At 66.9% G+C, this 56,513-nt stretch carries 52 protein-coding genes, 1 tRNA gene and 1 riboswitch (2 of these 54 cut by a window edge); of the genes, 28 read left to right on the top strand and 25 right to left on the bottom strand.

The genetic code is table 11. The features are described from left to right. The 8 genes from prmC to argS all read right to left on the bottom strand — a co-directional run. Window positions 1-191 carry the 5' end (the start) of a peptide chain release factor N(5)-glutamine methyltransferase gene (prmC, locus tag ACTJK0_RS02245; RefSeq protein WP_440744087.1) on the bottom strand. It extends 709 nt beyond the left edge of the window, so the window shows 191 of its 900 coding nt (coding positions 1-191); its start codon is at window positions 189-191; its stop codon lies off the left edge, out of view. 13 nt (window positions 192-204) lie between these two features. After that, window positions 205-1,278 carry a peptide chain release factor 1 gene (prfA, locus tag ACTJK0_RS02250; RefSeq protein WP_110541044.1) on the bottom strand — a complete coding sequence of 358 codons (1,074 nt, stop codon included), beginning with the start codon at window positions 1,276-1,278 and terminating at the stop codon, window positions 205-207. Between the two features lie 230 nt (window positions 1,279-1,508). After that, window positions 1,509-3,647 (bottom strand): transcription termination factor Rho, encoded by a 2,139-nt coding sequence (gene rho / locus ACTJK0_RS02255; RefSeq protein ID WP_110541045.1) that lies wholly within the window; start codon window positions 3,645-3,647, stop codon window positions 1,509-1,511. Window positions 3,648-3,940: 293 nt separating this feature from the next. Beyond that, the gene (gene thrB, locus ACTJK0_RS02260; RefSeq protein ID WP_440744088.1) at window positions 3,941-4,915 is read right to left on the bottom strand and encodes a homoserine kinase; all 975 of its coding nucleotides are present in this window, start codon (window positions 4,913-4,915) and stop codon (window positions 3,941-3,943) included. 2 nt (window positions 4,916-4,917) lie between these two features. Beyond that, window positions 4,918-6,024: a threonine synthase gene (gene thrC, locus ACTJK0_RS02265; RefSeq protein WP_440744089.1), complete on the bottom strand. Its 1,107-nt coding sequence runs from the start codon at window positions 6,022-6,024 to the stop codon at window positions 4,918-4,920. Continuing rightward, window positions 6,025-7,341, bottom strand: coding sequence for a homoserine dehydrogenase (locus ACTJK0_RS02270; protein ID WP_440744090.1), 1,317 nt, complete (start codon window positions 7,339-7,341; stop codon window positions 6,025-6,027). It lies immediately after the preceding gene. Beyond that, a complete protein-coding gene (gene lysA / locus ACTJK0_RS02275; RefSeq protein WP_440744091.1) occupies window positions 7,342-8,814 on the bottom strand; it encodes a diaminopimelate decarboxylase in 1,473 nt (490 codons plus the stop codon). 5 nt (window positions 8,815-8,819) lie between these two features. Beyond that, window positions 8,820-10,484, bottom strand: coding sequence for an arginine--tRNA ligase (gene argS, locus ACTJK0_RS02280; RefSeq protein WP_440744092.1), 1,665 nt, complete (start codon window positions 10,482-10,484; stop codon window positions 8,820-8,822). Window positions 10,485-10,657: 173 nt separating this feature from the next. Between argS and ACTJK0_RS02285 the strand changes: the two genes are divergently transcribed. The 4 genes from ACTJK0_RS02285 (at window position 10,658) to ACTJK0_RS02300 (ending at window position 13,780) form a co-directional block, all read left to right on the top strand. Further along, window positions 10,658-11,149 (top strand): FMN-binding protein, encoded by a 492-nt coding sequence (locus tag ACTJK0_RS02285; RefSeq protein ID WP_440744093.1) that lies wholly within the window; start codon window positions 10,658-10,660, stop codon window positions 11,147-11,149. Between the two features lie 3 nt (window positions 11,150-11,152). Continuing rightward, window positions 11,153-12,025 (top strand): FAD:protein FMN transferase, encoded by an 873-nt coding sequence (locus ACTJK0_RS02290; RefSeq protein ID WP_440744094.1) that lies wholly within the window; start codon window positions 11,153-11,155, stop codon window positions 12,023-12,025. Between the two features lie 16 nt (window positions 12,026-12,041). Further along, entirely contained in the window at window positions 12,042-13,598 is a 1,557-nt protein-coding gene (locus ACTJK0_RS02295; RefSeq protein WP_440744095.1) for an FAD-dependent oxidoreductase, read from the top strand. Window positions 13,599-13,707: 109 nt separating this feature from the next. Continuing rightward, window positions 13,708-13,780 (top strand) — tRNA-Arg (locus ACTJK0_RS02300). Between the two features lie 54 nt (window positions 13,781-13,834). Here the strand turns inward: ACTJK0_RS02300 and ACTJK0_RS02305 are convergent. Then, window positions 13,835-14,791 carry a cation transporter gene (locus ACTJK0_RS02305; RefSeq protein WP_110541054.1) on the bottom strand — a complete coding sequence of 319 codons (957 nt, stop codon included), beginning with the start codon at window positions 14,789-14,791 and terminating at the stop codon, window positions 13,835-13,837. A 124-nt stretch (window positions 14,792-14,915) separates the two neighbouring features. Between ACTJK0_RS02305 and ACTJK0_RS02310 the strand changes: the two genes are divergently transcribed. From ACTJK0_RS02310 to ACTJK0_RS02325, 4 genes are all read left to right on the top strand, one after another. After that, entirely contained in the window at window positions 14,916-15,968 is a 1,053-nt protein-coding gene (locus ACTJK0_RS02310; protein WP_440744096.1) for a M4 family metallopeptidase, read from the top strand. A 60-nt stretch (window positions 15,969-16,028) separates the two neighbouring features. After that, window positions 16,029-16,364, top strand: coding sequence for a protealysin inhibitor emfourin (locus ACTJK0_RS02315; RefSeq protein ID WP_440744097.1), 336 nt, complete (start codon window positions 16,029-16,031; stop codon window positions 16,362-16,364). Between the two features lie 64 nt (window positions 16,365-16,428). Then, window positions 16,429-20,436, top strand: a complete 4,008-nt coding sequence (gene hrpA, locus ACTJK0_RS02320) for an ATP-dependent RNA helicase HrpA (RefSeq protein WP_440744098.1) — start codon at window positions 16,429-16,431, stop codon at window positions 20,434-20,436. A gap of 26 nt (window positions 20,437-20,462) precedes the next feature. Beyond that, window positions 20,463-21,446, top strand: coding sequence for a beta-ketoacyl-ACP synthase 3 (locus tag ACTJK0_RS02325; protein ID WP_440744099.1), 984 nt, complete (start codon window positions 20,463-20,465; stop codon window positions 21,444-21,446). A 46-nt stretch (window positions 21,447-21,492) separates the two neighbouring features. Here the strand turns inward: ACTJK0_RS02325 and ACTJK0_RS02330 are convergent, their stop codons facing one another. From ACTJK0_RS02330 to ACTJK0_RS02340, 3 genes are read right to left on the bottom strand one after another with little or no spacing between them, the layout of a single operon-like run. Beyond that, on the bottom strand, window positions 21,493-21,921 hold the full coding sequence (locus tag ACTJK0_RS02330) for an HIT family protein (RefSeq protein WP_110541059.1): 429 nt from the start codon (window positions 21,919-21,921) through the stop codon (window positions 21,493-21,495). Beyond that, window positions 21,918-23,084 (bottom strand): NAD(P)-dependent alcohol dehydrogenase, encoded by a 1,167-nt coding sequence (locus ACTJK0_RS02335; protein WP_110541060.1) that lies wholly within the window; start codon window positions 23,082-23,084, stop codon window positions 21,918-21,920. The genes ACTJK0_RS02330 and ACTJK0_RS02335 overlap by 4 nt, the downstream gene beginning before the upstream one ends. Beyond that, window positions 23,081-23,974, bottom strand: a complete 894-nt coding sequence (locus ACTJK0_RS02340; RefSeq protein ID WP_440744100.1) for a sulfurtransferase — start codon at window positions 23,972-23,974, stop codon at window positions 23,081-23,083. The genes ACTJK0_RS02335 and ACTJK0_RS02340 overlap by 4 nt, the downstream gene beginning before the upstream one ends. 75 nt (window positions 23,975-24,049) lie before the next feature. Between ACTJK0_RS02340 and ACTJK0_RS02345 the strand changes: the two genes are divergently transcribed. Beyond that, a complete protein-coding gene (locus ACTJK0_RS02345; RefSeq protein ID WP_440744101.1) occupies window positions 24,050-25,153 on the top strand; it encodes a PLP-dependent cysteine synthase family protein in 1,104 nt (367 codons plus the stop codon). A gap of 15 nt (window positions 25,154-25,168) precedes the next feature. Here ACTJK0_RS02345 and ACTJK0_RS02350 read toward each other — a convergent pair whose 3' ends face one another. Beyond that, window positions 25,169-25,825, bottom strand: coding sequence for an MBL fold metallo-hydrolase (locus ACTJK0_RS02350; RefSeq protein ID WP_440744102.1), 657 nt, complete (start codon window positions 25,823-25,825; stop codon window positions 25,169-25,171). Between the two features lie 90 nt (window positions 25,826-25,915). On the opposite strand from ACTJK0_RS02350, the gene ACTJK0_RS02355 reads away from it, so the two are divergent. After that, window positions 25,916-26,377, top strand: coding sequence for a Fur family transcriptional regulator (locus ACTJK0_RS02355; protein ID WP_110541064.1), 462 nt, complete (start codon window positions 25,916-25,918; stop codon window positions 26,375-26,377). Here ACTJK0_RS02355 and ACTJK0_RS02360 read toward each other — a convergent pair. From ACTJK0_RS02360 to ACTJK0_RS02380, 5 genes are all read right to left on the bottom strand, one after another. Continuing rightward, window positions 26,355-27,239: a metal ABC transporter permease gene (locus ACTJK0_RS02360; protein WP_440744103.1), complete on the bottom strand. Its 885-nt coding sequence runs from the start codon at window positions 27,237-27,239 to the stop codon at window positions 26,355-26,357. The genes ACTJK0_RS02355 and ACTJK0_RS02360 overlap by 23 nt on opposite strands. Further along, window positions 27,239-28,054 (bottom strand): metal ABC transporter ATP-binding protein, encoded by an 816-nt coding sequence (locus ACTJK0_RS02365; RefSeq protein WP_110541066.1) that lies wholly within the window; start codon window positions 28,052-28,054, stop codon window positions 27,239-27,241. Before ACTJK0_RS02365 ends, ACTJK0_RS02360 begins: the two co-directional genes overlap by 1 nt. Further along, entirely contained in the window at window positions 28,051-29,052 is a 1,002-nt protein-coding gene (locus ACTJK0_RS02370) for a metal ABC transporter solute-binding protein, Zn/Mn family (protein WP_440744104.1), read from the bottom strand. The genes ACTJK0_RS02365 and ACTJK0_RS02370 overlap by 4 nt, the downstream gene beginning before the upstream one ends. Window positions 29,053-29,195: 143 nt before the next feature. Next, complete coding sequence (locus ACTJK0_RS02375; protein ID WP_110541068.1) at window positions 29,196-30,266, bottom strand: hemolysin family protein; 1,071 nt, start codon at window positions 30,264-30,266, stop codon at window positions 29,196-29,198. Next, the gene (locus tag ACTJK0_RS02380; RefSeq protein WP_110541069.1) at window positions 30,263-31,597 is read right to left on the bottom strand and encodes a hemolysin family protein; all 1,335 of its coding nucleotides are present in this window, start codon (window positions 31,595-31,597) and stop codon (window positions 30,263-30,265) included. Before ACTJK0_RS02380 ends, ACTJK0_RS02375 begins: the two co-directional genes overlap by 4 nt. Window positions 31,598-32,155: 558 nt before the next feature. On the opposite strand from ACTJK0_RS02380, the gene ACTJK0_RS02385 reads away from it, so the two are divergent. From ACTJK0_RS02385 to ACTJK0_RS02405, 5 genes are all read left to right on the top strand, one after another. Beyond that, complete coding sequence (locus tag ACTJK0_RS02385; RefSeq protein ID WP_440744105.1) at window positions 32,156-35,983, top strand: multifunctional oxoglutarate decarboxylase/oxoglutarate dehydrogenase thiamine pyrophosphate-binding subunit/dihydrolipoyllysine-residue succinyltransferase subunit; 3,828 nt, start codon at window positions 32,156-32,158, stop codon at window positions 35,981-35,983. Window positions 35,984-36,135: 152 nt separating this feature from the next. Further along, the gene (locus tag ACTJK0_RS02390; protein ID WP_110541071.1) at window positions 36,136-36,735 is read left to right on the top strand and encodes a GDSL-type esterase/lipase family protein; all 600 of its coding nucleotides are present in this window, start codon (window positions 36,136-36,138) and stop codon (window positions 36,733-36,735) included. Window positions 36,736-36,815: 80 nt separating this feature from the next. Beyond that, entirely contained in the window at window positions 36,816-37,643 is an 828-nt protein-coding gene (locus ACTJK0_RS02395) for a DUF4097 family beta strand repeat-containing protein (RefSeq protein WP_440744106.1), read from the top strand. After that, a complete protein-coding gene (locus ACTJK0_RS02400) occupies window positions 37,643-38,104 on the top strand; it encodes a PadR family transcriptional regulator (RefSeq protein WP_440744107.1) in 462 nt (153 codons plus the stop codon). Before ACTJK0_RS02395 ends, ACTJK0_RS02400 begins: the two co-directional genes overlap by 1 nt. A 118-nt stretch (window positions 38,105-38,222) precedes the next feature. Then, window positions 38,223-38,297 (top strand): 50S ribosomal protein bL37, encoded by a 75-nt coding sequence (locus tag ACTJK0_RS02405; RefSeq protein ID WP_369299106.1) that lies wholly within the window; start codon window positions 38,223-38,225, stop codon window positions 38,295-38,297. 99 nt (window positions 38,298-38,396) lie between these two features. Here ACTJK0_RS02405 and rsrA read toward each other — a convergent pair whose 3' ends face one another. After that, window positions 38,397-38,657: a mycothiol system anti-sigma-R factor gene (rsrA, locus tag ACTJK0_RS02410; RefSeq protein WP_110541074.1), complete on the bottom strand. Its 261-nt coding sequence runs from the start codon at window positions 38,655-38,657 to the stop codon at window positions 38,397-38,399. Next, window positions 38,654-39,463, bottom strand: coding sequence for a sigma-70 family RNA polymerase sigma factor (locus ACTJK0_RS02415; protein ID WP_440744146.1), 810 nt, complete (start codon window positions 39,461-39,463; stop codon window positions 38,654-38,656). The genes rsrA and ACTJK0_RS02415 overlap by 4 nt, the downstream gene beginning before the upstream one ends. A gap of 237 nt (window positions 39,464-39,700) precedes the next feature. Here ACTJK0_RS02415 and ACTJK0_RS02420 point away from each other — a divergent pair, with 237 nt between their 5' ends. From ACTJK0_RS02420 to ACTJK0_RS02465, 10 genes are all read left to right on the top strand, one after another. Next, complete coding sequence (locus ACTJK0_RS02420; RefSeq protein WP_440744108.1) at window positions 39,701-40,249, top strand: DoxX family protein; 549 nt, start codon at window positions 39,701-39,703, stop codon at window positions 40,247-40,249. Between the two features lie 6 nt (window positions 40,250-40,255). Continuing rightward, window positions 40,256-41,635, top strand: coding sequence for a 3-phosphoshikimate 1-carboxyvinyltransferase (gene aroA, locus ACTJK0_RS02425; RefSeq protein WP_440744109.1), 1,380 nt, complete (start codon window positions 40,256-40,258; stop codon window positions 41,633-41,635). Further along, window positions 41,619-42,734 carry a ribosome small subunit-dependent GTPase A gene (rsgA, locus tag ACTJK0_RS02430; RefSeq protein WP_440744110.1) on the top strand — a complete coding sequence of 372 codons (1,116 nt, stop codon included), beginning with the start codon at window positions 41,619-41,621 and terminating at the stop codon, window positions 42,732-42,734. The genes aroA and rsgA overlap by 17 nt, the downstream gene beginning before the upstream one ends. 44 nt (window positions 42,735-42,778) lie before the next feature. Then, window positions 42,779-43,591 carry a histidinol-phosphatase gene (gene hisN, locus ACTJK0_RS02435; RefSeq protein ID WP_043453490.1) on the top strand — a complete coding sequence of 271 codons (813 nt, stop codon included), beginning with the start codon at window positions 42,779-42,781 and terminating at the stop codon, window positions 43,589-43,591. A 152-nt stretch (window positions 43,592-43,743) separates the two neighbouring features. Beyond that, window positions 43,744-43,857: riboswitch (SAM riboswitch) on the top strand. Between the two features lie 36 nt (window positions 43,858-43,893). After that, complete coding sequence (locus tag ACTJK0_RS02440) at window positions 43,894-45,312, top strand: aminotransferase class V-fold PLP-dependent enzyme (protein ID WP_110541079.1); 1,419 nt, start codon at window positions 43,894-43,896, stop codon at window positions 45,310-45,312. A gap of 108 nt (window positions 45,313-45,420) precedes the next feature. Next, window positions 45,421-46,179, top strand: a complete 759-nt coding sequence (locus tag ACTJK0_RS02445) for a class I SAM-dependent methyltransferase (RefSeq protein ID WP_110541080.1) — start codon at window positions 45,421-45,423, stop codon at window positions 46,177-46,179. Window positions 46,180-46,225: 46 nt separating this feature from the next. Continuing rightward, entirely contained in the window at window positions 46,226-46,939 is a 714-nt protein-coding gene (locus ACTJK0_RS02450; protein ID WP_110541081.1) for a metal-dependent transcriptional regulator, read from the top strand. A gap of 7 nt (window positions 46,940-46,946) precedes the next feature. Then, the gene (locus ACTJK0_RS02455; protein WP_110542060.1) at window positions 46,947-47,351 is read left to right on the top strand and encodes a FluC/FEX family fluoride channel; all 405 of its coding nucleotides are present in this window, start codon (window positions 46,947-46,949) and stop codon (window positions 47,349-47,351) included. Further along, window positions 47,348-47,746, top strand: a complete 399-nt coding sequence (locus ACTJK0_RS02460) for a FluC/FEX family fluoride channel (protein WP_110541082.1) — start codon at window positions 47,348-47,350, stop codon at window positions 47,744-47,746. Before ACTJK0_RS02455 ends, ACTJK0_RS02460 begins: the two co-directional genes overlap by 4 nt. Window positions 47,747-47,824: 78 nt before the next feature. After that, entirely contained in the window at window positions 47,825-48,193 is a 369-nt protein-coding gene (locus ACTJK0_RS02465; protein ID WP_110541083.1) for a hypothetical protein, read from the top strand. 76 nt (window positions 48,194-48,269) lie between these two features. Here the strand turns inward: ACTJK0_RS02465 and ACTJK0_RS02470 are convergent, their stop codons facing one another. Beyond that, window positions 48,270-49,253: a trypsin-like peptidase domain-containing protein gene (locus tag ACTJK0_RS02470; RefSeq protein ID WP_110541084.1), complete on the bottom strand. Its 984-nt coding sequence runs from the start codon at window positions 49,251-49,253 to the stop codon at window positions 48,270-48,272. 163 nt (window positions 49,254-49,416) lie between these two features. Between ACTJK0_RS02470 and ACTJK0_RS02475 the strand changes: the two genes are divergently transcribed. Next, the gene (locus ACTJK0_RS02475; RefSeq protein ID WP_110541085.1) at window positions 49,417-49,881 is read left to right on the top strand and encodes a pyridoxamine 5'-phosphate oxidase family protein; all 465 of its coding nucleotides are present in this window, start codon (window positions 49,417-49,419) and stop codon (window positions 49,879-49,881) included. A gap of 30 nt (window positions 49,882-49,911) precedes the next feature. Here ACTJK0_RS02475 and ACTJK0_RS02480 read toward each other — a convergent pair whose 3' ends face one another. Next, a complete protein-coding gene (locus tag ACTJK0_RS02480; RefSeq protein ID WP_440744111.1) occupies window positions 49,912-50,967 on the bottom strand; it encodes a zinc-dependent alcohol dehydrogenase family protein in 1,056 nt (351 codons plus the stop codon). Between the two features lie 9 nt (window positions 50,968-50,976). Then, entirely contained in the window at window positions 50,977-51,840 is an 864-nt protein-coding gene (locus ACTJK0_RS02485; protein ID WP_110541087.1) for a hypothetical protein, read from the bottom strand. 149 nt (window positions 51,841-51,989) lie between these two features. On the opposite strand from ACTJK0_RS02485, the gene ACTJK0_RS02490 reads away from it, so the two are divergent. Together ACTJK0_RS02490 and ACTJK0_RS02495 are read left to right on the top strand one after the other, a co-directional pair. Continuing rightward, complete coding sequence (locus ACTJK0_RS02490) at window positions 51,990-52,460, top strand: pyridoxamine 5'-phosphate oxidase family protein (protein ID WP_440744112.1); 471 nt, start codon at window positions 51,990-51,992, stop codon at window positions 52,458-52,460. 38 nt (window positions 52,461-52,498) lie between these two features. Beyond that, a complete protein-coding gene (locus tag ACTJK0_RS02495) occupies window positions 52,499-53,494 on the top strand; it encodes a zinc-dependent alcohol dehydrogenase family protein (protein WP_440744113.1) in 996 nt (331 codons plus the stop codon). 29 nt (window positions 53,495-53,523) lie between these two features. On the opposite strand, the gene ACTJK0_RS02500 is transcribed toward ACTJK0_RS02495, so the two are convergent. Continuing rightward, window positions 53,524-54,549: an ATP-dependent 6-phosphofructokinase gene (locus tag ACTJK0_RS02500; protein ID WP_110541090.1), complete on the bottom strand. Its 1,026-nt coding sequence runs from the start codon at window positions 54,547-54,549 to the stop codon at window positions 53,524-53,526. Continuing rightward, window positions 54,546-56,513: the 3' portion of an HAD-IA family hydrolase gene (locus tag ACTJK0_RS02505; RefSeq protein WP_440744114.1), read on the bottom strand. 1,218 nt of this gene lie beyond the right edge of the window; the window shows 1,968 of its 3,186 coding nt (coding positions 1,219-3,186); its start codon lies beyond the right edge, outside the window — the gene reads right to left on this strand; the stop codon is at window positions 54,546-54,548. The genes ACTJK0_RS02500 and ACTJK0_RS02505 overlap by 4 nt, the downstream gene beginning before the upstream one ends.

Genomic DNA, 56,513 nt, shown 5'->3' on the forward strand with positions numbered 1-56,513 from the left:
CCCTCAGGCGCCGGTGTGTCGCCCAGCATCAGCGAACGGAGCCGCCCCAGGCCGACGTTCATCAGATGGTCGGCGAGGAGTTCGGCGTCGGCCCGGGGGCTGGGGACGCCCGCCTCGGCCAGGAGCGCCGCGGCCTCCCGGACCGCTGCGGCCAGGGACTGGGCAGGCGCCTCGGGGGTGCGCTCGGTCATGGTACGCGTCCGGTCAGTCGCCGATGGCGTCCAGCCGCGCCTGTTCGTCCATTTCGATGGCGGACTGGATCACGGGTTCCAGGTCGCCGTTCATGACCTGGTCAAGGTTGTAGGCCTTGTATCCGGTGCGGTGGTCGGCGATGCGGTTTTCCGGGTAGTTGTAGGTGCGGATGCGCTCCGAGCGGTCCATGGTGCGGATCTGCGACTTGCGCTGGGCCGAGTTCTCGGCGTCGATCTGCTCCTGCTGGTGCGCCAGGATGCGGGCCCGCAGGACGCGCATGCCGGCCTCGCGGTTCTGCAGCTGCGACTTCTCGTTCTGCATGGCCACCACGATGCCCGTGGGAAGGTGTGTAATACGCACCGCGGAGTCGGTGGTGTTCACCGACTGGCCGCCCGGCCCCGAGGACCGGTAGACGTCGATCTTGAGATCGTTCTGGTTGATTTCGAGCTCTTCGGGCTCGTCCACTTCGGGCAGGACCAGCACACCGGCAGCAGAGGTGTGGATGCGCCCCTGGGATTCGGTCACGGGCACCCGCTGGACACGGTGCACGCCGCCCTCGAACTTGAGACGGGCGTAAACGCCCTCGGCGGGGTCATTGGAGTTGCCCTTGACGGCCACCTGGACGTCCTTGTAGCCGCCGAGGTCGGACTCGGTGGCGGAAATGATTTCAGTCTTCCAGCCGCGTGACTCCGCGTACCGGGTGTACATGCGCAGCAAGTCGCCGGCGAACAGGGCAGCCTCATCGCCGCCTTCACCGCCCTTGACTTCGAGGATCACGTTGCGGGCGTCGTCGGGATCGCGGGGAATCAGCAGGCGCCGCAGCTTGGCGGCAGCAACCTCCAGCGAAGCCTCCAGTTCCGGCACCTCGGCCGCGAACTCGGGATCCTCGGCAGCCATCTCCCTGGCAGCGGCAAGGTCGTCCCGGAGGCCTTCCCACTTGTGATAGGCCTCCACAATGCCATTAAGCTGAGCCGACCGCCGCCCCAGCTTCCGGGCAAGCCGCTGGTCAGCATAAACAGCAGGATCCCCCAGCTGCGCCTGGATAGCGTCATGCTCATCAAGCAGGCCCTGTACGGACTCAAACATCTATAAACCTCTTTCGACTTGTACAAGTCTAGTAACAAACAAAACCGGGACAGCGGCTGGTGACTTAACGACGAAGCCGCACGGATTTTTCCGCCCCGGGAGTGGCATCGGGCCTGCCGGAGCTGGGAGGCTGACGATCGAAGATCGAAAGCCTCCCAGCGTAGGGGCGGGGGCGGAAAAATCCGTGCGACTTCAGCATCGGGGCAGCAGATCAGCCGCGCCCCTGAGCCTTATTTGTCGTTATCCGACTTCGCACCAAGCGTCGTCTTCTGGACCTGCATGAGGAACTCGACGTTGCTCTGGGTTTCCCGGATCTTGTTGGTGAGCAGTTCAAGGCTCTGCTGGGTTTCGAGTCCGGAGAGGACGCGGCGCAGCTTCCACATGATCTTGACTTCCTCGGGTGAGAGCAGATTCTCCTCGCGGCGGGTGCCGGACGCGTTGACGTCCACGGCGGGGAAGATGCGCTTGTCTGCCAGCTGGCGGGACAGGCGCAGTTCCATGTTGCCGGTGCCCTTGAACTCTTCGAAGATCACCTCGTCCATCTTGGAGCCGGTCTCGACGAGCGCGGTGGCCAGGATAGTGAGGGAGCCGCCGTTTTCGATGTTGCGGGCGGCACCGAAGAAGCGCTTGGGCGGGTAGAGGGCTGCGGAGTCCACACCACCGGACAGGATGCGGCCGGAGGCCGGTGCTGCCAGGTTGTAGGCGCGGCCCAGGCGGGTCATGGAGTCCAGGAGGACCACCACGTCCATGCCCATTTCCACGAGGCGCTTCGCGCGTTCGATGGAGAGCTCGGCCACGGTGGTGTGGTCATCGGCGGGCCGGTCGAAGGTGGAGGCAATGACCTCACCCTTGACGGTACGCTGCATGTCCGTGACTTCTTCGGGGCGTTCGTCAACCAGCACCATCATGAGGTGGACCTCAGGGTTGTTGGTGGTGATCGCGTTGGCGATGGACTGCAGGATGAGCGTCTTGCCTGCCTTGGGCGGGGAGACGATCAGGCCACGCTGGCCCTTGCCGATCGGGGCCACGAGGTCGATGACGCGGGGACCGATCTTCTTGGGGTCGGTCTCCAGGCGCAGGCGCTCGGACGGGTACAGCGGAACCAGCTTGGCGAACTCGACGCGGTCCTTGAGCTCTTCCGGGGTCTTGCCGTTGACCGAGGTCACGCGGACCAGGGCGTTGAACTTCTGGCGGTTGGACTGCTGGTTGCGGTCCTCGCCCTCGCGGGGTGCACGGATCGCACCAACGACGGCGTCACCCTTGCGCAGGTTGTATTTCTTGACCTGTGCCAGCGAAACGTAGACGTCGTTGGGGCCGGGCAGGTAGCCGGAGGTGCGGATGAACGCGTAGTTCTCCAGGACGTCCAGGATGCCGGCGACCGGCAGCAGGACGTCATCCTCGGTGACTTCGACGTCGTCCACGTCCGGGCCCTGGCTGCGGCCGCGGCGGCGGTCGTTGCGGTCGCGGAAGCGGTCGTTGCGGGAGTTGTCCCGGTCCTGGCCGCCGGAACGGTCGTTGCGGTCGCGGCGGTTGCGGCGGTTGCGGCGGCTTCCGCCGTCGGTGTCGTCGTTCTCGCGGTTGTCCCGGCTGCCTTCGCGCTGGCCGGCCTCGCGGCTTCCGGCGTTGTCACGGCCGCCGTCGGAGTCGCGGGAACCGTTGTCGCGGCCACGGGTGCGGCCGCTTTCACGGCGTTCGGTGCGCTGGCCGGCGTCGGACGTTTCAGCCGCGGGCGCCTCGGAGCGCTGGTCACCCCCGCGCTGGTCCCCTCCACGCTGTTCCGCGGCCGGCTGCTCTGCCGGGGTTTCCACCGGGGCTTCCTGGATGGAAGCGGCAGCGGCTTCGCTGCGGCGGCGGTTGCGGGTGCGGGGCTGGCGGCGCTCGGCGGCGCCTTCCGTTGCTTCGGTTGCTTCCGCGGGGGCGGCCGACGGCGCCTCAGCGGCTGCGGCGGCAGGCGCGGCGGCGGTTTCTGCGGCGGGAGCTTCTGCTGCGGGAGCAACCACGCCGTCACTGACGGCGCGGCGGCTGCGGCCACGGCCCCGGGCACGGGTGCCTTCGGCGGGAGCTTCAGCGGCAGGGGCCTCGGGAGCGGCAGACGGTGCGGCTGCGGCCGGGGCGCTTTCCTTGGCCTTTTCCGCAGACTTGGCGGGGGCCTTGGCAGTCAGGGTGCCTGCGCGGTGGGCGGAGATGGCCGAGACCAGGTCACCCTTGCGCATGCGGGAACCGCCGGAGATACCCAGCTGGCTGGCGAGGGCCTGCAGCTGGGCGAGCTTCAGGCCGGCGAGGCCGCTGCTCTTGGCGGGTGCGGCCGTTGATTCGGCAGCAGAAGTTGTGTGTTCCACAGCTGGCGACAGCTCAGTGGTTTCGGTCACGAAGGATCCTTCCCCCTCGACGGCGTCCAGACTGGGAGCTGGACGCGATGATTTGATCTGGGCTGCAGTTCAGATCTGCAGCCGGGATTTCGGCCTTGCCGGTTGGATTTCGGCCAGCAGGGCCGGATACTGATTCACCTTGCGCTGCGCCCGTGGCACGACGCTGGACTGACGCTTCAGGGGCAGTTGGATGCTGCAGATTCCTGCGACAGACCAAGCAGGCGGCACCGGAATACATTCACAGTGGTAGATCAAATAGCAACTGAATGCAGGAGCAGATCAGATAGGCGGAATTACCGCCGGTGCATGTCCACCTTAGCACCTTCAACGTCCACTGCGAGCTTCAGCACGCGCCAACCGATGTCCGGCGTGTTCTCCGCGGTGAACGCTTCGATGAAGGCCAGTGCATCCGCGGCCTGGGTTTCCCCGTTTGCCAGCACCAGGACGGTGGGGCCGGCCCCCGAAACGACTGCAGGGTAGCCTGCTTTGCGCAGCGCGCCGATCAGTGTGGCACTGGGGCGCATGGCCTCGGCGCGGTAGCTCTGGTGCAGGTAATCCTCGGTGCCGGGCAGCAGGAACTCCGGCTTCTGCGTCAATGCGTGGATCAGCAGGGCGGCACGGCCGGAATTCATGGCCGCGGCATGGTGCCCTACCGACGCGGGGAGCAGTGCGCGCGCGGCTTCGGTGGCGAGTTCGAAGTCGGGTACCGCCACGATGGGGATAACGGACCCGGCGACGTCGGCTCTGGTGCTGCTGTACTGCTCACTGTCCTGCCATGACAGCGCCAGTCCGCCGAAAATCGCCGGTGCCACGTTGTCCGGATGGCCTTCCAATTCACTGGTGAGCTGGAGGATCCAGTCCTTGCCGCGTTGCCTTTCCACCGGGACCATGGCGTTGGCGGCCGACACTGCGGCCACCACCGCCGACGCGGAGGAACCAAGCCCGCGGCCGTGGGGATTAATGTTCCGGGCGGTCACCTTCAGGCCGCCGTGGCGGTAGCCAAGCCGTTCGAAGGCGGCATCCATCGCGCGGACCACCAGGTGGGTGGCGTCCCGGGGAAGCGTGTCAGCCCCCTCACCACTGAGCTCGAACACGAGTTCAGCGGTGTCCAGGCTTTCCACGGTCAGCGTGTCATGCAGCGCCAGCGCCAGCCCCAGGCTGTCGTAGCCTGGGCCCAGGTTTGCGCTGGTGGCGGGAACGCGGACGGTGACCCGCTGCCCCGGTTCAATCAGGTGCAGGCCGACTGTGGCCTGCGAGGTGGTGTCCAAGGCTATTTTTCTTCCAGTCCCAGCTCAGCGGCGACAGTGACCACATCATTGGGGACCTTGACCGGCTGGACGTCACTGCCGTCCTCGGTGCGAAGCGCCCACTGGGGGTCCTTGAGTCCATGCCCGGTGACGGTGATGACGATGGTCTTCCCGCTGGGCACCTCCCCCGCGGCGTGCTTCTTGAGCAGGCCCGCCACGCCGGCTGCGGAACCGGGCTCGACGAAGACGCCTTCCCTTGCGGACAGCCACCGGTGGGCGTTCAGGATTTCCTCGTCAGTGACGGCGTCGATGAGGCCGCCGGACTCGTCACGTGCACCAACGGCACCGTCCCAGGAGGCAGGGTTGCCGATCCGGATCGCCGTTGCAATGGTGTCGGGTTCGGTGATGGGGTGCCCGGCGACGAACGGTGCGGCACCTGCAGCCTGGAAGCCCCACATCACCGGCGTCTTGGTGGACACGGCAGGCAGCGTCCCCGCAGTGTCGGACTCAAACGGAGCGGAGTACTCCTTGTAGCCCTTCCAGTAGGCGGTGATGTTGCCGGCGTTGCCCACGGGCAGGACGTGGATGTCCGGGGCGTCGCCCAGGGCGTCGACCACTTCGAACGCGCCGGTCTTCTGGCCCTGGATGCGGGCCGGGTTGACGGAGTTGACCAGGAACACCGGGTAGGACTCCCCCAGCTTGCGGGCGATGTCCAGGCAGTTGTCAAAGTTGCCGTCCACCTGCAGGAGGGTGGCGCCGTGGGCGATGGCCTGGCTGAGCTTGCCCATGGAGATCTTGCCTTCGGGCACCAGCACGGCGCACTTCAGGCCGGCGGCGGTGGCGTAGGCGGCGGCGGACGCGGAGGTGTTGCCGGTGGAGGCGCACACCACGGCCTTGGCGCCCGAAGCGACGGCTGCCGTCATGGCCATGGTCATTCCGCGGTCCTTGAAGGAACCGGTCGGGTTCATGCCCTCGACCTTCAGGTAAACCTCGGAACCGGTAAGTTCGGAGAGCTTCTGCGCGTGCACCAGCGGGGTGCCGCCCTCGCCCAGGGTGATCACCCTGGTGGACTCCGTCACGGGCAGACGGTCAGCGTATTCGCGGATGACACCGCGCCATTGGTGAGCCACTTAGACTCCTTCTACCCGCAAAACGGATGTAACTGAATTGATGACGTCCAGGCCCTTCACGGCCTCGACGGTGGCTGCAAGGGCAGCCTCTGACGCACGGTGGGTGACGATCCGCAGTTCGGCGGATTCCGCGTTGGATTCCGCGTCCCGGTGAATGGTCTGCCGCATTATTTCGATGGACACGCCATGCTCGGCGAAGAGCTGGGCAATCCTTGCCAGGACGCCCGGCTGGTCGGCGACGTCCAGGCCGATGTAGTAGCTGGTGGTGGCGGCGTCGATGGGCAGCGCGGGAACGTGGCCCGTGGTGGTCTCGGTGCGTCCGGGTCCGCCCAGGACCAGCCGGCGCGCGGCCGAGACGAGGTCGCCCAGGACTGCAGAGGCCGTGGGGGTACCTCCGGCCCCCTGGCCGTAGAACATCAGCTCGCCGGCGTTTTCGGCCTCGATGAACACGGCATTGAACGCGCCGCGGACGGCAGCCAGCGGATGTTCGCGCGGCAGGAGCGTGGGGTGGACGCGGACGGACACGCCTTCCTTGCCGTCGGCATCGGTGAGTTTCTCGGCGATGGCCAGCAGCTTGATGACAAAGCCTGCGTCCTTGGCGGCGGCAATGTCCGAAGCACTCACGGACGTGATGCCCTCGCAGTGGACGTCGTCCATGGAAAAGCGCGTGTGGAAGGACAGCGCCGCCAGGATGGCTGCCTTTGCGGCGGCGTCGTGGCCCTCGATGTCGGCAGTGGGGTCGGCTTCGGCGTAGCCAAGGCGCTGCGCTTCGGCGAGGGCATCGGCGAACTGGGCACCGGTGGTGTCCATCTGGTCAAGGATGAAGTTGGTGGTGCCGTTGACGATGCCCAGCACCCGCGTAATGCGGTCGCCGGAGAGGCTGTCCCGGATGGGGCGGAGGATGGGGATGGCTCCGGCGACGGCGGCCTCGTAGGAGAGCTGCACGCCTGCCTTGTCCGCCTCTTCGTAGAGGGTGGGGCCGTCCTGCGCCAGGAGCGCCTTGTTGCCGGTGACCACGCAGGCACCGTTGCGGAGCGCGGCGAGGATCAGCGTGCGGGCGGGTTCGATGCCGCCCATGAGCTCGATGACCAGGTCGGCGTCCTTGACCAGCGTCTCGGCGTCGGTGGTGAAGAGCTCCTGGGGCAGGTCCACGTCGCGGGGGGCGTTGACGTTGCGCACGGCAATGCCGCTGAGCTGCAGCCGGGCGCCGGTGCGGGCGGCAAGGGCGTCGGCGTCCTCGATCAGGATCCGCGCAACCTGGGCTCCAACGTTGCCACAGCCCAGCAGGGCCACTTTCAGCGTTCGCATTTCCGTCATTCAGGCTCCCATGTCGCGGTTCAGCAGGTCTTCTTCGGTTTCCCCGCGGACAATCAGCCGGGCAGATCCGTCGCGCACCGCGACAACGCCCGGCCGGGCCAGATAGTTGTAGTTGCTCGAGAGGGCCCAGCAGTAGGCGCCGGTTCCCGGTACAGCAAGCAGATCACCGGCTGCCACGTCCTCGGGCAGATATACATCTCTAACAACTATGTCGCCGCTCTCGCAATGTTTGCCCACCACGCGGGACAGCTGCGGGGCGGCATTGGACGTCCGGGAGGCGAGCACGGCCGAATAATCCGCGTCGTACAGCACCGGACGGGCGTTGTCGCTCATGCCGCCGTCGACTGAAACATACCGGCGCGGATACGTAACGTTGTTGTCCGCGTCACCGTCGCCGGAAGCCGCAGGGGCGTCCACGCGGACCGTTTTCAGCGTGCCCACCTCGTAGAGGGTGAAGGTGGTGCTGCCCACGATGGCGCGGCCGGGCTCGATGGAGATGCGCGGCGCGTCGATGCCCAGCTCGGCGCAGGTGGAGCGCACGACGGCGGCCATCGCCGTCGCGATTTCCGCTGCGGGGCGCGGGGTGTCCACCGGGGTGTAGGCAATCCCGTAGCCGCCGCCCAGGTCCAGCTCCGGCAAGGTGATGGAGTATTTTTCCTGCATGGCTGCCAGGAACCGCAGGAGCTTCTCCGCGGCGAGTGCGAAGCCGTCCGGCTCGAAGATCTGGGAGCCTATGTGGCAGTGCAGGCCCAGCAGTTCGATGCCGGGATGCGCTGAAGCAGCTGCCACCGCTTCCTCGGCAGCGGAGATGCCGGCTTCATCGGTGGTGTCGGCCGCCATGGAGAGGCCGAACTTCTGGTCCTCGTGGGCCGTGGCGATGAACTCGTGCGTGTGGGCATGCACGCCGGGGGTGAGCCGCAGCATGACCTTCGCCTGCTCCCCGCGCCCCTGCGCGATCGCGCCGACGCGCACGAGCTCATCCAGGCTGTCCACTACGATCCGGCCCAAACCCATGTCCAGCGCCCGGTGGATCTCGCCGTCGGACTTGTTGTTGCCGTGCAGCGCCACGTCCGCGCCGGGAATGCCGGCGCGGTACGCGACGGCGAGTTCTCCCCCGGAGGCCGTGTCCAGCCGAAGTCCTTCTTCCTCCACCCAGCGGACCACGGAAGTGCACAGGAATGATTTGCCGGCGTAGTAGACATCCACTCCCCCGCAGATATCGGCGAAGGCGTTGTTGAATGCGTCGCTGAAGGCCCTGGCCCGTGCGCGGAAGTCGTTCTCGCTCATCACGAAAAGCGGGGTGCCGTATTGGCGCTGCAACTCGCTGACGGGAATGCCGTCGATGCTGAGTTCGCCCGCCCCGTTGCGTGCGACGTCACGGGCCCACATCGGTTCGGGGAGCTTGTTCAGGTCCTCCGGAACGGCAAGCCACTCCGGGGCAAGCGGGGAACCTTGTGCTGCTGTGTTCGTCATCGTTCCTACATCCGTTCCGGCGCCGAAACGCCCAGCAGGTCCAGCCCGTTGGCAAGCACCTGGCTGGTGGCGTCGTTAAGCCACAGGCGGGTGCGGTTGAGGTCGGTTACCGCCTCGTCGCCCATGGGGGCGATGCGGCAGGCGTCGTACCAGCGGTGATAGGCCCCTGCGATTGCCTCCAGATGGCGAGCCACCCGGTGCGGTTCGCGCAGCTCGGCGGCCTTGGCAATGATGGACGGGTAGCTGCCCAGGTAGGACAGCAATTCGTTCTCGGTGGCATGGTCCAGCAGGGAAGCATCAAAGCTGTCCGTTCCATCCACGGTGCGTTCCACGCCGGCTGCCACAGCGTTCCGGGCCGCGCCGCGGGAGCGGGCGTGGGCGTACTGCACGTAGAACACCGGGTTCTCGTTGCTGTTCTTCTTCAACAGTTCCGGGTCCAGGGTCAGCGGCGAATCGGCGGGGAACCGGGCCAGGGAGTAGCGCACGGCGTCCTTGCCCAGCCACTCGATCAGGTCCTTGAGTTCAATGATGTTGCCGGCACGCTTGGACAGCTTGGCTCCGTTGACGGACACCAGCTGGCCGATCAGGACCTCGATGTTCACCTCGGGGTCGTCGCCGGCGGCGGCAGCGATGGCCTTCAGCCGGTTGATGTAGCCGTGGTGGTCGGCGCCCAGGAGGTAGATCTTCTCCGTGAAGCCGCGGTCCTTCTTCGACAGGTAGTAGGCGGCGTCCGCGGCGAAGTAGGTGGGCTCGCCGTTGGCGCGGATCATCACCCGGTCCTTGTCGTCGCCGAAGTCCGTGGTCCGCAGCCAGACCGCACCGCCGTCGTCGAACACGTGGCCCTGTTCGCGAAGGCGCGCAACGGCACTTTCGATGGCTCCGGCGTCGTGCAGTTCCTGCTCGGAGAAGAAGACGTCGAATGCAACGCCGAAGTCCGCCAGGGTGGCCTTGATGTCCTTCATCTGCGCTTCGTAGGCGGCGGCACGGATGACCGGCAGGGCAGCCACTTCCGTAAGTTCGCGGATGTCCGGGTGCGCGGTGAGTACCTCATGGCCAAGGTCGGCGATGTACTGTCCCGGGTAGCCGCCGTCCGGCACGGGAAGGCCGTGGAGCCGGTTGTAGACAGAGATGGCGAAGGTGTTCATCTGCGAGCCGGCGTCGTTGATGTAATACTCGGCCGTGACGTCCGCCCCGGAGGCGCGCAGCACGCGGGCGATCGAATCCCCCAGCGCAGCCCAGCGGGTGTGCCCGATGTGAAGCGGGCCGGTGGGGTTCGCGGACACGAATTCCATGTTCACGGTGTGGCCGGCGAGCGCTGTGTTGGTGCCGTACTCCCCGCCGGCCTCCACAATGGCCTTGGCCAGGGCGCCGGCGGCTGCCGCGTCCACCGTGATGTTCAGGAAGCCCGGGCCCGCGATATCGACGGCGGATACCCCATGGATGGACTTAAGCCGGGTGCTGAGGACACCGGCGAATTCGCGGGGATTGGTGCCGGCCTGCTTGGCCAGCTGCAGGGCGATGTTGGTGGCCCAGTCGCCGTGGTCCCGGTTCTTGGGCCGCTCCACGCGCACGTCAGCCGGGACGGCTGATTCCGCAAGGGCAATATCGCCGGCAGCGACGGCGTCCTTGAGGCAGGCGGATATGGCGAGGGAAAGTTCTTCGGGAGTCACCCCCCTAGCCTACCGGGGGCCGGTGACAGCAAAGAATTCGGGCGTCGTGCCTGCCGCCCGAATGTGGGGCGGGGTGAACCCGGCCACAGGGTGAACCATTCGCGCCGGTCCGGCGTTGACTAGACCGTAGCCAGTGCCGCACGGCAAAGACCCAACAGAGAATCGGGAGCCTCATGAGACCCTCCATCCCTGAACGTCCCGCTGCACCCGCAGCCACGCTTCGCAAAGGCATTCTGGCCGGCCTTGCCGGCCTGTCCCTGGCAGGAACCGTGGCCGGCTGCGCACCCTCCGCGGCGGACAGCTCCCCGGGCACGGCGGAAAGCCCGGCCGCCCCTTCCGCCAATTCGTCCGCCCTGGCGGACAGCGGCGCCGGTTACAAGGACGGCACCTACAGCGCGGACGGGAACTACGTCTCACCCAACGGGACCGAGACCGTGGGCGTGCAACTGACACTTGCGGCCGGCAAGGTGACGGACGTGCAGATCACCCAGCACCCATCGAACCCGAACACCAAGAAGTTCCAGGGCCAGTTCGCCGGCGGCATCGCGGCGCAGGTGGTGGGCAGGAACATCGATGAACTCAACGTGTCAAGGGTCGCCGGGTCCTCGTTGACCAGCGGCGGCTTCAACCAGGCCGTGGAAAAGATCCGGGCGGAAGCGCGGTAGGCGGTGCCCGTGACAGACCGGGAGGTTTTTTCGTTCCAAGGGATCGGCACCACCTGGGACATCACCACTGCCCACCCGCTGCCGCAATCCCTGCGGACCCGCCTTGTGCAAAGGGTGGAGAGGTTCGACGCCGACTGGTCCCGTTTCAGGTCCGACTCCCTGGTCGCCGAGGTTGCACGGACGCCGGGGCGCTACTCCTTTCCGGAAGAGGCCGGCCCGCTTGGCGGTTTGTACCGGCGCCTCTACCTGCTGACCCGCGGGGCCATGACCCCTTTGGTGGGTGGCAGCCTGGAGCGCTTGGGGTATGACGCCGGGTATTCCCTGCGGGTGGCCGGGCCGCCCCTTCCGGCGCCGGCCTGGGAATCTGTCCTCGCCTGGGCCGGTACCTCCATCACGGCCAGCGCACCGGTGGTCCTGGACATCGGCGCTGCCGGCAAGGGCCTGCTGGTGGACCTGCTGGCCGAAGAGCTGGTGGCCGCCGGTATCGGCACGTTTGTGGTCGACGCAAGCGGCGACCTGCTGGTCCGCGGGCCGGAGCCTGTCCGCGTGGCCCTTGAACATCCCGGCAATCCGGACCAGGCCATCGGCATCGTGGAGCTGGAGGGGCGGGCCCTGTGCGCTTCTGCCATAAACCGCCGTGCCTGGGGCGACGGGCTGCACCATGTCCTGGACGGGACCACCGGGCGGCCGGCGCAGACCGCCGTCGCCACCTGGGCCATGGCGGAGACTGCCATGGTGGCTGATGCACTCGCCACGGCGCTCTTCTTCGTTCCGGGCAGCACGCTCCAGGAATCGTTCGACTTTTCGTGGCTGACCGTTTTCCCGGACGGCAGCGCAGCCTATTCCGCCGACTTCGAAGGAACCTTGTTCCCATGACCCTTGTGGAGCGCTCATGACCCCTGTGGAAATGCCGCACACCGGCCCGGCACCGTCGCTGGCAGGCCGGCTGGACGCTGCCGTCGGCGGGCCCACCATGTACCGGCTTGTCCTGTTGGTCCTGGCAGCACTCGCAGGCTTCAGCCTGCTGCTCGACGTTCTGGGCTGGCTGGCGTTCGGGATAGCGGCGATGCTGGCCCACCTGGCCCTCTGCCTCGGCCTGACCTACGTTTCCAACCGGGCGCTGGCCGCGCTGTTCCGGGTGAACCCGCACACGGAGTCCTCCCTCATCACCGGGCTCCTGCTCTACTTCCTGTTCTGGCCCTCCCTGCAGCCGATGGACCTCGCCGGGGTGGCGCTGGCCTGCGTCCTGGCCTCGGCGTCAAAATACGCGCTGGCCTGGCGCGGCCGGCACATCTTCAATCCCGCCGCCGCAGGCGCCTTTGCCGCCGGGCTGACCGGGCTGAACATTGCCACGTGGTGGGCGGCGACGCCGGCCATGCTGTGGCTGCTGGTTCCGGGCGTGCTGCTGGTCCTGTACCGGACGCGCAAGGCCCTGATGGCGGGTGTCTTCACGCTGGTGGCCACGTCCGTGATCACCCTGGAACTGCTTCGCGCCGGTATGTCCGCCGGCCAGGGTATGTGGCAGGCCCTGGCCCAGCGGCCGGTGCTCTTCTTTGTGGGATTCATGCTCACCGAGCCACTGACCCTGCCGCCACGGCGATGGCAGCAGCTGGCACTGGCGGCGGCAGTGGCGGTGCTCTTCGCGGTCCCGTGGAACCTGGGCGTGGTGGCAAACTCGCCGGAGGCAGCGCTGCTGGCCGGCAACCTGCTGGCCTTCCTTGCCGGCCAACGGGGGACGGTGAGGCTGCGGCTGGCCGCGTCCCGGCCCCTGACGCCCGCCACCACCGAGTTTTCCTTCGAACCGTCCCGGCCGGTCCGCTTCCTTCCCGGGCAGTACATGGAACTGGACCTGCCGGCCGCCAGGACGGACGGGAAAGGCCGACGCCGGGTGTTCAGCCTGGCGGGTTCCCCGGGCGGGCGCCTGGTGAAGTTTGGCGTGCGGACTGCAGGGCCGCTGTCCGGGGCGAAGGAGGCGCTTTTGGCGCTGCGGCCGGGTGCTGAGCTTACGGCCACGATGGTGGGCGGCGACTTCGTCCTGCCGCGTGATCCCCGCCGCCCGGTGCTGCTGATCGCCGCGGGAATCGGCGTCACACCGTTCATTGCCCATTTGTCCTCGGGGAGCCTTCAGGAGCGGAACGCCGTGCTCCTGCTCCTGGCCCGGACGGCAGGCGAGGTGGCCTATGCGGACGAACTCCGGAATTCGGGGATACGCGTACTGGTCCGGTTGGCGGATGGGTCCGTGCCGCCCGCAGGACTGGCGGCGGTTCCTGCCGGCGGTCCCGGGGCCGGGCGGTGGCTGGACGGAAAGGGCCTTGCGGAGCTCGTCCCGGATATCGGACGACGCGATGTCTATGTTTCAGGCTCCCCTGCCAGCGTCCAGGCTCTTCGCCGTGCGGCAAGAGAAGCGGGTGCACGGCGCGTCCGGGCGGACTCTTTCTGGGGCTACTGAACCTGTGTGTTTGACCTTCCCGGCAAGGCTGGGGCGCCGGTTTTCCCTTGCGGGCCACCTTCCTGCTAAGCTCTAGGACGTCCGCCGGGAACGGCAGGATATCCGGATTGCCCTCGTAGCTCAGGGGATAGAGCGTCTGCCTCCGGAGCAGAAGGCCGTAGGTTCGAATCCTATCGAGGGCACAGGAAAAACCCCGCCGCTTCAGTGAAGCGGCGGGGTTTTCCATGTCCGGCTGGTCAGTCCTGGAAGCGTAACGCCGCCTCATCCAGGGTCGCCAGCGTCAGCACCGCTTCCTCCACGGTTTCGTGGTCCTCCAGTTCACGTTCGATCCGCCGCAGGACCACCGCCACTTCGTGCTCCGGGTGGTCCCCCTGCAGGTCCACTGCGGCAACGAGGTACAGCTTCCGGGGGCCAACAAACTCCAGGTGCAGGTACGTCAGCCGCGCGATCTCCGGGTGCTCCAGCACGCGCCGGGCCATGGACCGTTCAATATCCGGTGTAACGCCCTGGCCCACCAGGAAGCGCCTGTTGCGGTCAATCAGGACCACGGCGACGACGGCCAGCAGCACGCCTACCGCGATCGATCCGATGGCATCAGGCAGCGGCGATCCGGTGACCTGGTGCAGGAACACGCCCAGGAATGCCACGACAAGTCCGATCAAGGCGGCGGCATCCTCGGCGAAGACAGCGCGCAGGGTGGGATCGGAGCTGATGAGGACCTGCTCAAGGGTGTGCCGGTCCAGTTCATGGGCGGCCTTGCGGGTCTGCCGGAACGCCTGGACGAAGGAGATCCCTTCGAAGACGAAAGCCACGGCCAGGACGATGTAGGCGATGGCGAAGTCGGCCGCGGGCTCCGGTTCAATAATCTGCTGGACGCCGTGCATGATCGACACCACGGCGCCGGCGGTGAAGAGCCCGAAAGCGGCGAACATGGACCACACGTAGGCTTCCCTGCCATAGCCCATGGGGTGGCTCTTGTCACGTGGCCGGGCAGAACGGCGTTCCGCGAAAAACAGGAACACCTGGTTTCCAGTATCTGCCCACGAGTGCGCGGCTTCCGCGGTCATGGAGGCCGAGCCGGACAGGCCCGCGGCCACCGTCTTCGCCGCCGCCACGAGCGTGTTGGCCGCGAAGGCAATAATGACCGTCAGCAGGGTGGAGCTGGGCTTGGTGCGTTTTTCGGTTTCCGCCATGCGCCTACCGTACCCAGCCCTGCCCGCTCCAGCGCCCGGCGGTTGCTGAATTCGCAGCGGTGGCGTCCCTGTCATTGTCGGTGGCTCCTCTTAGGCTGATTTCACCTAGTTGAGGGGGTACGCCATGCACGTTCCATTCTGTTCAATCATTCCGCCGTACATGCTGCGGCGGCTGGCGCAGCAGGATGCGCCGGAGTTCTCGTCCGCGGCGAGCGCCGCCAGGAAAGCGCTGGGCCACGTCGAATCGTTCCAGGCCGCGCGTTCGCAGGTTGTTCCGCCCCTCCCGCCGGGCCTGCGGCCGGAAAAGCCAGGGCCCGTCAACCGCGCTATCTACGACGCCGGCGGGGACGAAACCCTCCCGGGAAGGCCTGTCCGCGAAGAAGGCGGACCAGCCACCGGCGATGCCGCCGCGGACGAGGCCTATGACGGGCTGGGGAACACGCACAGGCTGTACGCCGACGCCTTCGGGCGGGATTCGGTGGACGGCCGCGGGCTGAAGCTGGACGCCACGGTGCACTTTGGCAAGCTGTACGACAACGCCTTCTGGAACGGCAGCCAGATGGTCTTCGGCGATGGCGACGGCGACGTCTTCGAACGCTTCACCAAATCCGTAAGCGTCATCGGGCACGAGCTGGCACACGGCGTCACCCAGTACACGGCGGGGCTTGTGTACCGGAACCAGGCGGGTGCCCTGAACGAATCCATGTCCGACGTCTTCGGCGCGCTCGTTGAGCAGTACGTCAAGAACCAGACCACCGCGCAGGCCAGCTGGCTGATCGGGGAAGGGCTCTTTACGCCCAAGGTCCAGGGGCGGGCTCTGCGGTCCATGAAGGCGCCGGGGACTGCGTACGACGACGACGTGCTGGGCAAGGACCCGCAGCCTGACTCCATGGACTCCTACGTCCGGACCAGCGCGGACAATGGCGGCGTGCACATCAACTCCGGCATCCCCAACCGCGCCTTCTACCTGGTGGCGGAGGCACTGGGCGGCTGCGCGTGGGAGGCTCCGGGCCGTATCTGGTACGAGACCCTGACCAACGGTTCCCTGCCGCCCGCCGCCACCTTCACGGTCTTTGCCCGTGCCACGGTCCGCGCTGCCGCCGACCTTTTTGGCCCGGAGTCCCCGGAGCATGACGCCGTCGGGGCGGCGTGGGAGACTGTGAAGGTCAAGGTTTAACCACTGCCCGGCGGCCCGCTCACTGGCTCCCGGGCCGTATGGAAGCCCAGGGGCCAGGCCATGAAGATCAAGGTGGAGCGCACCGGCGGGATCGCGGCGATCACGCGCGTGTGGACTGTGGACGCCCGGACGGACAGTGACCTCAGCCAGTGGCAGCCCATTGTCGAGGCCTGCCCGTGGGACGCGGTTCCCAGCACTCCACGGGCGGCCGCAGCGGCCTTCGCGGCGCCCCAGCCGGACCGCTTCATCTACTCCATCACCGCCGGGCAGCGCAGGGCTGCCCTGCCCGAGCATGCCCTCACCGGTCCATGGCGCATCCTGGTTGATACCGCGCGGGCCGCCGCCGAGGAAGCCGGTGGACCACTTCCCGGCGCGGACACCGACGGGCCCGCCTGAGGACGGCAGGCGGCCGGGAAACGAAGAAGGGGCGGTTCCTTACGGCAGTAGACTGTCTGCAGCCATGACTTTTCATATCTCCTATCCCGCCGAGCTGCCGGTTTCCGAGCGCCGCGAGGACCTGATGGCCGCAATCGCCGCCAACCAGGTGACCATCATCGCCGGTGAAACCGGCTCCGGGAAGACCACCCAGATCCCCAAGATGTGCCTGGAGCTGGGCCTGGGCGAGAAAGGCCTCATCGGGCACACCCAGCCCCGCCGGCTGGCAGCCCGGACGGTAGCGGAGCGCATTGCGGAGGAACTCGGCGTCGAGATCGGCCAGGAAGTAGGCTTCCAGGTCCGTTTCACAGGCGAGGTCAGCAAGGCCACCAGGGTCAAGCTGATGACGGACGGGATCCTGCTGGCCGAGATCCAGCGGGACAAACTGCTGCGCAAATACAGCACCATCATCATTGACGAGGCCCACGAACGCAGCCTCAACATCGACTTCATCCTGGGCTACCTCAAACGGGTCCTTCCGCAGCGGCCGGACCTGAAAGTTATCATCACCTCGGCCACCATCGATCCCGAGCGGTTCGCCAACCACTTCGGCACCCCGGACAGCCCGGCGCCCATCGTCGAGGTCTCCGGCAGGACCTATCCGGTGGAGATCCGCTACCGCCCGCTGTCACAGCCGAAGCCGGAGGATGACGACGCCTCGGACGATGAACTCGAAGAGGACCGGGATCCGCTCGACGCCGTCTGCGATGCCGTGGACGAACTCGCGGCGGAGGCTCCTGGGGACATCCTGGTCTTCTTCTCCGGGGAACGCGAAATCCGCGACGCCGCGGAGGCACTGCAGGCCCGTGTCCAGTCCAACCGCAGGCTGGCCAACACCGAGATCCTCCCCCTGTTTGCCCGCCTGAGCCTGCAGGAGCAGCACAAGGTGTTCCATCCGGGCAGCAAACGCCGGATCGTGCTGGCCACCAACGTGGCGGAAACATCGCTGACCGTGCCGGGCATCAAGTACGTGATCGATACCGGCACGGCGCGTATTTCCCGCTATTCGCACCGCACCAAAGTCCAGCGCCTGCCCATCGAGCGCGTCTCGCAGGCCTCGGCCAACCAGCGCTCCGGCCGCTGCGGCCGGGTGTCCGACGGCATCGCGATCCGGCTGTACTCCGAAGAGGACTTCGAATCACGCCCCCGGTTCACCGATCCGGAAATCCTGCGGACCAACCTCGCGGCCGTCATCCTGCAGATGACGGCCATGGGCGTGGCAAAAGGTCCCAAGGATGTCGAAGAATTCCCATTCGTGGAGCCTCCGGAAACACGAGCCATCAACGACGGCGTCACCCTCCTCCGCGAGCTCGGGGCCCTGGCTCCCCCGCGCCCGCAGGGCAAGGCCGGCACACCCCCGGGCGACGGCCGCCGCCCAGCCACCGGGGGCGGCCTCACCGCCGTCGGACAAAAACTCGCCCAACTGCCCGTGGATCCGCGCCTGGGCCGGATGATTGTGGAAGCCGGAAAACGCGGCTGTGTCCGGGAGGTCATGATCCTGGCCGCCGCGCTCACCATCCAGGACCCCCGCGAAAGGCCCACCGACAAGCAGCAGCTGGCCGCGGAAAAACACAACCGCTTCCGGGACGAGAACTCGGACTTCACCGGCTTCCTGAACCTGTGGAATTACCTGCAGGAGAAGCAGCAGGAGCTGTCGTCGTCAGCCTTCCGCCGGTTGTGCCGCGCCGAATTCATCAACTACCTGCGCGTCCGGGAATGGCAGGACCTGTTCACCCAGCTGCGCCAGCTCGCCCGGCCGCTGGGCATCACCCTGGACAACAAGCGCCTGGCGGACCCCGTGGGCAACCACGACGGCATCCATATCAGCCTGCTCTCCGGGCTGCTGAGCCACATCGGCATCCTGGACGAGCGCAAGCGCGAATACGCGGGCGCCCGGGGCAGCCGGTTCGCGATCTTCCCCGGCTCGGCGCTCTTCCGGAAGTCCCCCACATTCGTCATGGCGGCGGAGCTCGTGGAGACCAGCCGGCTGTGGGCGCGCGTGGCCGCCAGGTTCGATCCCCTCTGGGCGGAGGAAGTGGCCCCGGACCTGGTGAAGCGCAGCTACAGCGAACCCCACTGGTCCACCAAACAGGGCGCAGTCATGGCGTACGAAAAGGTCACCCTCTACGGTGTCCCGATCATCGCGCAGCGGCGGATCAACTACGGTCGGGTGGATCCGCCGCTTGCCCGCGAACTGTTCATCCGGCACGCCCTGGTGGAGGGTGACTGGCGCACCCACCACAAGTTCTTCCACCGCAACCGCGCCCTCCTGCTTGAGGTGGAGGAGCTTGAGGCCCGGATGCGCCGCCGCGACCTGCTGGTGGACGACGAAACGCTGTTCGAGTTCTATGACGCCAGGATCGGCCCCGACGTTGTGTCCGAACGGCACTTCGACAAGTGGTGGAAGGAGGCCCGCCGGGACAACCCGGACCTGCTGGACTACGACAAGTCGCTGCTCCTCAGTGATGATGCTGACGAACTGGACGACTCCGCGTACCCGAAGACCTGGCTGCACAAGGGCTTCGAACTTCCGCTGGCCTATGAATTCCATCCGGTGGCGCCCGGATCCACGCCGGACCCCTCCGACGGCGTCACGGCCGAGGTGCCGGTCCTCTTCCTGAACCAGCTCGACGACGCCCCGTTCCGCTGGTTGATTCCGGGCCAGCGCGCGGAGCTGGTGACCGCCCTGATCAAGTCGCTGCCCAAGCAGATCAGGAAGAATTTCGTCCCGGCGCCCGATGTTGCCCGTCAGGCGGTGGCCGTCCTCGAGGCAGACTTCGACCCGGAAAAGGATGAACTGGAGCCGTCGCTGGAACTGGCGCTGCGGCGGATCAGGGGCGCAGTCATCCCGCCCGGGTCCTGGAACTGGGACGCTGTCCCGCCGCACCTGCGGATGAGCTTCAAGGCAGTGGACAGCAAGGGCAAGGTGCTGGGCGAAGGCAAGGACCTCGCCGAGCTTCAGGAGCGCCTTGCCCCCGCCACCCGGCGCGCCATCGCAGAATCCCTCGGCGCCACCCCAGCCACGGCCGCCCCGGGCAAGGCCGGCAAGGCGCCGTACGGGAATGGCAAACCGCCCGGCGGAAACGGCAAAACGCCCGACGGCGGGCAGCAGCCGGCGCAGCAGGGCGCCAAAGTGCCCGGAGCCCAGGCTGCGGCCGGGTTCGTTGAGCAGGAGGGCCTGACGGAATGGAGCTTCGGCACCATCGAGCGCCAGGTCAGCAGCATGGTCAAGGGCCATACGGTCACCGGCTATCCGGCATTGGTGGACCAGGGCACCTCCGTGGCCCTGCGCGTGTTCCAGAGCCCCGGGGAGCAGCAGGACGCCATGCGCGGGGGCGTCATCAGGCTGCTGGCGCTGCGGGTGCCGGCACCGGACCGCTACGTCCTGGAGCACCTGAGCAACACCGAGAAACTGACCTTCAGCCAGAACCCGCACGGTTCGGTGTCCGCCCTTATCGCCGACTGTGCCCTGGCCGCCATCGACAAGCTCACGCCCGCGGAACTCCCCAGGGACCGCAAGGCATTCGACGGACTTTATGAGGTGGTCCGGGCCGAGCTGATCGATACCGTCTTCTCCGTCACGGCCACCGTGGAGCGCATCCTTTCCAGTACCCGGCGGATCGAAAAGCAGCTCAAGGGCACCACCAGCCTGGCCCTGATCAGCGCCTTGAACGACATCAAGAGCCAGCTGGGACAGCTCGTGTATCCGGGTTTTGTGGCACAGACGGGCTACGCCCAGCTCAGCCAGCTGCCCAGGTACCTCGCGGCCATCGAGAAACGGCTCGAACGCCTGCCCGGGAACGTCCAGCGGGATGCGCTGAACATGGCCATGGTCCAGCGGCTTGAGGATGACTACGACGATGCCGTCTCGGCGTTGCAGCCCGGGCGGCGGGCCGGGCGGGAGTTAACCCAGGTGCGCTGGATGATCGAGGAGCTCAGGGTGAGCCTGTTCGCCGTCGAGCTCGGAACCGCCTACTCCGTGTCCGAGAAACGCATCCGCACGGTACTCAACAAGGCACTCGCCCCCGCCTAGCAGCGGCCCCCAACGAGAGGAATCGAATGAAGCTCACGCTTGCCCACGGCCCGGCCGGGACAGAGATTGCCGGGCTTGGCCACGCCCAGCCCGAGCGAGTGATGGACAACCACGAGCTCGAAGGGATGATGGACACCAGCGACGAGTGGATCCGCCAGCGCACCGGCATCGTCACGCGGCGGATCATTGCCGACGGTGAAACCGTGGTGGACCTCGCTGTGCCGGCCGCGCGCATGGCCCTTGCCGATGCTGGTGCTTCCGCCGCTGACATCGACCTCGTGGTGGTGGCAACCACCACGGCAGCAGAGCGTTCCCCCAACACTGCCGGCCGTGTCGCCGAGGCACTTGGGCTGGGCCGCGACGGCCGGGGGCCGGCGATCATGGACCTCAATACCGCCTGCTCCGGCTTCGAATACGCACTGGGCGTGGCAGACCAGGCTATCCGTACCGGAAGCGCCAACCAAGCGATCGTCGTGGGGGCTGAAACCCTTTCCGCGGTGACGGACTGGACGGACCGCGCCACCGCGGTCCTGACCGCCGACGGTGCCGGCGCCGCCGTCGTCCGTCCTTCCGCCACGCCCCGCATTGGCCCGGTGGTCTGGGGGTCCGAGGGCGGCATGGCGGACGCCGTCAGGATTTCCCCGCCTACAGGCAGGTTCTCGCAAAATGGGCGGGAAATCCTGCGCTGGGCCCTGACCAAGGCTCCCGAGCGTGCCCGCGAGGTGGTGGCCCGCGCCGGCCTGACGCTGGACGACATCCAGGTCCTCGCGGCGCACCAGGCCAACCTCCGCATCATTGAGCCGCTGGCCGATGCCCTGGGCATGACGGACAGGATCGTCATCACCGATGTCACGGAATCCGGGAACACGTCCGCCGCCAGCGTTCCGCTCGGCCTGAGCAAATGGTGGCATGCAGGCAACATCCCGTCGGACGTCCCCGCCCTGCTGTTCGGTTTCGGCGGCGGTTTCACCTACGCCGGCATGGTGGCGATGACGCCCCGCAGGGACTGATACGTATCCGCCCGCCGCTGCGGCGGCGGGCGGATACGCCGGCCAGCTAGGACGCGGGCACGAACTCCGCGTATCCGGCAGCGCGCAGGCCCTCGCGCAGTTTCTCCGCGTTGGCGTCCAGGACTGCCGGATCAGGGTTCTGGTCAGCAGAGCCAAAGTCGAAATCGGCCATGCTGCGCGACGGCCAAACGTGGACGTGCAGGTGGTTGACCTCGTAGCCCGCCACGATCAGGCCTGCCCGGCGGGCACCGAAGATGTCCACCTGGACGGCGCCGATGCGGCGCGCAACTTCCATGACCTTGGCGAGGGTTTCCGGCCGGGCATCCGTCCAGCGGTCCACTTCCTCGGTGGGGACTACGAGGGTGTGGCCGTCGGCCAGGGGCCCGGTGGTCAGGAACGCCGAAACGTCGTCCTCGCGCCACACGAAGCGGCCTGGGATCTCCCCCTTCAGGATCCTGGTGAACAGGGTGCTCATGCGTCTGCCTCCTTGGCTGCTGCCTGCAGCGTGCTGGTGTCCAGCACGAACCGGTATTTGACGTCTCCAGCGACCATCCGGTCATAGGCTTCGTTCAGTTGTCCGGCGTCGACCACTTCAATGTCCGCCACCACGCCGTGCTCCGCGCAGAAGTCCAGCATCTCCTGGGTCTCGCCGATACCCCCGATCAGCGATCCCGCGTAGGCGATCCGACGCCGGATCAGGGCACCGGGGTTGACCGGCGGCATGGGCCCGGACGGCAGTCCCAGCTGGAACAGTGCCCCGTCCACGCGCAGGGTGCGGAAGAAGGGATTCAGGTCGTGCGGCGCGGCGACGGTGTCGATGATGAGGTCGACGGTGCGGTTTGCGGCAGCCATGGCCGCCTCATCGCGGGACAGGACAACCTCGTCCGCCCCCAGCTCCAGCGCGGCCGCCACCTTCGACTCGGAGGTGGTGAACACCACCACCTTCGCCCCCATGGCCTTGGCCAGCTTCACGGCCATGTGGCCCAGTCCGCCGAGGCCCACGACGCCCACCACATCGCCTTCCTCGACGTCGAAATGACGCAGGGGTGAGTACGTGGTGACGCCGGCGCACAGCAGCGGCGCTGCCGCGGCAGGGTCCAGTGCCTCCGGAACGCGCAGGACATAGCGGCGGTCCACCACGATGGACGACGAATACCCGCCTTGGGTGATGGCGTCGCCGTTCCGCCGGTCCTTCGCGCCGTACGTGCCGGTCATCCCGTTCTCGCAGTACTGCTCAAGGCCGTCCAGGCAGCTTTCGCACTCGCGGCAGGAGTCCACCATGCAGCCAACGCCCACCCGGTCTCCCACTGCGAACTCCGTAACGTTCGAACCGGTCCTGCTGACCGTCCCCACGATTTCGTGGCCGGGAACCAGGGGATACACCTGGCCGCCCCACTCACCGCGGGTGGCGTGCACGTCGGAGTGGCAGAGCCCGCAGAAGGCGATGGCGATTTCAACATCGTCGGGTTTGGGGGCGCGGCGAGCCAAGGTCAGCGGTACCAGCCCGCTGTCGCCGGAGGCAGCGCCCATGCCTGCGGCAAGAACGCCTTCGCCCGCCGCGGGAGGGGCGGGTGCGGGATCTGCGGCGGGGGCAATGGGTTTGGCAAGGGGCGGCGGTACGGGGCGTCCTGGTGTCATAGTGCGACGCTACCCCCGCTTCCTGCGGAGTTTCCAGCCGGGGTGGCGGCCTCGCCGGGTTCCGGGCCTGTGGCCACTCGAAGGCCGGGACGGTTGGACCACTCCGAGAAGGAACCAGGGTAGAGCGCGGCCGGGATGCCGGCGAGCTCCAGCGCTGCCACCTCGTGCGCCGCGGTGATGCCTGACCCGCAGTACACGGCAACGGGCTGCCCGGGTCGTACACCCAGGGATTCGAACCTGCGGCGCAGCTCTGCGGGCGGCAGGAAGTGCCCGGCGCTGTCCACGTTCCCGGTGGTGGGGGCACTGACGGCTCCAGGGATGTGGCCGGCACGGGGATCGACCGGCTCAACCTCGCCCCGGTACCTCTCCCCCGCCCTCGCATCGAGCAGCAGGCCGGCACGGGACCAGGTGGCGGTGGCGGCGGCGTCAACAACGGCCATCTGCCCACTGCCGAGCTCCACGTCGCCGGCGGCTGGATTGACGGCACCCGATTCCAGCGGCAGGCCGGCGGCACGCCAGGCGGCCAGGCCGCCGTCGAGCAGGCAGGCCCCGGTGAGGCCGGCGTCGCGCAGCATCCACCACAACCTTGCCGCAGCCATGTTGGCGCTGTCGTCATAGGCCACCACGACGTCACCGTTCCTGATGCCCCACCGCCGGGCCGACTCCTGGAACTGCGCAGCGGATGGCAGCGGGTGGCGGCCGCGGTCCGGGACTGCCGGATCGGAGAGCTCAGTGGCCAGGTCCACGAACACCGCGCCGGGCAGGTGCTCCGCGAGGTAGTGTTCGTGGCCGTGCGGGTCGCCCAGCACCCAGCGCACATCCAGCAGCACGGTCCGGTGCCCGGCCGCGAGCCTGGCCTCAAGGCCGGTTACGTCCATCAACGGCTCCATTGCTCTCCTTCCAGGTTCCTGCAACCAACGGCTCCTACTCTAGACGGGCCGGGCCGCGGGTAGGCTGGATTGGTGATGACCAAGGGCAGCGCCGGGAACAACAGGGCGGACCGCGACTGGGCCGACCAGGCCATCCGCACCATCAAGGCGGAAAACAACCGCTCGGCTGACACCCATCTCTACTCGGTGCCGCTGCCGGAGCACTGGGGCATCCAGCTGTACCTGAAAGACGAGTCGACGCACCGCTCCGGCAGCCTGAAGCACCGGCTGGCCCGGTCGCTGTTCCTGTTCGGCCTGGTCAACGGGTGGATCCGCCGGGACACCACCATTGTCGAAGCGTCCAGCGGCAGCACTGCGGTGTCGGAGGCGTACTTCGCCCAACTGCTGGGGCTGCCCTTTGTCGCCGTGATGGCGCGCACCACCAGTCCGGAAAAGATCGCACTAATCGAACAGTTCGGCGGCTCCTGCCTGCTGGTGGAGAACGCCTCGGAGGTCTACGCTGCGGCCGAAGACGTCGCTGCCACCTGCAACGGCCACTACATGGATCAGTTCACCTATGCCGAACGGGCCACCGACTGGCGCGGCAACAACAACATCGCCGAATCCATCTTCGGCCAGCTCAGCCTGGAGCAGCACCCCGTGCCGGACTGGATCGTGGTCGGCGCCGGCACTGGCGGAACCAGCGCCACCATCGGCCGCTACCTGCGCTACCACAGCCATCCCACCAGGCTGCTGGTAGTGGACCCGGAGAATTCAGCGTTCTACCCGGGCTGGCTGGGCGAATCCGGGGGCCGGCCCACCGGCCGGCCGTCCAGGATCGAGGGCATCGGGCGGGCCCGGATGGAGCCGAGCTTCATTCCCACGGTGATCGACCGGATGGTCCAGGTGCCGGATGCCGCGTCGGTGGCTGCCATGCGGCACCTGGACTCCTTCGCAGGCCTGCACGCCGGCCCTTCCACCGGCACCAATCTGTGGGGTGTCTGGCAGACCATTGCGGGGATGCTGTCGGATGGCTGCCGGGGCAGCATCGTTTCGTTGATGTGCGACGGCGGCGAACGGTATGCGGGCAACTACTGGAACCAGGACTGGCTGGCTTCCCAGGGGCTGGACCCGGCACCGTACGAGGCAGTGATATCCCGCTTCCTGGACACCGGGGAATGGACCGGGGCTGCAGGCTAGGCCCCCGGAGGCCGCCTAGACCTCCACGGACTCCCGCGGAGCCAGGTGCCGGTATTCGGTGCCGTACTTGGCGCCGATCCGCTTGACGTGGCCTTCCACGATGCCCAGGCCGTTGTCATTGAGGAGCCCGTCGTGGATCTGGAATGCGCGGGGCGCCCGAACACCAATCACGAAATCCACCACCTCGGCGGACTTGCTCCACGGCGCGTGCAGCGGCACCAGTAGTGTCTGGACCTCAAGGCCGTCCGGAATGATGAACGAATCCCCCGGGTGGTACACGTTTCCGTCCACCAGGAATCCGATGTTGGCCACCAACGGGATTTGGGGGTGGATCAGCGCGTGCTGGCCGCCAAAGCTGCGGATGTCGAAGCCCGCGGCCTGGAAGGCCTGGCCCGGTTCCACGGTGTGGATCCGGCCGGCGGCACCTGGAGCTTCCGCCCTCAACTGGCCCGCCACCCCCGCCGGAGCGTGGAGTTCCAGGTCCTGGTTGCCGTCGAGGGCATCCACCACGGCCTTGGTATCGAGGTGGTCGGGGTGTTCGTGGGTCACCAGGACGGCCTGCGCCCCGGCCAGTGCTTCCGCTGATTCCGAGAAGGTGCCGGGATCGAGGACCAGGACCCCGCCTTCCTTCTCGAGCCGGACACAGGCATGGGTGTATTTGGTCAGCTTCATAGCGCCAGCCTAGGGTCCGCTCCGGAACGCTGTCCACGACGCTCCGGCTGGTAATCTTGATGTTTGCCCCCCACGGAAGCGAGTTCGTCCATGCCGACCGGCGTCAAGGCTGATTCCGCCGTCCCGTCCCCGGCGGGAGGCGGCAAGGAACAGCGCGTTACGAAGCAGCGCAGGGCCGTCAGTGCGGCCCTGGACGATCTTGACGACTTTGTCAGCACGCAGGAGCTGTACCGGATCCTGCAGAACCAGGGCGTCTCTGTCTCGCTGGCCACGGCTTACCGGATCCTGCAGTCTCTCGCCGATGAAGGCCTCGTGGACGTGCTGCGCAACGGTGAGGGCGAGGCGGTGTACCGCCGCTGCGCCGTAACGGCGCACCACCATCACCTGCTGTGCAGGAACTGCGGGAAGGCGGTGGAAGTGGAGGCACCCGCCGTCGAAACGTGGGCTGTACGCACGGCCGCCGAGCACGGGTTCACGGAGGTGGACCACACGGTGGAAATTTTTGGCCTGTGCCCGGACTGCACCGCGCTTAAGGCTGCCGGGAAGCTGTAAGCACGCGGCCGTTGATGCCCCGCGAAGCCCGCACGGACCCGATGACGCGGCACACCACGTAAATCAGGAACGACAACGTGGTGACGTAGGGGCTGATGGGGATCCGTCCGCCCAAGGCCAGGAGGATTCCGCCCACCGTCGCGGCCACCGCGAAGACGATGCTCAACACCACTGCCGCCACCGGTGAGGACGTGACCCGCAGCGCCGCCGCCGCCGGAGTGATCAACAGGGCCAGCACCAGGAGGGCGCCGACCACTTGGATGGACAGGGCCACGCTGACGCCCAGGACAATCATGAAGACCACGGCGAGGGTGCGGACGGGAACGCCGCGCGCCTCGGCAAGCTCGGGATCCACGCTGGCAAAGTTGAGGGGCCGCCAGATGGCCAGCAGCACCAGTACCACCACGACGGCGGTCCCGGCCAGCGCCTGCAGCTGGACGGTGTCCACGGAGACAATTTGACCGGTCAGCAATCCGAACTTGTTGGCCGCGCGGCCCTGGTACAGGGACAGGAAAAGGATGCCCAGCCCCAGGCCGAATGGCATGATGACGCCGATGATGGAGTTCTTGTCCCTGGCGCGGACGCCCATCAGGCCAAGCAGCAGGGCTGCCGCCACCGAGCCGGTGAGCGAGCCGAACACCACGTCCGCGCCGACCAACAGGGCGAACGCGGCGCCCGCGAAGGATAGTTCGGAGATGCCGTGGACGGCGAAGGCCAGGTCGCGCTTCATGACGAACGTGCCAACCAGCCCGCCAAGGAGCCCAAGGATGGCGCCGGCCCAAATGGAGTTCTGGACCAGGACCAGCAGTTCGCTGTAGTGATCGAAGTTGAAGATGGCACCCAGGATGCTGTCTCCGTCCATTACGCCACCTCCCCTGCCAGCGCCTCGGCATGGGAGTGGTGGTGCGTGGTGGCGTCGGGCAGGCCGACGACGACGATCCTGCCGTTGGCGTGGATCACCTCCACGTTGCTGCCGTAGAGGTCCGAGAGCACTTCCGTGGTCATGACCTCCTCCGGCGTCCCCACCCGGAAACGGCCGCCGGCCAGGTACAGGACCCGGTCCACGTAGTCGATGACGGGGTTGATTTCGTGCGTCACAAAGACAACTGCGGTGTCGTGTTCGCGACGCTGCTTGTCGATCAGGGCGCTGACCGCCTGCTGGTGGTGCAGGTCAAGGGACAGCAGCGGCTCGTCGCAGAGCAGGACCTGGGGGTCCGTTGCCAGGGCCTGCGCCACGCGAAGGCGTTGCTGCTCACCGCCGGAGAGCTGGCCCACCGGAACCTTGGCGTAGTCGGAGGCCCCTACCAGCTCCAGCAGCCGGTCCACCCGTCTGTTGGTTTTGCCCGTGGACAGCCGGACGCCCCAGCGGTGGCCGTCCACGCCCAGGGCCACCAGGTCGCGGGCCCGCATGGGCGTGTCCGGTGGAAAGGACTTTTGTTGCGGGATGTAGCCGATCAGGCTGCTGCCACGCTCCACGGGGCGGCCACCCAGCGTTGCCTCTCCGGCCTGCAGCTTTTGCAGTCCGAGCAGGACCTTGAGGAAGCTGGTCTTGCCGCTGCCGTTGGGACCCAGCACGGCGAAGAACTCGCCGGGTCTGATGTCCAGGTCCAGGTCCTCCCACAGAGTGCGCTGGCCGAACTTAAGGCGCGCCCCTTTGAGGTTGACGACGGATTTCACCTGTTTGTCTCCAGAACCTTGCTGATGTTGTTCACATTGTCCGTCATCCAGGCCAGGTAGGTCTTGCCTTCGGGCAAGGTTTCGGTGAAGTCGACCACGGGGACGCCGGCGGTTTGCGCTGCCTTCTTCAGCGCTTCCGTCTGCGGACCCTCGGTCTGGTCGTTGTACGCCAGCAGGCGGACAGCCCGGGAACCGGCCAGGTCCGTGGCCTCCTTCAGCGCGGCAGGCGGAACATCGCTGCCTTCTTCGATGGCGGCGGTGTATTCCGCGGGAGTGGCGTTGGCCAGGCCGGCGTCCTCCAGCAGGTACAGCGGAACCGGCTCGGTGACGGCAACCTTGCCGCCGGCTGCGGGGCCTTTCAAGGCATCCAGCCTGGAGTGCAGATCCGAAAGGGAGGACTTAAAGGCACCGGCGTTGGCGGTAAAGGTGGATGCCGAGGCGGGATCCAGGGCAGCAAGCTTGTCAGCGATGCCGTCCGCCACCCGCTCCATGGCGGGCAGGCTGTACCAGACGTGCTCGTTGAGCCCGCCGTGGTCGTGGCCGTCCGCGGCACCCGTGGCCGGCTCGGTGGATTCACCGGCGGGGTGCGTTTCCTCCTCCGGGTGGGCAAGTCCGGAGATTTCGACGGCGGTCAGTACCGAGGCGGCGTCGAGCTTGCTGCCCTCCACGAGCGTGTGGATGAAGTCGTCGTAGCCGCCGCCGTTTTCAATCACAAGCTGGGCCTTGGACACGGCCAGCCTGTCCTGGGCGGTCGCCTCATAGGAGTGCGGATCCTGGCCGGCGTTGTTGATGATGGAAGTGACCTTGACCTTGTCCCCGCCGATGGTCCGGGCAATGTCACCGTAGACGTTCGTCGACGCCACGACATTGATCCCCTGCCCCGGCGCAGGGGCCTGCGACTGCTGGGAGCCGCATCCGGTGAGCAGCAGGCCAAGGCCTGCAAGGCCTGCAAGGCCTGCAAGGGCGGCTAGGAAGGGGCGGGCAGCGGGACGGCGCACGGATAACCTCGGTTCACGCAGTTGGGGAGGACAACGTGGCAAGCCTATACCTAAATGCGAATGATTCCTATTTAGATGCTTCTGGGCGCCCGGTTTGCCGCCGGCGGGCACTCCCTTTCGAGCGAAAGGAGTGCCCGCCGGAGTCAGCTGCCGTTCGGTTGCCCCAAGCGGCGGATTCCGGTTGCCTGGGTGGCGTCCCGGATTTCACCGACGAGCTGTTCAATAACGTCTTCAAGGAAGAGGACGCCGCGGGTATTCCCGTCAGGGCCGATCACACGCGCCAGGTGGGAACCCGTGCGCTGCATGACGGACATCGCCTTCTCGATCTCGTCCCCCAGCGCCAGGTTGGCCAGGGAGCGGATGCGGCTCTCGGCAATCGGCAGCCCGTAGGCGGACTCCGGAATGGAGAGCACGTCCTTGACATGCAGGTAGCCGTAGAGCATGTCATCGTCGTCCAGCATCGGGAACCGGGAGAACCCGGTGCGGCTGACAGCTTTTTCAAACTCCACCGGCGTGGTGGATGCCGGCAGCATGACGAGCTTTTCCAGCGGCACCATGATGTCCTCCGCCGTATGCTCCGAGAATTCCAGTGCACCGGTGATGAGCCCCGCATCGTCGTCCACCAGGCCGTGCCGGGTGGACTCCTGCACGATCGACTGCACCTCCTCCAGGGTGAAGGAGGATGTCACCTCATCCTTGGGCTCAATCCGCATCACTTTAAGGATGTGGTTGGCCGACCAGTTAAGGACGGAGATGACGGGGTGGACCAGCCGTGCAACGAACAATAGCGGCGGGGCCAGGAACAGTGCGGCCTTGTCCGCAACGGACACCGAGATGTTCTTCGGCACCATCTCGCCGAACGTGACATGCAGGAACGTCACGAGCATCAGCGCCACCGCGAAGGCGGCGACGCCCGCCACCTCCGCCGGCAGGCCCACCGTCTCGATCGGGACGGCGAGCAGGTGGTGGATGGCAGGCTCGGCCACCAAAAGGATCAGCAGTGAACAGACAGTGATTCCCAGCTGCGCGCACGCGAGCATCAACGAGACGCTCTCCATGGCGCGCAGGGTAGTCTGCGCCCGCTTTGAACCCGCGTCAGCGAGCGGTTCGATCTGGCTGCGGCGCGCCGACATGATGGCGAACTCAGCGGCCACGAAGAAGGCGTTGCCCAGCAGGAGGACGCCGAGCCACATTATTCCGGCCCAGTCACTCACGGCGCCCGCCTTTCGTGGACGTCCTGTGCCGGCGTTTCCCTTGCCGGCCGGAAGCAGATGCGGTCGATCCTGCGCCCGTCCATCCTGGTCACGCTCAGCGTTCCGCCGTTCACGGGGACGGTGTCGCCTATGGCCGCGATCCTGCCCAGCTGGCTCATGACGTAGCCGCCCACGGTTTCGTACGCAGCTTCGTCGGGGACGCTGAGCCCCGGGATCTGTTCGGACAGCTCGTCAGGCCGGAGGAGGCCCGGGAAGTACCAGTCGCCGGAAGCGCTTTGCAGCAGGCCGGGGCGGACCTTGTCATGCTCGTCCGCCACTTCGCCCACGATTTCCTCCACCAGGTCCTCCAGGGTGGCGATACCGGCGGTTCCGCCGTATTCGTCGAGCACCACTGCCAACTGGAGGTTTCCCTCCCGGAGTTCGGCGAGCAGGGCATCGAGATGGATGGTCTCGGGCACGCGCAGGACCTCAGTCATGATGGCGCCCGCTTCGAGGTTCTGCCGGCGCTCCCATGGGACCGCGACGGCCTTCTTGACGTGGACCAGGCCGCGGATGTCATCGGCTGAGTCGCCGATGACCGGGAACCGTGAGTAACCGGTGCGGCGTGCGGCGTCCACGACGTCGGAGACCGGCTGGTCGGCGTCGATCGTCTCCAGCCGGATCCGCGGCGTCATGACGTCGGCCGCTGTGCGGGTGGAGAAGTTCAATGTGCGGGCGATGAAGTTAGCGGTTCCCGCGTCGAGGGTTCCCATCGCTGCGGACCTGCGCACCAGGGAGGCAAGCTCGGCGGGCGTGCGCGCCCCGGAGATCTCTTCCTTGGCTTCGAGGCCGAAGACGTGCAGAACCTTGTTGGAGAAGCCGTTGAGGACCAGGATGGCCGGCTTGAAGACAGCAGTGAAGACCAGCTGCGGCCTGGCAAGTGCACGGCCAACCGGGAAGGCCAGCGCGATCGCCATGTTCTTGGGCACGAGCTCACCGAGAAGCATGGAGAGCAGCGTTGCCAGCACCATCGCGAGGATAAGCGCCACGGACTGCACCGCTACGTCGGGAAGTCCGACGGCGGTCAGCGGGCCTTCAAGGAGGCGGCCCACCGAGGGTTCCATGACGTAGCCGGTGAGCAGCGTGGTCAAGGTGATTCCCAGCTGGCAGCTGGACAACTGGGTTGACAGGGATTTAAGGCAGGTCAGCAGCGCGACGGCGCCGGTGTCGCCGTCGTCAATTGCCCGCTGGACCGTGGGCTGGTCCAGGGCGATCAGGGAGAACTCGACGGCAACAAAGAATCCGGTGCCGGCGATCAGCAGCAGGCCTGCTGCCAGGAGTAGCCACTCCATTCAGCACCCCGCCCGCGGTAGTGCATCTGCCGGAGGAGTGGTGCTCCAGGAAGTCGAACAGCTGTTTCGTCCCGGCGGAGGATGGTCAGCTGAAGCCGATGACCGTTCCGTGCGGTGCGCGGCGTGCTCCGCCGTTGGCTGGTGATGGGCGCGTTGTCGGGGTTTGCCGGCTCTGGGGGCGGACTGCGCGGTACTTCTTTTGGAGTTCCGCTGACAGCGCCCAGGCCGGCACCTAGATTTACTGTCCATAAGAATTTCAGTCTACAGGAGCGGCCCCTCACCGGCCGCGATGCTGCCGCCCGTGCACGCCGCATTGCCGGTGGCTGGAGCCCCCCCGGGGCCTGCCCAGCGGCACCCCTGCGGACCCCGGGAAGATGCCATTTTTGGGCACATGTTCGTCACTTCATGATTTGGGTCACCCTTATTGGCAGTTAAGAGGAGATGCTCACTAGACTTGCAAAGGTCCGGGTTCAGAGGACGCGGAGAGTGGTTCGAACGTAGTGCTGAAGCACCGGGGGGCCAAAGAGAAATCAAACTCATGGAAGAGGCGTATTTCAAGTGCCAGAGCAGCCAAGCCACCGTCTACCCGAGGAATTTGGCGGAAACGAGTGGCTCGTTGACGAACTGTACGAGCAGTACCAGCAGGACAGGAACGCTGTGGACGCCAAGTGGTGGCCCCTGTTCGAATCCTTCGACTCGGGCAACGGTTCTTCTTCCAACGGATATTCAGCCCACGCTGCCAACCCTCCCACGCGGGAACTGCCTGTTGTGAAAACGGCTCCGGCCGCTCCGGCACCGTCGCCGGCAGCTGCGCCTGCCACTCCCCCTGCAGCGCCCGCCGCCGCTGCCCCTGCCGCCCCCGCTGCTGCCCCTGCGGCCCCCGCACCCGTCAAGAAGGCCCCCGCCACTGAAGCGCGCGACGGCGGCAAGAAGACCGAAGCCGGCACAGGCTCGCAGCCCATCCCGGCCCAGCTGCCCAAGAACGTCAAGGCTCCCACGGCCCCGGAGGAGGACGTCGTCTCCGTCCTCCGCGGCCCGGCCAAGGCCATCGCCACCAACATGGTCACCAGCCTCGAGGTGCCCACGGCCACCAGCGTCCGCGCCATTCCGGCGAAGCTGCTCATCGACAACCGCGTGGTGATCAACTCGAACCTCGCCCGCGCACGCGGCGGCAAGGTCTCCTTCACGCACCTCATCGGCTACGCGGTCATCCGCGCGCTCTCCCAGTTCCCGTCCATGAACGTCTACTACGACGAAGTGGACGGCAAGCCCGTGGCGGTCCAGCCGGCGCACGTCAACTTCGGCATCGCCATCGACATGCCCAAGCCCGACGGCACCCGCCTGCTGATGGTCCCGAACATCAAGAAGGCCGAAACCCTCAACTTCGCCGAGTTCTGGCACACGTATGAGGACCTCATCAAGCGCGCCCGCAACGGCAAGCTCACGGCCGAGGACCATCAGGGCACCACCGTGTCCCTGACCAACCCCGGCGGCATCGGTACGGTGCACTCGGTTCCGCGCCTGTCCAAGGGCCAGGCAGCCATCATCGGTGTCGGTGCCCTCGACTACCCGGCAGAGTTCCAGGGCGCAAGCGAAAAGATCATCGCCCAGAACGCCATCAGCAAGGTCCTCACCCTGACCTCGACGTACGACCACCGCGTCATCCAGGGCGCCGGCAGCGGGGAGTTCCTCAAGCTCGTCCACCAGCTCCTGCTCGGCGCTCAGAACTTCTACGACGAGATCTTCGAAGCGCTCCGCATCCCCTACGAGCCCGTCCGCTGGAGCGCCGACCGGCAGGTGGACCCGGCCGATGAGATCAACAAGGTGGCCCGGATCCAGCAGCTGATCCACTCCTTCCGCGTACGCGGGCACCTCATGGCGGACACCGATCCGCTGGAGTACGTCCAGCGCAAGCACCCTGACCTGGACGTCCTCACCTATGGCCTGACCCTGTGGGACCTGGACCGTGAATGGCCCACCGGCGGGTTCGGTGGCAAGCCGATGCTGAAGTTCCGCGACATCCTCGGCGTCCTGCGCGATGCCTACTGCCGTACCACCGGCATCGAATACATGCACATCCAGGAACCCGCCGAGCGCAAATGGTTCCAGGACCAGCTCGAGCACCCCTACTCCAAGCCCAGCCGCGAAGAGCAGCTGCGGATCGTCTCCAAGCTGAACGCGGCCGAGGCCTTCGAGACCTTCCTGCAAACCAAGTTCGTTGGCCAGAAGCGCTTCTCCTTGGAAGGCGGCGAGTCGCTGATCCCGCTGCTGGACGCCATCATGTCCGACGCCGCCGACGACGGCCTCGACGAAGTTGCCATCGGCATGGCCCACCGCGGCCGCCTCAACGTACTCACCAACATCGCCGGCAAGACCTACGCCCAGGTGTTCCGCGAGTTCGAAGGCACGCAGGATCCCCGCTCCGTGCAGGGTTCCGGCGACGTCAAGTACCACCTCGGCACCGAGGGCACCTTCACCTCGGACAACGGCAAGGAAACCAAGGTCTACCTCGCGGCCAACCCGTCGCACCTGGAAGCCGTGGACTCCGTCCTCGAGGGTATCGTCCGGGCCAAGCAGGACCGCCTGGACCAGGGCGAAACGTTCCCCGTCCTGCCCATCATGGTCCACGGCGACGCCGCCTTCGCCGGCCAGGGCGTGGTGGCTGAAACCCTGAACCTGTCCCAGCTCCGCGGCTACCGGACCGGTGGAACCATCCACATCGTGGTGAACAACCAGGTTGGCTTCACCACGGCCCCCTCGTCGTCGCGCTCGTCCACCTACTCAACGGACGTCGCCAAGATGATCCAGGCACCGGTGTTCCACGTGAACGGCGACGACCCCGAAGCGGTTGTCCGCATCGGCCAGCTTGCCTACGAGTTCCGCCAGCGCTTCCACAAGGACGTCGTCATCGACATGGTGTGCTACCGCCGCCGGGGCCACAACGAGGGCGACGACCCCTCGATGACGCAGCCACTGATGTACAACCTGATCGAGGCCAAGCGGTCCGTGCGCAAGCTGTACACCGAGTCGCTCATCGGCCGCGGGGACATCACCGAGGAAGAAGCCGAGCAACTGCTCCGCGACTACCAGGAACGGCTGGAGCGGGTCTTCGCCGAGACCCACGCCGCCCAGACGTCCCCCATCCCGATCGTGACCGCCGATTCCGCTGCCGTGTCCGACATCGAGCGGCCCATGTCCCAGCAGTCCGACTCCAACGCCAGCGCACCGGTTTCCACCGCCATCAGCGCCGAGACACTGGCCCGCATCGGCAAGGCACACGTCGAGGTGCCCGAGGGCTTCACGGTCCACCCCAAGCTGAAGCAGCTGCTTGAGAAGCGCGAGCAGATGTCCCGCGACGGCGGCATCGACTGGGGCTTCGGCGAGATCGCGGCCTTCGGTTCCCTGATCATGGAAGGCGTCCCCGTACGCCTTGCCGGGCAGGACTCACGCCGCGGCACCTTCGTGCAGCGCCACGCGGTCTTCCACGACCGTGCCAACGGCAAGGAATGGCTGCCGCTGGGCAACCTCTCCGACGACCAGGCCAAGCTGTGGATCTATGACTCCCTGCTGTCCGAATATGCCGCCATGGGCTTCGAATACGGCTACTCCGTTGAGCGCCCGGACGCGCTGGTTCTGTGGGAGGCCCAGTTCGGGGACTTCGTCAATGGTGCCCAGACCATCATCGACGAATTCATCTCCTCCGCGGAGCAGAAGTGGGGCCAGCGCTCCTCGCTGGTCCTGATGCTCCCGCACGGCTACGAAGGCCAGGGACCGGACCACTCCTCCGCCCGGATCGAGCGCTTCCTGCAGCTGTGCGCGGAAGACAACATGATCGTGGCCAACCCCACCACGGCCGCCTCGCACTTCCACCTGCTGCGCCGCCAGGCATACAACCGTCCGCGCAAGCCGCTGATCATCTTCACGCCCAAGCAGCTGCTGCGCCTGAAGGCTGCCGCCTCATCCGTCGAGGACTTCACCAACGGCACCTTCCGCCCCGTCATTGGTGAGCATGAGCAGCTCCCGGCCACCGCCGTCGAGCGCGTTCTCCTGGTCTCCGGCCGCCTGTACTACGACCTCCTGTCCACCCGGCAGAAGACCGGCGACAAGACCACCGCCATCGTCCGCGTGGAGCAGCTGTACCCGCTGCCGCACGCAGAAATCGCGGCGGAGCTCGCCAAGTACCCGAACGCCGAAGTGGTCTGGGCCCAGGACGAGCCCGCCAACCAGGGACCGTGGCCCTTCATCGGCCTGCACCTGCCGGAGGTCCTTGACCGCCGCGTCCGCGTGGTGTCCCGGCCGGCCTCCGCCTCCACGGCCGCCGGTTCCATGAAGCGGCACGCAGCCGAACAGGATGTCCTGCTGAAGCAGGCATTTGCACGGAAGTAAGCAGTAAGGCTGCCCGGCCGGACGTCGAAATCCCAGACTCCGGCCGGGCAGTTCTGTTTAATGGATGGACAGCGCCGCCCCGTACCTCCGCAGCTGCGGCGGCGACGGTGGCAGCGGCCGAAGTAAACCCTTACCGGAGTAAAGAGGAACGCGTGGAAGACAGGAAGCTGCGGATAGCAGCTGTAGGAGACGAACTGCTGGCCGGACTGGGCGATCCCCGGGCACTTGGCTGGCTGGGCCGCGTCCTTGCCCGCACTCCCCAGGACGGCATGCTGCTGGAAAGCTACTCGCTCCCCTGCCCGCAGGAAGGGACCGAGGGGCTCGCCGCGCGCTGGCTGGATGAAGCCGGCCGCCGCTTCAGCAGCCAGGCAGAGAACCGGCTGGTCATCGGACTGTCGGGTCGGGACATTGAGTTCGGCCTGTCCACTGCCCGGAGCCGGCTCAATCTGGCCAACATCCTGGATTCGGCATCCCAGAACCGGATCGAGGTCTTCGTCGTCGGGCCGCCTCCCACCCTGGACCCGGCCCAGAACCGGCGCCTGGATGAACTGAACACCGCCTTCGCTGATGTGACGACACGCCGCAAGCACCTCTACGTGGACACGTTCTCGCCCCTGTTGAACCACGAACAGTGGCGCCAGGACCTCGCCGCAAATGGCGGCACGCCCGGCCAGGCCGGGTACGGGCTCATGGCGTGGCTGGTCCTGCACCGCGGCTGGTTCCAGTGGCTGGGGTTGGAAGCACCGCAATAGGCCGTCACGATATATCTTGACCGCTCCGCCGGGCGGCATTACGTTGGTCCGGAATGCGATATATCGGTTTGGAGGAAACCATGCCCGCCGGACAATGGACTGTTACGGACCCGCAAACCATCGACATCGATGGCGTCACGTCCCTCAAGCTGGGCGCGGTCCGGGGAAGATTCGAGATTGTGCCGCACGCAGGGCCGACGGTGCGGCTGGAGGTTTCTGACGTCCAGGGCGACCCCGTGGCCGTCTCCCTCAACGGGGGCAGGCTGGAGATCAGGCACCAGCTGCACGGAGCCCAGGGCTGGTTCAAGAACCTGATGGAAACGGTCAACCACAACAGCGACAATTCGGCGGTCATCAGTATCTCCGTCCCACCAGGCGTGGAAGTGGAAGCGGGCACGGTCAGCGGAGAAGGACTCGTTTCCGGCCTCGCCGCCCACGTCCGGGTCAACACCGTGTCAGGTTCGGTAGAGACGGCCGGTACGTCCGGCGAACTGCAGGTCAACACCGTCAGCGGCAGGGTGGCCGTACGGAACCACCAGGGCGTCCTCACGGCAAAGACAGTGTCCGGTGAGGTGACCGCCTCCGGCCACTTCACCAATGTCCGCGCCAACACTGTCAGCGGCCACCTCAGCTTTGAGCTGCTCGGTTTCACCAACGACTTCGGCTCCAACTCCGTTTCCGGCGACGTCACCGTCACGATGCCCCACGACGTCGGCGCCGACATCGTAGCCAAGTCGGCCGGCGGGGCTGTGATCCTGGACGGCCAACAGTTCCTTCTGGCCAACGGCAAGGTGGAAACCATTTCCGGCCCTGACACCCAGCTGATGCTGGTCCGGACAAACTCAGTGTCCGGCAGGACCTCTATTCTCCACGCCCCTGCCGGCACCCCCGGAGACGCGGCGGGCTGATGCCTCCGGTCTTCGCACACGGTGCGTTGCGGCTCTATCTCCTTGCCCTGCTCGAAAGCGGCCCGAAACACGGTTACGAGCTCATCAAGGAGCTCAGGGACAGATTCCACGGCACCTATTCGCCCAGCGCCGGAACCGTGTACCCGCGGCTGGGCAAGCTTGAAGGCAACGGGCTGGTGGCCATCGAATCCGCCGGACGACGCGTCACCTACCGCATCACGGCGGCCGGGCTTTCCGAGCTGGAAAAGCACAAGGAAGACCTGGTGGCTGTGGAAGACGGCATCGCCGCCTCAATTCGCCGGCTGGACGCGGAGTTGTTGCTCCAGCAATTCCACGACCGGCTTCGCGCGGACCTGCGGCTCCATGGCCGGCTCGGACCCATTAGCCCCTTAGCGCTGGAAACCCTCAGGTCCGTCCTGGACAACGCCATGACGGCCATCGACCACGCGCTGACGTCCTGACCGGCGGACCGGGCGATCCTGCCGCAGGTCATCCGGCGGTTCCCGGTTCGCGGGCCGCCACATCATGTGGGAGACTTGAGGGCAGCTCTTTTGAGTACCAACAGTAAGGAGGCCAGCTATGAGCAAGCGTGCACGCAAGCGTCGTGACCGTAAGCGTGGCGGCGCGAACCACGGGAAGCGCCCCAACACCTAGGCACATGCCAGGAACTACGGTTCAGCAAAGGACCCCGGAAGCCAACCGGCTTCCGGGGTCCTTTGCTGTCTGCAGTCCTGGCCAGGACGGGGCCCGTACCTAGGCCTCCACGGGACGGATGGCGTGGATCCGGTCCAGGATGGCGTTCTTCAGGTTGTCCGGTGCAGATTCCTTGCAGGAACGCTTGACCATGTTCCGGATGACACACTCAAGGTCGTACTGCTCCGTGCACTCGGGGCACTGATCAAGGTGGTCCTTGATTTCGGTAATGTCCTCGCGGGTCAGTGCCCCGTCAAGGTACTCGTAGATGCGTTGCATCCGGGTATCATCGCAGTCGCCCAATCCCTGGCAGTCGCTCATTTCCTGTTCTCCTGTGCTTTGCTTCCTGCCGCATCCGACGCATCCGCGGCCGTTTTGAATCCCCGCTCCGCGGCGTATTCCGCGAGCATGTCCCGCAACATTCGCCGGCCGCGGTGGAGCCGGGACATCACGGTGCCGATGGGCGTGTTCATGATGTCTGAAATTTCCTTGTAGGCGAAGCCTTCCACGTCGGCGAAGTAGACCGCCAGGCGGAACTCCTCCGGAATGTCCTGCAGGGCACGCTTGACGTCCGAATCCGGAAGGTGGTCAAGCGCCTCCGCCTCTGCCGACCGCAGCCCGCTTGACGTGTGCGACTCCGCGCGGGCCAACTGCCAGTCCTCAATGCTGTCCGAGTTGGACTGCAGCGGCTCGCGCTGCCTCTTGCGGTAGAGGTTGATGTAGGTGTTGGTCAGGATCCGATACAGCCAGGCCTTGAGGTTGGTCCCCGGCTTGTACTGGTGGAAGGCCGAGAAAGCCTTGGTGTAGGCCTCCTGCACCAGGTCCTCCGCATCGGAGGGGTTCCGCGCCATGCGCATGGCAGCTGAATACAGCTGGTCCACGTATTGCATGGCGTCCCGCTCAAAACGCAGCCGGCGCTGCTCAACGGTTTCGGTGGAGACGTCCACGGTAGCGTCATCGGTCGCCGCTTCCGCCGGCGAATCAGGGTTTGCCTGTCCGGCCGGCAGCGGCGCCGTGCCCGTACTGCCGTTTACTTCGCCGGGGGAAGCCTCATACATGGCCGCAACGGCCGGATCCAGGGTGCTCATTGCCTTCAAGTCTACTGTCAGCCTCCCGGACCGGGGCATGCCGTATTCCGGCGGTTCGGCGGTGAGCTTGTCAACTGCCACCGGCCCCGCCTGTCTCGTTCCGTCCAGCACCTTCCCCAAGGGCCAACTCCGCTCTGTTTCGGGTGAATGATCGTCCGGGCCCTCGACGTGGACCCAGCGAGCATAACCGCCTCCCACGGGCAAATATTCCCCAAAAGTGCAAGACTAGGACCGACTCCGCCGCTTGCCGCGGCTCGTCCATCCAGGAGGAAATCCATGTCCTTTGTCCGCACGCTCGCCCGGCCCATGCTTGCCTCCAGTTTCGTCCTTGCCGGACTGGATAAGCTCAAGAACTCTGATGACACCGCCCAGCAGCTCTCCCCGCTGCTGCGCAAGGCTGCGGCCTCGCTGCCCTTCCAGGCAAACGAAAAGACGCTTGCCCGGGTGATCGGTGGAACTCAGGTAGGCGCCGGAGTCCTGTTCGGGCTTGGCAAGTTTTCCCGGCTCTCCGCAGGCCTGCTGACGGTAATCTCCCTCCTGAACACTTTTGTGGAGTGGCGCAGCGCGGATATCAGCAGCAAGGAAGGCCGCGACAACCGGCGGAACCAGCTGCTCAAGAATCTCTCGCTGGGCGGCGGCGCCCTGCTCGCATCCGTGGACACCGCCGGCAAGCCCGGCCTGGCCTGGCGTGCCGAGCACCTGGCCACCGACGCGCGGAGGAACGCCTCGCACCTCGCTGCCGACGCGCGCCGGACCACCACAAAGAAGCTGAACAAGGCGGACAAAGCCGTGCGCCGCGCCGCCAAGCACGCCACGGGAGCATAAGCACGAATGACCGCACCAGCCGCCACCCGTGACGGGGCCCCTGTCCAGCACTGGGCCGCACCTTTTGCGTCCCGGCCCGTCGATGCCACCGTCACGGTGCCCGGATCGAAGTCCCTGACCAACAGGTACCTGGTCCTGGCAGCCCTTGCGGACGGCCCGTCCCGCCTGCGCGCTCCCCTGCATTCGCGGGACTCGGCGCTGATGGTCGATGCGCTCCGGCAGCTGGGTGCCACCATCACCGAGGTCCCCGGGGACGGCGCCTTTGGTCCGGACCTGGAAGTGGTGCCGCTGCCCGCCGCGGCAGCACCATCAGCCACCAGCATCGACTGCGGGCTGGCCGGCACCGTCATGCGGTTTGTCCCGCCGCTCGCTGCGCTGCGCAACGGAACCAGCGAGTTCGACGGCGATCCGCACGCGCGGAAGCGGCCCATGGGCACCATCATTGAGGCCCTGAAGGCCCTTGGTGTGCACGTTTCGGCGGAGGACGGCAGCGCGCCGTCGTCGCTCCCGTTCGTGGTGGAAGGCAACGGCGCAGTCCGCGGCGGCCACCTGGTGATCGACGCCAGCGCCTCCTCCCAGTTCGTTTCCGCCCTCCTGCTGGTGGGCGCCAGGTTCGACGAAGGCCTGCACCTGGAACACGTGGGGAAGCCGGTCCCCAGCCTTGACCACATCAATATGACCGTGGCCGTGCTGCGGGGTGCCGGCGTGTCCGTGGACGACTCCGTCCCCAACCACTGGGTGGTGGCGCCGGGCCCAATCCGGGCCTTCGACCAGCGGATCGAACAGGACCTCTCCAATGCCGGGCCCTTCCTGGCGGCGGCCCTGGCCACGCGGGGCACGGTCCGGATCCCCAACTGGCCAACGGAAACCCAGCAGGTGGGAGACCTGTGGCGCAGCATCCTGGCAAGCATGGGCGCCACCGTAACTCTGGAAGACAGCGTCCTCACCGTCACCGGCGGCCCGGAGATCCGGGGCGGCGACTTCGCGGACACCAGCGAACTGGCGCCTACGGTCGCTGCGTTGTGTGCCCTGGCCAGCGGTCCCTCCCGGCTCACGGGAATTGCGCACCTCCGCGGACACGAAACGGACCGGCTCGCAGCCCTGGTGGCGGAGATTAACCGGCTCGGCGGTGACGCCGAAGAGACCGCTGACGGGCTGGTGATCCGCCCGGCCCGGCTGCACGCCGGCGTCGTGCACAGCTATGCCGACCACCGCATGGCCACCGCAGGGGCAATTTTGGGACTGGCTGTGGAAGGCGTGCAGGTGGAGGACATCGCCACCACCGCCAAGACCATGCCCGATTTCCCGGAACTGTGGGCAGGCATGCTGGCGCAGCAGGCGTCCGCAGCCGGACCGGAGGGGCGCGGCAGTGGCGCGGAGAACTGATTCCTGGGACGAATCAGACGTTCGGGTCCGCCCGAACAAGAAAGGCTCCCGGCCCCGCACCAAGGACCGGCCCAGCCATGACGATGCCGTGACCGGACGGATCATCACGGTGGACCGCGGCCGGTACACAGCGGTGGTGGATGAGGACTCGGAGGACGAGCGGGTGGTTGTCGCGGCCCGGGCCCGCGAGCTCCGCCGCTCACCGGTGGTTGCCGGTGATTTTGTGTCGCTGGTTGGTGACGTGTCCGGCGCCCCCGATACGCTGGCACGCCTGGTGAAAATCCAGGACCGGCACACGCTCCTGCGCCGCAGCGCCGACGATACCGACCCCATTGAGCGCGCCGTCGTGGCCAACGCCGACCAACTGGTGATCGTTGTGGCGGCAGCCAACCCAGAGCCCCGGACGGGATTTATCGACAGGGCCCTGGTGGCCGCCTACGACGCCGGCATCGAGCCGATCCTGCTGGTTACCAAGGCCGACGTCAAGGATCCAGCGGACCTGCTGTCCAACTACACCCACCTGGATTTCCCGGTGATCATCAGCCGGACAGCCGACGCCCAGGCCTCTGGAATCGACGCGCGCTCGGACGACGGTCTTTCGGCCCGGCTGGACATCGCGGCCGTGGCTGCCCTCCGGGCCCACCTGGACGGCAAGGTCACGGTGATGCTCGGACACTCGGGTGTGGGCAAGTCCACCATGGTCAACGCCCTGACCGGCGCCGAACGGGCCACCGGCGGAGTCAACGCGGTGACCGGGCGGGGCCGGCACACGTCGTCCTCCGCCCTGGCCCTGCGCCTGGCGGCCGCCCCGCCCGGCAGCTGGATCATCGACACCCCCGGCATTCGCTCCTTCGGATTGGCCCACGTGGACCCGGACCGGATCCTGCGTTCCTTCCCGGACCTCTCCCCCGGCATCGAGAACTGCGAACGCGGCTGCAAGCACACGGCAACCGCGGTGAACTGCGGCCTCGACGACTGGGTGGGCGGCGGACATGCAGGACCCACTGGCCCGGCCCGGCTGGCGTCCCTGCGTCGGTTGCTCGGTACCGATCCAAGGATGGAAGCGCAGGAAACCAAGGAGCTTGGCAGCGTCAACTGACGCGTTCTCCCGGCAGAAACGCCGGCAGACGGTAGTTTGGAACCATGATCCAACCCGCTTCGAGCTACAACGATGACCTGCGCCTGGCCCATGTCCTGGCCGACTCCGTGGACGACCAGACCATGAGCCGCTTCAAGGCCCTGGATCTCCACGTTGAGACCAAGCCGGACCTGACGCCGGTCACCGACGCCGACAAGGCCGCCGAGGAAGCCATTCGTGGCCAGCTCTCCCGCTCCCGTCCCCGCGATGCCGTCCTGGGCGAGGAATTCGGCAGCACCGGCCACGGCTCGCGGCGCTGGATCATCGATCCCATTGACGGGACCAAGAATTTTGTCCGCGGCGTGCCTGTCTGGGCCACACTGATCGCCCTCGTCGACGAGGGCGAGCCCGTGGTCGGTGTGGTCAGCGCGCCGGCCCTCGGCAAGCGCTGGTGGGCGGCGAAGGGCATGGGCGCCTACATGGGACGCTCGCTGGCTGCCGCCACCAGGCTCCGGGTCTCCAACGTGTCCAGCCTCTCTGACGCGTCCCTGTCCTACTCCAGCCTCACGGGATGGAAGGAACGGGGAAACCTCGACGAATTCCTCGGCCTCACCGAGGACGTCTGGCGGACCAGGGCCTACGGTGACTTCTGGTCCTACTGCATGGTGGCCGAGGGTTCGGTTGACATCGCCTGCGAACCGGAGCTGAACCTTTACGACATGGCCGCACTGGTGCCCATCGTGGTGGAGGCCGGCGGCCGGTTCACCTCCCTGGAAGGTGAGGACGGGCCGTTCGGTGGGAACGCTCTGGCCACGAATTCGATCCTGCACTCCGAGGTACTGCACAGGTTGAACCCGTACCTCGACGATCTGCTGTAACGGCTGCCGTTTCCGGTCTTCCACGAATTTTGCGACGCCTGACACCTCCGCAAGGGGGTGTCCGGCGTCGTTTCTTCGATGGCGCGTAACAAAACCCTTAACAATTGCCGCGGCTTCAGTCCTGGCCGCCCGATGTCCTACGCTTTTATGCAGGTCACGAGTGCCAGCGCAAAACCCCGGTTTGCTGGCCGGCAACCCTCCATTCGCGGTGGGGTGCCCCGGGTGACGACCAGGCCGGTCCGGAGCGGATACGGCAAGCGCGGATTCCTTATGCCGGAGTCCTGTAGTCAAGTGAGGTCTCTGTGACAACTGCCACCGTCTCCCCCCAGCACGCTATTGCCGAAGCTCCCGTTCCGGATGCACGCCATGCGGCCGCGGGCCGGCCCCTTGCCGCCGTCACCGGTGCCGAAATCCAGGCTCCCCTGATTGCCGGCGGCCATGTCCGCTACGCGAACCTGGACTACGGTGCGTCCGCGCCGGCCCTGTCGCTGGTGTCCGCCTACCTGAACGAGATCCTCCCCTACTACGCGAGCGTCCACCGCGGCGCGGGGTACGCATCCCAGATCAGCACCTCCGTGTACGAGAACGCGCGCAGCATTGTCCGCGACTTCGTTGGTGGCCGTCCGGATGATTCGGTCATCTTCACCCGCAACACCACCGACTCGCTGAACCTGCTGGCCGGCTGCTTGCCCGTGGCCGACGGCCGCGCCGCCGGCGATGTCCTCTACCTGGACATTGAACACCACGCCAACCTGCTGCCGTGGCAGGGCGTTCCGCACCGCAGCATCGTTGCCGCGGACACCATCGCCGGCACCCTGGACGCCGTGCGCGCCGAACTGGAGCAGGGCGGGGTGTGCCTGCTGGCGGTCACGGGCGCATCCAATGTCACGGGCGAAATCCTTCCCATCCGGGCCCTGGCCGCGCTGGCCCACCAGCACGGTGCCCGGATCGTGGTGGACGCGGCCCAGCTCGCACCGCACCGCCGGGTGGACATCAGTGCGGACGACGTCGACTACCTCGCGTTCTCCGGCCACAAACTGTATGCACCCTTCGGTGCAGGCGTCCTGGTGGGACGGCCCGACTGGCTGGATGCCGGCGTACCCCACCTTGCCGGCGGCGGCGCCGTCAAGGAAGCACGCCTCGACGGCGTCAGCTGGGCCACGGGGCCGGCCCGCCATGAGGGGGGCTCGCCGAACGTGCTGGGCGCTGCCACCCTGGCCCGCGCCACCCAGGTCATCGCCGGGCTGGACCAGGACCGGTGGCATGCCCACGAATCCGCCATCCGTTCGTTCCTCGTTGAGGGCCTGCAGCGCATCGACGGCGTAACCGTGCACCAGATCTTCAAGGACACGAACCCGGAAACGGACACCATCGGTGTGGTGAACTTTTCCGTGGAGGGCTACGACGCAGGACTGGTGGCGGCCTACCTGTCAGCCGAGCACGGCGTGGGCCTGAGGGACGGACGTTTCTGCGCCCACCCCCTGCTCAAGCGCCTGGGCCTTCCCTCCGGTTCCCTGCGTGCAAGCTTCGGCGTCGGCTCCCGGCTGGAGGACGCCGAGCGCCTCCTGGCGGGCATCCAGGCACTCCGCAGCAAAGGGCTGGGCTGGGACTACGTGGTGGACGCGGGCCGCTGGGTACCGGCCAACGACACCCGCACCTACCCGCACTGGGCACCGAACACCCCCGGCACCGCAGGTGCCGCGCCCTGCATCGACGACTAAGCCTGCAGCAGGTCCGGCAGCCCCGGGCTGCTGGCGTTAACCCTTCCGGCACTGCAGATACGGTAGATTCTTAAGGTACTGCAGGGCGTTGACTGAAGGAGACCGCACGTGGTTCGGGGTGGCCCCAGGCTCGATCACGGGCGGCGCCGGGAGCTTGGACAAAGCTTTCAGGACGGCGGCAGGCACTACCAGCGCGTCCGGCCCGGCTATCCGGAGGAGTCCGCCCGGTGGCTGGTTCCCGCCGGCGCCCACGATGCCCTGGACGTCGGCGCCGGAACCGGAAAGTTCACTGCCCTGCTGCTGGACATGGGACTGGACGTCACCGCCGTCGACCCCTCCGCGGACATGCTCGCCCAACTCGAGGAACACTATCCAGCCGCCACGGCTGCGGCGGGGACTGCCGAGGCGACAGGCCTGCCCGACGCGTCCTTCGACGTCGTCACCGTCGCGCAGGCGTGGCACTGGTGCGACCCCCTCGCGGCAAGCACCGAACTGGCGCGCGTCCTCCGGCAGGACGGGACCCTCGGTCTGGTCTGGAACCAGCTGGACACCTCCATCCCGTGGGTTCACCGGCTCTCCCGGATCATGCACGCCGGTGATGTGTACCGGCCGGGCCACAAACCCGTGGTGGGGCCCGAATTCCGCGGGCTCGAAGGGCACGTCACGCACTGGCAGGACAAGGTGACCACCACCGACCTGATGGAACTGACCAAGTCGCGCAGCTACTACCTGCGGGCGGGCGAGTCGACGCGGGCCAAGGTCCTGGCCAACCTCGACTGGTACCTGCACGAGCACCTTGCCTACGGCCACGGCCAGGAACTCGACCTTCCGTACCTCGCCCTTGCCTGGCGGGCCGCCAAGGCATGACGGCTGCCTCCCGTGCCGCATGCGCCGAGCCGGTAGGCTTGAAGGCGTGAAGACCAGCGCGCCCTCCTCCTCGATCGAGGACTACGTCAAGGTCATCTATTCCTTCACGGAATGGCAGGACAAGCCCATCACCTCCTCCCAGCTTGCGCAGCGGCTGGGGGTGGCCAATTCCTCGGTTTCGGAGATGGTCCGCAAGCTCAAGGACCAGGGCCTGGTGGACCACAAGCCCTACAGCGCCGTCACACTGACCGAGGCAGGGCTGCGGCTGGCCCTGGCCATGGTCCGGCGCCACCGCCTGATCGAGACCTACCTGGTCCAGCGGTTGGGCTACAGCTGGGATGAGGTCCACGACGAGGCCGAACAGCTGGAGCACGCGGTCTCGGATACGTTCATCGAACGCGTCGCGGCCAAACTCGGGAACCCCCGCCGGGACCCGCACGGCGACCCAATTCCCACGGCGGACGGCCAGGTGCTGATGCCGCACGCGCACCTCCTCGCCGGGCTGGACCAGGGGCACACGGGCAGGATCACCCGGATCAGCGACGACAACCCCGAACTCCTGAGGTACCTCGCGGCCCAGGAGATTGACCTGGACGCCGAGGTGGAGGTGCTGGGCAGGAAGCCGTTCGGTGGCGCACTGGTCGTGCGGATCAGCGGTCCGGACGGCTCCCGAGAGTACGACCTTGCGGATGAGATTGCCTCCGCGCTGTGGGTCTCCGGTGACACCCCCCATCCGGGCTGCGTCCTGGACGGCAACTGACGTGGCGATGCCCGAAGGCCGTGCCTGGCTCGCTGTGGCTGCCGGCGGGCTGATCGGCACCGAACTGCGGTACGGGCTGGGCCTGGCCTTTCCGGACCTGCCCGGCTCGATCCCCTGGGCAACCCTTGGCATCAACATCAGCGGCAGCTTCGTCCTGGCAGCGTTGACCACCGTCTGGATGGCGCGGCCGCACACTGCGTTCTGGCTGCGTGCCGGGATCGGTCCGGGCCTGCTGGGCTCGTTCACCACCTTTTCCGCCGTCATCCTCGCCTCCGACCAGCTGGCGCGCGCCGGCGCCCACCCGGTGTGGACGGCCTACCTGGGCCTGTCCCTGGTCCTCGGCCTTGCCTCCGCGGGTGCGGGGTGGCGGTGCGGCAGGCTCATTTCGCGGAACCGGGACGGGCGGCCATGACCGCCGCCGCCCTGGTGGGATTGTTTGGCGTGGCGGGGGCGCTCCTGCGGTTCGGGATCGACAGCTGGTTTGCCCATCACAGCAGCATCCGCAGCGTCCGCACCGGCAGCCGCGGGCGGCTGCACTGGCCCTGGGCCACCCTGGTGGTCAATGTCGTGGGGTGCTTCATCATCGGCCTCGCCCATGGGGTGACCGGCCGGCTGGGGCTGGGCACTGAGTGGCAGCTGGGACTTGCCACTGGCCTGGCCGGTGGCCTCACGACTTTCAGCTCGTGGAGCACCGCGACAATCCGGCTGCTCAGCGAAGCGCGCTTCGGTTCGGCGGCGTTGAATGTGGGGGCCAACCTCGCGCTCGGTTTTGCCGCCGCCGCAGCCGGCATCGCCCTCGTTGGCTGACCCAAAAGGTGACCCACCAGCCGGCCTACCCCCGGCCCCCGGCGGCAGATGCCGTCCACTCCCGTATGGTGGACTGTGATGATCAGCAGACGTGACGCAGCAATAGCCCTTGATGTTCCGCTTGAAATGGCACAGCGCCACGGCCTGCCCAAATGGATGGCGGAGGAGGATCTGCGCGCCATCCTTGACAATCCCCCTCCTTGGCTGGTGCAGTCACGCGCCAACCGCACGGGCAAGCGCCCCGTCTGGGTGCATCTTGCGTGCGCCGTCTGTGGCTATGAGGAGGCGGCACGTCCCAAGAAGTGGTGGCCGGACTTCACCTATGTGGTGTGCGGGCATCACCCACCGTCCGAGGTTCCCGCTGTCCGTCCCGGCTGGGTCCGGAGCGAGTACGACGGCGTGGGGACGCGTTTCGTAGGCATCGCGGACGTGGAAGCGCCCCGGTAGGCCCGTGCCCGGGTGATGGGAGGCCAGGCAGTGCATGCCGGCCGTGACCACCCGGCGTTACTGCCGCCGTCGGGGGTTATGCCGTGCCGTTGGCCGTCATTTCCTCCGGAACGGCGGCCAGGTGCAATTCGGTGCCGTCGCGCAGCACGGCCACATCCAGGGGCTGGCCGATGGCGTCGGCGAACAGGAGCCGTTGCAGGCTTTCGGCGTTGCTGACGGGGTGGCCGCCGGCAGTGACGATGATGTCTCCCGCGGACAGCCCCGCCTTGCCGGCAGGTGACCCCGGCAGCACTTCCACGACGCGGAGCCCTTGCCTTTGGCCTGTGCGGATCACTGCGCTGGGCCCGAGCTGGATGGGAGTGCTCACCAGGCCCAGATAGGCGCGCCGCACCCTTCCGTCCGTCAGCAGTGCGGAGATGATCCTGCGGGTGGTGGCGTTGATCGGGATGGCCAGGCCCAGGCCGGCGCCCGCCACCGCGGTGTTGATGCCCACAATCCTTGAGTGGGTGTCTGCCAGTGCGCCGCCGGAATTTCCCGGGTTGAGCGCAGCATCTGTCTGGATGACATCCTCGATGACCCGCCTGTTGCCGCCCGACCAGACCGGAATGGCGCGGCCCAGGCCGCTGACCACCCCCGCAGTCACCGACCCTGCAAGTCCCAGCGGATTTCCCACCGCGACCACCAGCTGACCCACCCGAAGGGACTCGGCGTCGCCAAATTCCGCAGGCCGGACCTTGGGACGGGAGCCGTGCACCACTGCCAGGTCGGACAACGGATCGGCGCCCACCAGTTCCAGTTCCATCCTGCTGCCGTCGGCGAACACGGCAAAGCCCTGCCGCGTACCGGCCACCACGTGTGAGTTCGTCAACAGGTAGCCGTCTTCCGTGAAGAGGACGGCAGAGCCGGCACCCACCCTGACCCGGCCGTTGCGGCGCTGGGCGGTCATTTCGATGGCTGCAACGTGCGGCGTGACTGCTGCCGCCACCCGCATCACCGTCTGCGAGTACGAGTCCAGCAGGTCCTCGTCCCGGTCCGGTATGGGTTCCCGAGCCTGGTCCATGGCGCACCTCCAATGCGGTGCCGTGTTCGGCTGTGACCCCTCTTTCAGGGGCTTTACGGGAATCAACGTTTGCTGTGGCCCATCCAGTCCCGGCGCAGCTACGCCGTGGGTGAACGCCCGTGGTGCGGTGCGCTGCCGCTGTCCAGGATCTAGGATCGGTACCATGACTGGTTCGCCCGAGGGGTCCCACACCGAAATACTGCGTCCTGATGAGTGCTGGCAGTATCTCCGGTCGTCCTACATCGGGCGGCTGGCGGTCATCAACGGTGACGTACCGGAGATCTTCCCCGTCAATTTCTCGGTCGCCGGGGAAACCCTGCTGTTCAGGACGGCGCCGGGCACCAAGCTTCGCGCCCTGCTCAGCGGCGCCGTGGCGGCGCTCGAGGTGGACGGCCTGAACCCCTACGCAACCGAGGTATGGAGCGTGGTGGCCAAGGGAAGGCCTGGCCCTTTCGATGAAGGCAGCATGCCCCTTGCCGAGACTGACGCGGACAGGGAACCCTGGGAGCCGGGGATCAAGGACCATCTGATAGCCATCACTCCCACCGACCTATCGGGCCGCCGCTTCGCGGTCAGTCCCCGCCACCGGTGGTGGCCGCCGGTGGATTTCTCCGCGGACTGGCTGTAGCCGCCTCTCAGCTTGCCCGGGCGTTGACCGTCAGGACGTGAGGATCACCTTCAACGCTTTGGTCTCGGCAGCACGGGAGAAGGTGTCGTAGGCCTCGAGGAACTGGTCGAAGCCAAAATGGTGCGTGGCGAATTTTTCCGCCCTGATCTTTCCCTGGGCCACAAGCTTGAGCAGCATGGGCGTGGTGTTGGTGTTCACCAGCCCCATGCTGATGTTAATGTTCTGGATCCACAGATTTTCGAGGTGGAGTTCCACGGGCTTTCCGTGGACGCCCACGTTCGCCACCGACCCGCCGGGCCGCACGATCTCCGTGCACATCGCGAAGGTCGCGGGGACGCCTACGGCCTCGATGGCGACGTCGACGCCCTGTCCGCCGGTCAGGGCCAGCACCTGGTCCTTCCAGTCGCTGCCACCGGACAGCACCGTGTCCGTGGCCCCGAAGTCCCGGGCTTTCTGCAGCCGGTTGGCGTCCAGGTCGATCGCCACCACGGTGGCCGCGCCGTACAGGCCAGCCGTAGTGATCGCCGCCAGGCCCACCGGCCCCGCCCCCACCACCGCCACGCTGTCGCCCGGCTTCACCCGTCCGTACTGCACTCCGATCTCAAACCCGGTGGGAAGAATATCGGAGAGCATGACGGCCTGTTCGTCGCTGACTCCTGACGGCAACAGGTGCAGCGAGTTGTCGGCGTAGGGAACGCGGACATACTCCGCCTGCGTCCCGTCAATCAGGTGGCCAAAGATCCATCCGGTGCCCGTCTGGCCCTCGTCCCCCAGGCAATGCGAGTAAAGGCCAGTCCGGCAGTTGGCACAGTGGCCGCAGGATTTGATGCAGGAGATGATGACGCGGTCGTTCACTTTCAGGCCGGTGACCGACGAGCCGGTCTCCACGATGGTGCCCACCCCTTCGTGGCCCAGGATCCGGCCCTTTTCGACGGCGGGAACGTCGCCTTTGAGGATATGCAGGTCGGTACCGCAGATGGTGGTGGTATCGACCTTGACGATGGCATCGCCGGGCTGCTGGATCCGGGGGTCGGGGACGTCGGTCCACGACTTGTTTCCGGGCCCGCCGTACACAAGTGCTTTCATGGGTTTTCCTTACTGTGGGGGCAGGCCGTGCGTGGTTTGCCGGCCTGGTTGCGGGGTGGGCGGACCGGAAGGACTGGAAGGGGCCGCTGCCGGGATCCGGAGTTTGGCCAGGTGCAGGAATCCGAGGACAAGGAACAGGCCCGAGAGCGCAAGGGCCGCCAGGAGGGCCGGCACGCCGGGCGCTGAGCCAAACAGGGGCTTCACCAGCTCCCCCACGGCCAGGGAAAAGATGAGCGTGAAACCCAGGACATACAGTGCCGGCAGGAGCAGCAGGCCGGTGCGGTGGTTCCGGTAGGTCAGGAGGGACAGGATCAGGAACGCGGGCATGATGAAGCAAAGGTCCAGGATGAAGATCGAGTAGAGCGAATCGATGCGCTGACCTGTTTGCATCAGGGGCAGGAGCATTCCGATCCAGAGGGGGTAGAAGATCAGTGGCTGGAGGAGGGCGCCGGAAGCCGACGTGATTCTCAGGACCCGGGGCAGGGCTGCCAACGGGGCGGCACGGTCCATGGTCGCGCCCGCGAAAACCATGGCCCAGAAGGAGACGGCAAAGACCGCCATGTAAAGCAGGTACAGGCCGTTGTAGGTCCGCTCGATCACATAGATGCCGTAGCCGTAGAACAGGTAGCCCAGCAGACCCAGGGCCACGATCTGGTGTTTCGTCCCCTGCCGGCCGGCGGCGAGGGACAGGTACAGCAGGCCGAGCCCGGCTGCTGCCGAAAGAAGGTCCTGGGAGTAGGCGCCGGGGATGAGGTCAGCGGCAACAACCCCGTTATAGATTTGCGGCCGCCACAGGCCGGTCCCTGCCGCGGCAACTGCCAGCAGCCCGGCAAGGGCCCACAGCAGGCGGTGGAGGAACAGATGCGTCAGCATGCCGGCCTTTCGCAGGATGGTCAGGGTTCCCGGGCGTCTCCCACAGCGTCCCATCGGGTCTGGCAGCCCCCAAGGGCCATAGGTCCTCCCTTGCAGGCCGGGCCTTTATGCCCTTTCCGGGAATGGAAGAGTTGCCTACGCTGTGCCGTATGACTGAGAACACGAACATTCCCGTGCCGGAGATCCTCGACGAAGAAGAATGCTGGGCCCTGCTCTCCCAGACCGGAGTGGGCCGGCTGGCCGTCATCGCCGACGGCCATCCCGACGTCTTTCCCGTCAACTACAAAGTGGACGGGCAAACCCTCGTTTTCCGCACCGGCGGGGGCACCAAGCAGCAGGCCATCCAGTCGGACGCCACCGTGGCCCTGGAAGCCGACGCGGTCAGCCCGCAGTTCGGCCTTGCCTGGAGTGTGGTGGTCAAGGGCAAGGCAGCCGAGACCGTCCCCACCGGCCCGGCGCTGGATGACATCCGGCGGGCGCTGTTCCCCTGGCAGGGGGTGACCCAGGAGCACTTCATCCGCATCACGCCGGAATCGGTAACGGGCAGGCGCTTCACGATGGGCGCCCCAATGCTGTGGCAAACGCCGCTCGACGACGCGACCCGGGCCGGATTCGAATAAGCCAACAGCACCGCTGACGCACCATGCGCGCCTGGTGGGTGAATGATCCGGGGCCCATCTCCACGCACCCGCTGGTTCAGGGAGTGCGTGCCACGCCCGTGCCTGCAGCCAATGAACTCCTGGTGGATATCACGGTCTGCGGCATATGCCGCACCGACCTGCATCTGGCCGAAGGAGACCTGGCACCGCACCGTCCGCAAGCGGTTCCCGGGCACGAGGCCGTGGGCGTCGTGGTTGAAACAGGTGCCCGTTGTTCCAGGTTCAGGACCGGAGACAGGGTCGGCGTGGCATGGTTGGGCGGTGTTTGCGGGACATGCCGGTACTGCCGCCGCGGTGACGAGAACCTGTGCGTGTCACCGGTCTTCACCGGCTGGGACAGGGACGGTGGGTACGCCGAACAGCTGACGGTGGCGGAGGACTTCGCCTACCCGTTGCCTGATGCTTTCACCGACGAACAGGCTGCGCCGCTCCTGTGTTCGGGCATCATCGGGTACCGTGCCCTGAAGCGTGCGGAACTGCCGGCGGACGGGCGGTTGGGAATCTACGGCTTTGGCAGTTCCGCCCACATCACCGCCCAGCTGGCGATCAAGCAGGGCGCCTCCGTTTACGTCATGACCCGTTCACCGGAGGCGCGGGAGCTCGCGCTGGAGCTGGGAGCGGCGTACGCGGGGGACGCTTATGACCATCCACCGGTACCGCTCGATTCCGCCATCCTCTTTGCACCGGTGGGTGATCTGGTTCCCGTGGCGTTGCGGGCCCTGGACCGCGGCGGAACCCTGGCCATCGCCGGGATACACCTCAGCGGCATCCCGGCCCTGGATTACGGCAGGGAGCTCTTTTTCGAACGCCAGGTCAGGAGCGTCACCGCCAATACCCGGCTTGACGGAAACGCGTTCCTCGCGCTCGCGGCACGGCTGTCCCTGGCACTCACCACGACGGCCTATCCATTCGAGTCAGCGGACAGGGCACTGGAAGACCTGGCGGCCGACAGGATCATGGGATCGGCAGTCCTTCGGGTGCGCCCCGGGCACTGAGGTCCATTATCAAACGTTGCTGCCCTGCTTCACCCGAACAGGACCGCTGCCTCCTGGTACCTTGCCTCCGGTACCACCTTCAGCTCCCCCAGCGCTTCCTCGAGCCCGACGTTCACGATGTCCGTGCCGCGCAACGCCACCATGGTGCCCCACTTGCCGGTTGCCGCCGAGTGGACAGCTGCCATGCCAAGCCGGGTGGCGAGGACACGGTCGAAGGCCGTGGGCTCACCTCCGCGCTGGATGTGGCCCAGGACTGTGGCCCGGGTTTCAATGCCGGTCCGGACCTGCAGCTCCCCTTCGAGCAGCAGGCCGATGCCGCCCAGCCGCGGGCGTCCGAAGGTGTCCAGGCCACGGGGGGCGTAGGGTGTGGCGTGCCCCTCCGGCGCGAAGGCCTCGGCCACCACTACCAGGGGCGCCCTGCCGCGGTCCCTTGCCGACAGCACCCACGAGCAAACCTGGTCAATGGACACCGGATGCTCGGGGATCAGGATGGCGTGCGCGCCGGCGGCCATTCCCGAATGCAGCGCTATCCAGCCGGCATTGCGGCCCATGACCTCCGCTATCATGCACCGGTGGTGCGATTCACCCGTAGTGCGCAGGCGGTCGATAGCTTCTGTGGCGGTCTGCACGGCTGAATCAAAGCCGAACGTGTAGTCAGTTGCGCCGAGGTCATTGTCAATCGTCTTGGGCACTCCCACCACGTTCAGGCCCTGGCCGCACAGTTCCCGCGCGGCCGCCAGGGTGCCCTCTCCCCCGATGGCAATGAGGCCGTCCAGTCCGTTGCGCTCGAAGCAGGCACGGACGCCGTCAATTCCTTGCCCTGTCAATGGGTTGGTCCTGGAGGTGCCGAGGATGGTGCCACCCAGGCGTGAGATTCCCCGGACGCCCGTCCGGGGAAGGAGAACCATGTCCTGTTCCAGGACGCCGCGCCAGCCATCCCGGAATCCCAGGAATTCGTAGCCGTGCGCAACGTCGCCCCCCAGAACTGCTCCCCGGATCACCGCGTTGACCCCGGGGCAGTCGCCGCCGCTGGTCAGGATCCCCAGCCGTTTCACGATGCCGCCGTCCCGGGAGCCCGAACAGGCAGGGGAAAGGTCCTGGTCCGGCCGGGTTGAAGGAGTATGTCACTGCCGCTGACGTGCACTTTGATGGGCCCGGCGTCACCCGGGGCGGATGCGATGCTCATGTGTCCGTCCTTGAGATGAACCCGGAGGCTGTGTCCCCGGTAGAGGACCTCGAACGCAACGGCGCTGAGCCCCGTCGGCAGGTTCGGGGCGAACAGTATGGTGTCCCCGCTGAACCGCAGGCCGGCGAAGCTGCGCTGCACCACGTCGATGGTTCCCCCCATGGCGCCCAAGTGTATCCCCGCACGCGTGGTGCCATGCTGCGTATCGTCAAGATCGGCATCGAGCGCTTCCCGGAAACTGTCCCATGCCCGGTCCGCGTCCAGGCCGGCCAGGACAGATGCGTGGGCCACCCGGCTCAGGGTTGACCCGTGGGCTGTTCGGGCCAGGTAGTACTCGATGGTCCGGTTGAGATGCTTCTGGGTGAATCCGTAGTGGAGCCGTTGAAGGATGGTGACCAGCCCCTGGTGCCCCAGCAGGTACGGGAGCATCAGGACGTCGGCCTGCTTTGCCAGCTTGTAGCAGTTGGTGGCATCGCCTTCGGCTTCGAGGATGAGGTCGAGCCGTTCGATATCGCCGTACCCGTCGCGGTAATGTTCCCAGTCAAGCTCCTTGAGTTCCGCATAGCCTTCGAACTGGCTGATGACGCCGTCGCTGTGAAAGGGGACGTACATCGTCGTCCCCATATGCCCCCACACGGCGGTTTCCTCATCGGTGACCCCCAGCCGTTCCATGAGGCCGGCACGTTCGCTTCCGTGCAGGAAGGACATGATGCCCGCAGCCTGCGAGCAAACCCAGGCCGCCATGACGTTGGTGTAGGCGTTATCGTCAAGCCCGGGGGTGTCCCGGCCCGGATAGCCGGTGTGGTACTCATCCGGCCCCACCACGCCGCGCAGGTGGTACCGGCCGCCCTGCTGGTCGTAGTCGGCAAGGGAACGGAAGAACCGGGCAACCTCGATGACCAGTTCAGCTCCGCGTTGGAGCAGCCAGATCTTGTTTCCGGTGGCCTGGAAGTACTGCCAGGCGTTGAAGGCGACGGCCAGGCCGGAGTGGACCTGCAGGTGCGAGAAGTCCTTGACCCAACGGCCGGACCGTTCGTTGTACAGCCATTTGGGCGTTTCCTCGGTCCCGTCGCTGCCGCTTTGCCACGGGAACTTCGCCCCCGCCCGCCCCTCCACGGCTGCGGCGTGCCGGGCCGCAGGAAGCCGCCGCCACCTGTAGTCAATCAGCGAACGGGCAACGTCGGGGGTCCGTGAGGTCAGAACCGGCAGGACGAACAACTCATCCCAAAAGACGTGGCCGCGGTAGCCTTCGCCGTGCAGGCCGCGCGCAGTGACGCCGGCATCCAGTTCGGCCGTATGGTGTGTCAGCGTCTGCAGCAGGTGGAAGATGTGCAGGTTGAGGACCAGACGCACCTGCACCGGGGCCTCGATCTCCACCATGAAGGGCCGAAGCTCACGCCGCCATGCCTCCTCGTGGGCCGCCAGCAGCGAGTCGAAATCCCCGCCTGTACGCTCCAGCACTGCACCGGCTCCTGTTTGGGGTGAGGAGATGGCGCGGTCCCGGGATGTCACCACGGCCACGGTCTTGGTGATCCGCACCGGGGTTCCCGCATCCAGGGACAGCAGGAGGTCACGGAAGTGGAAAGAGCCCCTCGCGCCTGGCTCACCTCCTGCTGGCTCTCCGGACACATAGGTCCTGTGTGCTGCGGCGATGCGGATAAGGCTTTGGATGGTTTCCACCTCGACGACGGACGTCGGGTCGGTTGCTGCCTCCGGTCCTGTGCGGTTCGGGGCAGTCCGGTCGGCCAGGTGGATATCGGATCCCTGGGCCCGTTCAGGAAGGTTCGCGTTGCGGACGCCGGCGTTGACGCCGCTCCGGACCTCAAGCTGCCC

The sequence above is a fragment of the Paenarthrobacter sp. 22069 genome, from assembly GCF_052046035.1.
Classification (GTDB): Bacteria; Actinomycetota; Actinomycetes; order Actinomycetales; family Micrococcaceae; genus Arthrobacter.

Coding starts and splice junctions, on each gene's coding strand:
- prfA (WP_110541044.1), bottom strand. CDS start 1,278: ATGTTTGAGTCCGTACAGGGCCTGCTTGATGAGCATGACGCTATCCAG.
- ACTJK0_RS02270 (WP_440744090.1), bottom strand. CDS start 7,341: ATGACGGAAATGCGAACGCTGAAAGTGGCCCTGCTGGGCTGTGGCAAC.
- lysA (WP_440744091.1), bottom strand. CDS start 8,814: ATGACGAACACAGCAGCACAAGGTTCCCCGCTTGCCCCGGAGTGGCTT.
- ACTJK0_RS02285 (WP_440744093.1), top strand. CDS start 10,658: ATGAGACCCTCCATCCCTGAACGTCCCGCTGCACCCGCAGCCACGCTT.
- ACTJK0_RS02295 (WP_440744095.1), top strand. CDS start 12,042: ATGACCCCTGTGGAAATGCCGCACACCGGCCCGGCACCGTCGCTGGCA.
- ACTJK0_RS02305 (WP_110541054.1), bottom strand. CDS start 14,791: ATGGCGGAAACCGAAAAACGCACCAAGCCCAGCTCCACCCTGCTGACG.
- ACTJK0_RS02310 (WP_440744096.1), top strand. CDS start 14,916: ATGCACGTTCCATTCTGTTCAATCATTCCGCCGTACATGCTGCGGCGG.
- ACTJK0_RS02315 (WP_440744097.1), top strand. CDS start 16,029: ATGAAGATCAAGGTGGAGCGCACCGGCGGGATCGCGGCGATCACGCGC.
- hrpA (WP_440744098.1), top strand. CDS start 16,429: ATGACTTTTCATATCTCCTATCCCGCCGAGCTGCCGGTTTCCGAGCGC.
- ACTJK0_RS02325 (WP_440744099.1), top strand. CDS start 20,463: ATGAAGCTCACGCTTGCCCACGGCCCGGCCGGGACAGAGATTGCCGGG.
- ACTJK0_RS02330 (WP_110541059.1), bottom strand. CDS start 21,921: ATGAGCACCCTGTTCACCAGGATCCTGAAGGGGGAGATCCCAGGCCGC.
- ACTJK0_RS02335 (WP_110541060.1), bottom strand. CDS start 23,084: ATGACACCAGGACGCCCCGTACCGCCGCCCCTTGCCAAACCCATTGCC.
- ACTJK0_RS02340 (WP_440744100.1), bottom strand. CDS start 23,974: ATGGAGCCGTTGATGGACGTAACCGGCCTTGAGGCCAGGCTCGCGGCC.
- ACTJK0_RS02345 (WP_440744101.1), top strand. CDS start 24,050: ATGACCAAGGGCAGCGCCGGGAACAACAGGGCGGACCGCGACTGGGCC.
- ACTJK0_RS02350 (WP_440744102.1), bottom strand. CDS start 25,825: ATGAAGCTGACCAAATACACCCATGCCTGTGTCCGGCTCGAGAAGGAA.
- ACTJK0_RS02355 (WP_110541064.1), top strand. CDS start 25,916: ATGCCGACCGGCGTCAAGGCTGATTCCGCCGTCCCGTCCCCGGCGGGA.
- ACTJK0_RS02360 (WP_440744103.1), bottom strand. CDS start 27,239: ATGGACGGAGACAGCATCCTGGGTGCCATCTTCAACTTCGATCACTAC.
- ACTJK0_RS02380 (WP_110541069.1), bottom strand. CDS start 31,597: ATGGAGTGGCTACTCCTGGCAGCAGGCCTGCTGCTGATCGCCGGCACC.
- ACTJK0_RS02395 (WP_440744106.1), top strand. CDS start 36,816: ATGCCCGCCGGACAATGGACTGTTACGGACCCGCAAACCATCGACATC.
- ACTJK0_RS02400 (WP_440744107.1), top strand. CDS start 37,643: ATGCCTCCGGTCTTCGCACACGGTGCGTTGCGGCTCTATCTCCTTGCC.
- rsrA (WP_110541074.1), bottom strand. CDS start 38,657: ATGAGCGACTGCCAGGGATTGGGCGACTGCGATGATACCCGGATGCAA.
- ACTJK0_RS02415 (WP_440744146.1), bottom strand. CDS start 39,463: ATGCCCCGGTCCGGGAGGCTGACAGTAGACTTGAAGGCAATGAGCACC.
- ACTJK0_RS02420 (WP_440744108.1), top strand. CDS start 39,701: ATGTCCTTTGTCCGCACGCTCGCCCGGCCCATGCTTGCCTCCAGTTTC.
- aroA (WP_440744109.1), top strand. CDS start 40,256: ATGACCGCACCAGCCGCCACCCGTGACGGGGCCCCTGTCCAGCACTGG.
- hisN (WP_043453490.1), top strand. CDS start 42,779: ATGATCCAACCCGCTTCGAGCTACAACGATGACCTGCGCCTGGCCCAT.
- ACTJK0_RS02455 (WP_110542060.1), top strand. CDS start 46,947: ATGCCCGAAGGCCGTGCCTGGCTCGCTGTGGCTGCCGGCGGGCTGATC.
- ACTJK0_RS02460 (WP_110541082.1), top strand. CDS start 47,348: ATGACCGCCGCCGCCCTGGTGGGATTGTTTGGCGTGGCGGGGGCGCTC.
- ACTJK0_RS02465 (WP_110541083.1), top strand. CDS start 47,825: ATGATCAGCAGACGTGACGCAGCAATAGCCCTTGATGTTCCGCTTGAA.
- ACTJK0_RS02470 (WP_110541084.1), bottom strand. CDS start 49,253: ATGGACCAGGCTCGGGAACCCATACCGGACCGGGACGAGGACCTGCTG.
- ACTJK0_RS02475 (WP_110541085.1), top strand. CDS start 49,417: ATGACTGGTTCGCCCGAGGGGTCCCACACCGAAATACTGCGTCCTGAT.
- ACTJK0_RS02480 (WP_440744111.1), bottom strand. CDS start 50,967: ATGAAAGCACTTGTGTACGGCGGGCCCGGAAACAAGTCGTGGACCGAC.
- ACTJK0_RS02485 (WP_110541087.1), bottom strand. CDS start 51,840: ATGCTGACGCATCTGTTCCTCCACCGCCTGCTGTGGGCCCTTGCCGGG.
- ACTJK0_RS02490 (WP_440744112.1), top strand. CDS start 51,990: ATGACTGAGAACACGAACATTCCCGTGCCGGAGATCCTCGACGAAGAA.